The following is a 53,516-nucleotide window of genomic DNA, read 5'->3' on the forward strand; positions in this document are numbered from 1 at the left end:
TCCAACGGGGCGAGTGGTGAGATCAGCGGCAATGAAATGGTGCAGGGCCGGGACAAGGATAATTACAGCGCCTTCATCACCGTCGCTCCGGAAGGGCGCGAACATGACAGCGGCGGCCTGTCGATCGCTGGCAACAGCGCGTCTTTCGTGCCCGGCCTGCAACGCAGCAGCAGCTTCGTCGCCAACTTCACAAGCGACGCGGTGAAGATCGGCGCGAATCGTCTGGGCGCCGGCATCAAGGTCACCGATCGCCGTTGAAGGCCCGGCTTGCGCCCTCGGTTGCGCCGCCCGATAATGGCGTCATGCGCAGCACCTATGATTCCGCCACCGTCCGCCTTTATCATCTGAGCGACAGCGAAGAAGGCGGCGCTGCGACCACCCTCTTTTACGGCCCGTTAAGCGAAGCCGTGCATATAGCGCAGCAACAGCCTCAGGAAATCCAGGACGGGCTGTTCATCGCGACCGACAATGATGTGGTTGCCTGGCTGGATTTGCAGGAGGACTGAACGCAGTCCTTCTGGATTAGGAGGGCTTGTGCAGAAGTTGGAAGGCTTTTTCGAGGGCGATTATGACCGCGATCGCAAGCTGCTACATATCACCACTTACGGCTTCTGGAATCTGGATGCGGTCGATCAGTTCGGCCGCGCGCTCGAGGAAGAAGTCCGCGCGGCGGATCCGTCGTGCGACGTTCTGGTCAATACCTGCCGCACGGAAATCCATACCCCCGAAGTCAGCGAAGCGCTCGGTCGCCTCTCCTACACGCACAAGGATTCGGATACCGGCCGCATCGCCGTAGTCTCGCCTTCGGTGCTCCTGCGGATGCAGACGAGACGGCTGCAAAATATGAACACAACCTACGGCTATTTCGAAACCGAGCAGGAGGCTCTCGACTGGCTCGCGACTCCTGCTGATTCGTCGGCGCCGCAGACGCGCGCCGCTGGCTGAAGCGACCGGGATCGCTCGTGCGGCGGTTGCGGCGCTGCTCAACCGTCGGCAAAGCCGAAAGGCGCGTAGCCCCGGCGATAGTCCTCCGGCAGCATTTCACGCCCGATGGGCGGCGCGGATCGCGCCATGCACTGGCTCCGGTGGCACAGGCGGCATGTCAGTCCGATCGGCGTCGGCTCGGACGCCCCAAGTCCCTGCGTATAGATCAGCCGATGGGCATGTTCGGCCGCGCAGGCGAGCGCGATCGCCCGCTCCACACGCGGCGCGCCCCAGCCGCCGCCGCCCGCCGTCACCCTCCGCGCGATCGAGAAAAACCGTTGTCCGTCGGGCAGTTCCAGCCATTGCGTCACCACGTCGCCGGGCCGCTCGAACACATGATGGATCGACCAGAGCGGGCATGATCCGCCATGCCGCGCAAAGGGAAAGCCTGCGCCGTCCAGCCGCTTGCTGACATTGCCCGCCCTATCGACGCGCAGGAAGAAGAAAGGCACGCGTTCGTGCCCCGGCTTTTGCAGCGTGGTCAGTCGGTGCGCCGTCTGTTCAAAGCTCGTCCCGAATTGCCGGGCCAGTGCCTCGACATCGTAGCGCCGCGCCTCCACCGCCTTGGCAAAGGCCGCATAGGGCATCAATATGGCGGCGGCGCCATAATTGGCGAGGCCCTGGCGGGCCAGCTGCCGTCCACCTGCGCTGGAAAACTGCCCGTCCTTCAGCAGGGACTCCATGTCCGCGCGCATCTCCAGATAGGCGATCTGTATCGCCAGCTGAAAGGCGGTGCTCGCGCCGTCCAGCGCATCGTCGATCAGCACCGCGTCGCGATGCCGGTCCAGCCGCCGCATCGACCCCGCCATGACATCGGGCGGCAGGCGCCGGACGCGCAGGCCATGCTTGCTTTTCAGCCATGCTGCCGTGCCGCCTGCTTGTTCGATCTGCGCGGCGATCCTTTCCCCCGCATCGTCCAGCGGCGGAAAACTGTTGCGCCGCGCGCCCAGGAATCGGCGCGCCTCGGCCGCCGGGTCGGGCGCTTCATCGGGTGCGTCGGCGCGATCGCCGCTCCGGTCGGCCAGCGCCATCTGCTCCTCGCGATAGGCGGTGTGCAGCCGCAGCAGCGCTTCGCTGAACCCCGGATAGTTGATCGCGACATCCTGCATGGCCAGCGCGGGCAGGTCGATGTCGGCAAACATCGGGTCCTTCAACGCTGCCTGCAACCGCGCCGTCTGCTCCGCGCCGCCGTCGCCCGCCAGCTCGCTCATGTCCATCCGGTATGTGCGCGCCAGCCGCAGCAGCATGTCCGCCGTCAACGGCCGCTGGTTCCGCTCCAGCAGCGCAACATAGGAGGCGGAGATTTCAAGGTCCGCCGCCATATCGGACTGGGTCAGCCCCAACTCCCGCCGCAACCGCCGCAAGCGCGGCCCCATATAGACGGGACGATCCTTGGCCATGTTCGATTGCGCTCCTGTGCAGACATTACAACTCTACAAGGAAAGTTTGTAAAGATCGACAACTGAACCTCACACCCCCTCCCGCCCCAGGTCATCCTCCCCCAGAACGATTTTAATTCGCCAATTCATTCAGGGGATTCCCATGACCTACGCCCAACAAATCACCCGCGCCTCCTCCCTGCTGGGCGAAGAGTCCAACTGGAATGGCATCGCCGCCGATTCGGTCGCCAGAATGCGTCTCCAGAATCGCTTCCCCACCGGCCTCGACATCGCCCGCTACACCGCCGCGATCATGCGCCGCGACATGGCCGCTTATGATGCCGACCCGGCGAACTACACCCAGTCGCTGGGTTGCTGGCACGGCTTCATCGGCCAGCAGAAGATGATCAGCATCAAGAAGCATTTCGGCACGACCAAGGGCAAATATCTCTACCTCTCCGGCTGGATGATCGCGGCGCTGCGTTCCGAATTCGGCCCGCTCCCGGATCAGTCGATGCATGAAAAGACCAGCGTCCCCGCGCTGATCGAGGAACTCTACACCTTCCTGCGCCAGGCGGATGCCCGCGAACTCGGCATGCTGTTCCGCGACCTCGACAAGGCCCGCGAGACGGGCAATGAAGTTGAGGTCCATCGCCTCACCAACGCGATCGACAATCACGAAACCCACATCGTCCCGATCATCGCCGACATCGACGCAGGTTTCGGCAACGCCGAAGCGACCTATCTGCTCGCCAAGAAGATGATCGAGGCGGGCGCCTGCGCGCTCCAGATCGAGAATCAGGTCTCGGACGAAAAGCAGTGCGGCCATCAGGACGGCAAGGTCACCGTTCCGCACGAGGACTTCCTCGCGAAGATCCGCGCCTGCCGTTATGCCTTCCTCGAACTCGGCATCGATGACGGCATTATCGTCGCCCGCACCGATTCGCTCGGCGCCGGTCTCACCAAGCAGATCGCCTTCAGCCGCGAGCCGGGCGACCTTGGCGACCAGTATAACAGCTTCCTCGATGTCGAAGAGGTCGCCGATCCATCGACCCTGCGCGGCGATGTCGTCATCGCCCGCGACGGCAAGCTGCTGCGGCCCAAGCGTCTGGCATCAAACCTTTTCCAGTTCCGCTCCGGAACCGGCGAGGACCGGGTCGTCCTGGATTGCATCACCTCGCTTCAGAACGGCGCAGACCTGCTGTGGATCGAAACCGAAAAGCCCCATGTCGAACAGATTGCGGGCATGGTGGACCGCGTCCGCGAGGTCATCCCGAACGCCAAGCTGGTTTACAATAACTCGCCGAGCTTCAACTGGACGCTGAACTTCCGCCAACAGGTGTTCGACAGCTGGCAGGCACAGGGCAGGGACGTTTCCGCCTATGACCGCGCCCGCCTGATGAGCGCAGACTATGATGCCACCGACCTTGGCCGTGAGGCTGATGAAAAGATCCGCACCTTCCAGAAGGACGCCGCAGCGCGGGCGGGCATCTTCCATCATCTCATCACGCTGCCGACCTATCACACGGCTGCGCTGTCGACCGACAATCTGGCGCGGGAATATTTCGGCGACGCCGGGATGCTCGGCTATGTTGAGGGCGTCCAGCGCCGCGAAATCCGCGAGGGCATCGCCTGCGTGAAGCACCAGAATATGGCGGGCAGCGACATCGGTGATGATCACAAGGAATATTTCGCCGGTGAGGCAGCACTGAAGGCTGGCGGCAGCCACAATACGATGAACCAGTTCGCAGCTTGAAGAACCAAGGAAAGGAGGACGAAATGACTGAACCCACGAGGTCCCGCGCGGTTTTCTCGACCGAGGATTTTTCGCTGCTCAGGACGGCGGTGGCCGATTATCTGCAGAAGGTGAAAGACACGCCGGAGTCGGTGAAGTTCGCCAACCTGTATCACCGGCTCGGTCGCCTGCGCTAATCGCCCGCTGTCGATGAGAGAAAGCCTGCCTCCGGTGATCCCGGCGGCAGGCTTTTCTAATCACCGTCAAGCCCGCTTTGTGCTTTCGCCCGAACGGCTGGACGCTTACCCTGAAGGTGTCAGACCCGACGGGAGAGCCCCCATGCCCTACACGCTCATTACCGCGAACCGGAATTATTCCAGCTGGTCACTGCGTCCCTGGGTGCTGATGAAGGCGCTCGGCATTCCCTTCGCGGATCGGCTTGAGCCCTTTGTGCAGAGCATAAATTACTCTGCCTTCCGCAACTTTTCACCAACCGGCCAGGTGCCGGCCTTGATCGATGGCGATCGGACGGTGTGGGATTCCCTCGGCATCACCCTCTATCTTGCCGATCGCCACCCTGCCGTATGGCCACAGGAGGAATCCGCCCGCGCCTTCGCCCAAAGCGCCGTTGCGGAAATGCACAGCGGTTTTGCGACCCTGCGCAACGAATGCCCCATGAATGTCGGCGTGCGAGTCGAACGCGACCTGCCCTCGCCACAGCTGAACCGCGACATAGCGCGGCTTTCGGAATTGTGGGGGGAGGGGCTGAAGCGCTTTGGCGGCCCCTTCCTCGCCGGGCCAGCCTTCACCGCGATCGACGCCTTCTACGCGCCCGTCGCATTCCGGGTACGGACCTATGACCTGAACGTCGGGCCAGTGGCGCACGGATGGGTCGATCACATGCTGGCCCACCCCGCAATGCGGGAATGGGAGGCCGCTGCTCTCGCCGAAACCTGGCGGGAGGAAAGCCATGAGGCGGATGTCGGTGCCGCTGGCCGCATCATGCAGGATTACCGCGCGTCCTGACTCGCCCCTTGCAAGCCTGCTATCCCCGGGAACAGCAAATATTGGTCCCATGCCCCCTTTCGCTGCGCCCCCTCTGGGTCTAGGGGGAAAGGGTTATGGTCAAGCCCCGCACGCTGTACGAGAAGATTTGGGACGCGCATGTCGTTGAACGCCGTCCCGATGGAACCTGCCTCATCTATATCGACCGCCACCTCGTACATGAGGTGACGAGTCCCCAGGCCTTCGAGGGTCTAAGGATAGCGGGCCGCCTGGTGCGCCGCCCCGATCTGACGCTCGCTGTTCCGGATCACAATCTGCCCACGACGCCCCGCCGCGATGCGCAGGGCAACCGCATCCCCATCGCCGATCCAGAAAGCGCGCAGCAGCTTGCCGCGCTGGAAAGAAATGCGCCGGAGTTCGGCGTTCGCCTGATCGGCGATGCGGATCTTGAACAGGGGATTGTTCACGTAGTGGGGCCGGAGCAGGGCTTCACCCTGCCGGGCACGACGCTGGTCTGTGGCGACAGCCACACCAGCTCGCACGGGGCGCTAGGCGCGCTGGCCTTCGGCATCGGCACCTCCGAGGTTGAGCATGTGCTCGCCACGCAGACCCTGCTGCTCAAGCAATCGAAGACCATGGAAGTCGTCGTCGAAGGCGAACTGGGCTTCGGCGTTACGCCCAAGGATGTGGCGCTGGCCATCTGCGGCCGTATCGGCACGGCGGGCGGCACCGGCTACGTCATGGAATATCGCGGCTCTGTCTTCCGCGACATGTCGATCGAAGGCCGCCTGACCGTCGCCAACATGTCGATCGAGGCAGGCGCGCGTTCGGGCCTGTTCGCCCCGGATGAGAAGACCGTTGCCTATCTGAAGGGCCGTCCCATGGCGCCCAAGGGCGCCGATTGGGATGCCGCCGTCGCCTATTGGAAGACGCTGGCGACCGATGAAGGCGCGCAGTTCGACAAAACGATCGTCATCGATGCCGCCGACATCGTGCCCAACGTGACCTGGGGCACCAGCCCCGAGGACGTCGTGCCGGTGACTGGCGTCGTTCCCGATCCGGAAAGCTTCGCCGACGCGTCCAAGCGCGCCGCCGCGCAGAAGTCCCTCGACTATATGGGCCTCACCGCCGGACAGCGGATGGAGGACGTGACGGTCGAACATATCTTCATCGGCAGCTGCACCAACAGCCGCATAGAAGATTTGCGCGCCGCCGCCGCCCTGCTGAAGGACAAGCATATCGCCAGCGGCATCAAGCAGGCGCTGGTCGTTCCCGGATCGGGTCTGGTGAAGCAGCAGGCCGAAGCCGAAGGGCTCGACCGCATATTCACCGATGCCGGGTTCGAATGGCGCGAACCGGGCTGCTCAGCGTGCCTGGGCATGAATCCCGACAAGGTGCCTGCCGGCGAGCGCTGTGCTTCCACCAGCAACCGCAACTTCATGGGCCGCCAAGGCCCCGGTTCGCGCACTCATCTCGTATCCCCCGCCATGGCAGCCGCTGCCGCCATCACCGGACATCTGACCGACGTGCGAGAATTGCTGAACGAAAAACAGGGAGAGGTGGTCGCATGAAGAAGGTATTCTGGGTGCTGGCGCTCGGCGCGCTGGCCAGTGCCGCCATGGCGGCGACCCTCGGGCGTGCGGAAGACAGCCGCCGCCTGGAGACCAAGCGGGCGCATTGATGGACAAGCTGAATATCGTTGAGGGCAAGGCCTATCCGTTCGGGATGAAGAATGTCGATACCGACATCGTCATTCCGGCGCATTGGTTGAAGACCATTTCGCGCTCGGGCCTTGGCAAGGGCGCGTTCGAAGTGCTGCGCAAGGAACCGGGCAACGTCTTTGACGATCCGGAATATGCTGGCAGCCCCATACTTATCGCGGGCGACAATTTCGGCTGCGGGTCCAGCCGCGAACATGCCGCCTGGGCGCTAGCCGACCTTGGCATCAAGGTGGTGATTGCGCCTAGCTTCTCCGACATTTTCTCGGGCAACGCGTTTAAGAACGGCATCCTTACCGTGGTTCTGCCGCAGGAAGCGATCGACCGGCTGATGGAGGTCGCGAAGAGTGATCCGATCCATGTCGATCTGGAACATCAGACCGTCACGACGCAGTTTCAGGACCGGTTCCAGTTCGAAATCGACCCGTTCCGCAAGCACTGCCTGCTGGGCGGGCTGGACGAGATCGGGCTGACTTTGGGGCAGGCCGATACGATCAGCCAGTTCGAGGCGAAGGACGCCGGGCTGCGGCCCTGGCTTGTTCCTGCCGTTGCGTAACCGTCTCGATCTTCCTATCTCATCCCAGACTTCAGCTTCTTTTTGACAAGGCACAGGCATGACGACTTTCGACGACCGCGAAAAGGCCTTTGAAAATATGTTCGCCCATGACCAGGAGATGCAGTTCCGCATCCAGGCGCGGCGGAACCGGCTGCTCGGCGAATGGGCCGCAGTGCGTATGGGCCTGACGCCGGAAGAGACCGACGCCTATGCCAAATCCGTAGTGCAGGCCGATTTCGAAGAAGCGGGCGATGAAGATGTCATCCGCAAGCTCGTGGGTGATATGACCCAAGCTGGCGTAGACATTGACGAGCCGGGCGTGCGAGCGGCTCTGGAAGAGCAGCAGGTGATCGCGCGCCGCCAGTTCATCGAAGCCCAGTAAGCAGGACGGACGCCCCCCATGCCGATGGCTGCGCAAGACATTGCCGATATGATCCGGGCGGCTATTCCGGACGCGGAGGTCGAAATTACCGATCTCGCCGGTGATGGCGATCATTATGCGGCGCGCGTCGTGGCGGAAAGCTTCCGGGGCATGAGCCGGGTCGCGCAACAGCGCGCCGTCTATGCTGCGCTTGGCGGTCGCATGGGCGGCGTGCTCCATGCCTTGCAACTGACCACTGCCGTTCCCAACTAACCGCTATCATTTTTCATGCGCGCTGCCTGCAATTTTTCAGCGCCCGACAGGACTGGACCGACCATGACCGACGCCGTGCATCAACGGATCGCCGATATTGTGAATAGCAATGACGTCGTGCTCTTCATGAAGGGCACCCCTCTGTTCCCGCAATGTGGTTTTTCCAGTCGTGCAATTGCCATCCTCGATCATCTGGGCGTCGCCTATGAATCCGTAGATGTGCTGCAGGACCAGCTGGTTCGGCAGGGCATTAAGGCTTTTTCGGATTGGCCGACCATCCCCCAGCTCTATGTGAAGGGCGAATTTGTCGGCGGCAGCGACATCATGATGGAAATGTATGAAGCTGGTGAGCTTCAGCAGCTGATGACCGACGAAGGCGTCGCAGCGGCTAACTGAATCGCAGCAGTCAGACCTTAACGATCTCTGGAAGGATAGCGTCCAGTAGCAGCATGGCTGCTGGCGTAATCTTCAGATGCGGCCCTTTGCGCTCGATCAGGTCCAGTTGGGCGAGCCGCGCAATGGCAGCTTCATCAATCAACTGCTCGACGGGGATACCGGATAGCGCCGAGATGCGATCAAGATCGACGCCCTCCGCAAGCCGCAATCCCATCAGCAGCGCTTCACGCCCGCGATCTTCTGGCGTCAGCACTTCCTCGCTTTGCAGCCCGTGGCCATTCCGGCCCACCGCGCCCATCCAGTTTTCCGGCTTCTTGTGGCGAAGCGTCGCCATCCCCTCGCGCCGTCCATGCGCGCCGGGACCGATCCCGGCATAGGTGCCATAGCGCCAATAGGTAAGGTTGTGGCGGCTCTCCTGACCGGGCTTCGCATGATTGCTGATTTCATAGGCGGGCAGTCCGGCCGCCTCGGTCATGGCCTGCGTCTGCTCATAGAGGGTCGCCGCATGGTCCGGGTCAGCAGGCGTCAGTTTCCCCTGAGCAACGAGCGTGGCAAACCGCGTGCCCGGCTCGATCGTCAGTTGATAAAGCGACAGGTGATCGGTGCCAAAAGACAGGCCGCGCGCCAGCTCCGCCTCCCAGTCCGCCTCGCTCTGGTCGGGCCGCGCATAGATCAGGTCCATGTTCACCCGGTCGAATTCGGACTGCGCGACATCCAGCGCAGCCAGCGCCTCGTCCACATCATGCGCCCGGCCGAGAAAATGCAGCGCCTGATTATTCAGCGCCTGCACCCCCAGTGACACGCGGTTCACCCCCGCACGCGCCAGATCGGCGAAGCGCGCTGCTTCCACCGAACTTGGATTAGCCTCCAGCGTGATTTCCATGTCCGCCGTGGGCCGCCAGTAGCTGGCGGCAGCGTCGATGATGTTCGAGACGATTTCCGGCGGCATCAGTGACGGCGTTCCGCCGCCGAAAAAGATGGATGAGAGCGGCCGCCCGCCAGTCAGCCCCGCTTCATGAGCCAGATCCTCCAACAGCGCGGTGCGCCAGGCATCGGTATCGATGTCCGCACGGACATGGCTGTTAAAATCACAATAAGGACATTTGGAAACGCAAAATGGCCAATGCACATATAGGGCCATAGGTTCAGGCGCGGAGGCCGGGGAATCGATCGGGGGCAGGGGCATGAGTGGGGGCGTCCTTAGACGGCTTTGGGCCGCACGGCTAGCAATGGCAGCGCTTGCGATGACAGGGATCATTGCTGATCAGCCCACGAAAGCCTCCCCGTTGGGCCGGGCGGCGCCGACCCAGACGGTCATGCCCGCCGCCTATTACGGTATGGAAGAGGCGGAACGCGGCAACCTATTGCTGCGCGACGTCGTACTGGGCATGCACAATGACGAGCGCCAATCTCTGGGCCTCACGCCGTTGGCATGGGATAGCGCCCTCGCTCAGGATGCTGCCCAATATGCCCGGCAGATGGCCGTGACCAACCGCTTCCAACATTCCCCGCGCGCATCCCGCGCCGTTCCCAGCGGTGAAAATCTTTGGATGGGTCCGCGGCGTCTCTACGGATATGAGACGATGATCGGTGCTTTCCTCAATGAAAAGCGCCTGTTCCGGCGTGGAGGAAAATTGCCGGACATCAGCATGTCTGGCCGCTGGGAAGATGTCGGCCATTATACGCAGATGATCTGGCGCGGCACGCAAAAGGTCGGCTGCGCCCTCGCCGAAGGGCAGAATTACGATTATCTCGTCTGCCGCTATTTCCCAGCGGGCAACGCATTTGGCAAAGGCCCGCTGGACGCAGACGACAGCCCTTTCGGCTCCCGTCTGGCCAGCATGGGCGAATAAGCCCGCCTCGCTTCTTTAGAAGACAGCCGCGACCAGCTGCGCGAAGGCATCCGAACGATGGCTCATTGCATGTTTCTTTTCCGGCTCCATCTCGCCAAAGCTGATCGTGTGGCCCAGCGGCTGGAACATCGGGTCATAGCCAAAGCCCTTTTCCCCGCGCGGCGGCCAGATGAGGATGCCGTCAACCCGACCCTCAAACACCTCGACATGACCATCGGGCCAAGCCACCGCCAACGCGCAAATGAAATGCGCGCCATGCCCGGCATCAGGCCCCTTGGCTTCGATCGCATCCCATACGCGCTGCATCGCGATGCTGAAATCCTTGGTTTCACCCGCCCAACGAGCGGAGAAGATGCCCGGATCACCATTCAGTGCCTCAACGCACAGCCCGCTATCATCCGCCAGCGCGGGAAGCCCCGACAGATCGGCCGCCTGCATCGCCTTCAGCTCTGCATTGGCGATGAAGGTCGTGCCGGTTTCTTCCGGTTCGGGCAGATCCAGCGCCGCCGCAGACACGGTCTCGATCCCGAAGGGCGCTAGCAGTTCGCCAATCTCCCGCACCTTGCCGGGATTATGGCTGGCGATCACCAGCTTGCCGGGACCCAGCTTGCGGATCGCCTGTTCCTGTCCGAAATCGTCGCTCATGATTATGTCATTCTCCCCGTTCGCTTCGAGCATAGTCGAGAAGCGCGTAGTGCATAGATAGCATTTCTCGAAACGCTCGAAACGAACGGACGAATGCGCTTAGCGGCCCGTCGCCTTGTCCTGCGCAGCAAAGATCTGCGAGCAACCGATGCGCGCCAGCCGCAGCAGGCGGAGCAGCTCCTCCTCGTCATAGGCGGCGCCTTCGGCGGTCGCCTGCACTTCGGCAAACTTGCCGTCGCCGGTCAGGATCAGGTTGGCGTCAGTTTCGGCATTGCTGTCCTCGGCATAGTCGAGGTCCAGCACGGGCGTGCCATTATAGATGCCGCAGCTGATCGCCGCGACCTTCTGGATGATCGGATCTTCGGTCAGCGCACCCGAAGCGATCAGCTTGTCGATGGCGATGCGCAAAGCCACCCAGCTGCCGGAAATGGCCGCCGTCCGAGTGCCGCCATCGGCCTGGATCACGTCGCAATCGATAACAATCTGCCGCTCGCCCAGCTTTTTCATATCAACGACGGTGCGCAGCGACCGGCCGATCAAACGCTGGATTTCCTGCGTGCGGCCCGACTGCTTGCCCTTGGCTGCCTCACGGCTGCCGCGCGTATGGGTGGCGCGGGGCAGCATGCCATATTCCGCCGTCACCCAGCCTGAACCCTTGCCACGCAGGAAGGGCGGCACCTTCTCCTCCACCGAAGCGGTGCACAGCACCCGCGTATCGCCGAAGCTGACCAGGCAGCTGCCCTCGGCATGGATGGTGAAGCCGGGCTCCATGGTGATGTCGCGCATCTGGTCGGGCGCGCGGCCGGAAGGACGCATAAAATTTTCTCCGAAGGGTTCAGTCGGTGCGGCTTAGCGCTGGGAGCGTCGTCTTGCCAGTGGCGATACGTGCGAAAGATGGTAGGAAGCGCCCATGCAGTTGCGTCGGATGATGATTTTCGCGGTCGCCGCCCTGACAGCCGGTTGTGCGGCAGAGCGGGTTGAACTTGAAAAGCCCGCTGCCCGCGGTGACACGATCCGTTTTTCGGCTGGGCCCTGTTTCGGCGTCTGCCCCAGTTACAGCCTGCAGGTGACGCCTGATGGCTCAGGCTTGCTGGAGCCTGAGCGGTTCACGGCCGTTCCGGGTGCGACGCGCTTCACCGTCACGCCAGCGCAATATCGCCGTTTCCGCGCCGCGCTGGCGCAATTCCGGCCTCCTGCAGGAACAGTTCGGCGCATCACCCACGGGGAGAATTGCACCCGCTTCGCGACCGACATGCCCGGCTACACCATCGAATGGACCAGGGATCAGCAGCCGACCACCCGGCTGGAGTTCCAGTCGGGATGCATGGACGCCAGCTATGGCAAGTTGCGTGCCACCATCGCGGCCGTTCCCCGGATGCTGGACATCGACGCGATGGTGAAGCCGTCCGCCGTCAGATAGCCCCGGCTTGAGTACGGCCCTTCGCTCGCCTAGATAGGGGCGCATGGCGGTCACACCAGTTACCGAACTCAATGAGCGGGCGCGCGACGTTTTCCGGGTGGTGGTCGAAAGCTATCTCGGCACCGGCCTGCCCGTGGGCTCGCGCACCATCAGCAAAATCGCCTCGCTCAGCCTGTCGCCTGCATCGATCCGCAACGTCATGCAGGATCTGGAGGAGCTGGGACTGCTGGCCGCCCCGCACACTTCGGCAGGGCGCATGCCGACCGAAACCGGATTGCGCCTTTTTGTCGATGGCATGATGCAGGCGGCCGAGCCTTCGGTCGAGGAACGCCGCGCGATCGAGGCAGGCATTGCCGAGGGTGGCCCGATCGAGGAAGCATTGTCCGCAGCGACTGCCGCGCTATCGGGCCTCTCTGCCTGCGCGGGAATCGTCATGGTGCCCAAGCGCGAGCCGGTGATGCGCCAGTTCGGCTTTGTGCCGCTCAACGGCCGTCAGGCGCTGGCCGTGTTGGTGGGACAGGACGGCTCGGTAGAAAACCGCGTGCTCGACATGCCCGCAGGCGTGACGCCCAGCATGCTGAACGAAGCGGCGAACTTCATGTCCGCGCGCTTTGCCGGAATGACGCTCAGGGAGGCGGGCGAAGCCCTGCGTCGCGAGATGGAGGGCGAGAGGACCGCGCTTCAGGGCGCGGCGCGAGAACTGGTGGCGCGTGGTATCGCTGTCTGGTCGCAGGATGCGGATGACCGTCCCGTCCTGATCGTGCGTGGTCAGGCGCATCTGCTGGATGACGGCACTGCCGCCGACCTGGAACGGGTGCGCCAGTTGCTCGAACAACTGGAAGGCAAGCAGGAGATTTCGCGCCTGCTGGAAGGCGCGCTGGCGGGCAGCGCGACGAAAATCTTCATCGGGTCGGAAAACAAGCTCTTTTCCCTTTCCGGTTCTTCGGTCATAGCCGCGCCTTACCGTGGCGGCGATGGCCGTGTTGTCGGCGTTGTCGGCGTCATTGGCCCAACGCGCTTGAACTACGCGCGGGTGATCCCCATGGTGGATTTCACTGCGCAGACGTTATCGAGATTGATGAGATGAGCGAAGACAAGCTGAATATCGAAAATACTGAAGTCGTTGACGAACTGCCCGAGGACGCAGCGCCTGTGGGCGATGCGGCTGCTGAACGCCTTGCAGCGCTGGAGGGTGAGCTGGCGGCGGCGAAGCAGGACGCGCTCTACGCCCATGCCGAAACGCAGAATGTCCGTCGGCGGCTTGAAAAGGAACTGGCCGACACGCGCGCCTATGCGACGACGTCGTTCGCGCGGGACATGCTCTCGGTGGCGGACAATCTGGGGCGCGCGCTGCAAACCATCCCGGCGGAACTGCGCGAGGATGAAAAGTTCAAGGGGCTGGTCGCTGGCCTCGAAGCGACGGGCCGGGAACTGGAAGGCGTCTTTGGCCGCAATGGCATCGAAAAGCTGGTGTCGGTTGGACAGCCGCTTGATCCCAACAAGCATCAGGCGATGATGGAAGTGCCGTCGGATGATGTTGAGCCGGGGACAGTGCTGGTGGAAATGCAGGCGGGATACACGATCCGCGATCGCCTGCTGCGCCCGGCCTTGGTGAGTGTTGCCAAGAAGCCCGACTGACGACCATTCGCTAGCCAATCCAAAAACCCGCCGGGCTTGATCCGGCGGGTTTTTTCATATGCGGGAGGGCAGAAGGCTCCGCTGCGGACGATGCACAATTTTTCCGTGGCCGCGCGTGGGCGGCTTGAAAGGGAAGGCGCCGATTCCCAAACCACGGTCGATGTCGTCGCTCGGATCGACGAAGCGGCCAGCCAGATCGAAAGGCTCGACCCATGATCCTGACCGCCAATGTGCCGACCAAAAACGGCAGCCGCTATCTCCTGCAGCTGTGCAAGCATTGGAGCCACAAGTTTGAAACCGACTTCGATGCGCAGGGCGTGATCGCCTTTCCTATGGGGCCGATCCGCATGGCTGCCGACGAAGACACGCTGACGGTGGCTATCGACCCGGTGGAGGGTGCTGACGTGGAACGTTTCAAGCAAGTCGTGGCCGACCATCTCGACCGCTTTGCCTTTCGGGAAGCCCCGCTAAGCTTCGATTGGCAGTGACCGCCTTAGAACACATCCGTCATCCCGGACTTGATCCGGGATCCCGCTTCCAGGCTTATCTGCTCACTCAGCGGCGCGGAATGCGGCGAGCGCTGGCAAGGTGATGGGCATGTGTTATCGCCACGGCGAGCGCATCGGACGCATCCGGCCCCGCCACCTTGGCTCCCGGCAACAGCCGCGAAACCATGGCATGGACCTGATCCTTCGACGCGTTGCCAACGCCGACGACGGATTTTTTGACAAGCCGCGCCGCATATTCGCCAACCTCCATCCCCGACCGGGATGCCGCAAGCAGCACGACGCCGCGTGCCTGCCCCAGCTTCAGCGTTGATTGCGGGTTCACATTGACGAACACTTCCTCGACCGCCGCGCCATTGGGCTGATGTTCAAGGATGAGGTCGGTGAGTGCCAGGTCGAGTACGAGCAGGCGGCTGGCAAGCGCCATTTCGGCGTCGGTCTTGATCTGCCCGTTGGCGATGTGCGTGAGGCGATTGCCGTCAGCCGCGATCAAGCCCCAGCCAGTGGTGCCAAGCCCGGGGTCGAGTCCAAGGATGATCATGGATTTTTCCTCGCCCCTTCAGGGGAGAGGATTGGGAGGCTTATCGGCTTGCCGGTTAGCCGCACTCGGAGAGGGGAAGGTAGCAGCCGGATTCTCGACGCCGGGCAACCCTCTCCCCGCCGGGGAGAGGGGAGGGTGTTTATCAACCCAGCTTCTCCATGACCTCGTCGGACACTTCATAATTGCCCCACACGGTCTGGACGTCGTCATCGTCTTCCAGCGTGTCGACCAGCTTCATCAGGGTCGCGGCGCTGCCTTCATCGACTTCGACGGTCGTCTGTGGCTTCCAGGCGAGCTTCGCGCCTTCGGCCGGGCCGAGCTTGCCTTCCAGCGCCTTGGCGACTTCGTGCAGCGCGTCCATGGCGGTCCAGATTTCATGTTCGTCTTCGTTCGACGACACATCGTCCGCGCCCGCTTCCAGAGCAGCCTCGAAGATCGCATCGGCATCGCCAGCGCTCGCCGGATACGTGATCAGGCCCATGCGGTCGAAGCCATGGCTGACCGCGCCAGACGCGCCCAGATTGCCGCCATTCTTGGAAAAGGCGGTGCGGACGTTGGTCGCGGTGCGGTTGCGATTGTCGGTCAGCGCTTCGACGATAATCGCCACCCCGCCGGGGCCGTAGCCCTCGTAGCGGATTTCCTCGTAATTCTCCGTGTCGCCGCCGATCGCCTTGTCGATGGCGCGCTGGATATTGTCCTTGGGCATGGACTGCGCCTTGGCCGCGTTGATGGCGAGGCGGAGGCGGGGGTTCATGTCCGGGTCGGGCATGCCCATCTTCGCCGCCACGGTGATTTCGCGGCTGAGCTTGGAGAACATCGAGGAACGCTTTTTGTCCTGCGCGCCCTTGCGATGCATGATGTTCTTGAATTTGCTATGGCCGGCCACGGCCTGCTCCTAATCTTGTCTGATCCGAAGCGCGCTCTCTAGCGGGCGTCCTGCCCAAGCGCAACTAGACGAGGATCGCGGTGCCGGATGCCGACACCATCAGCATCGACCCGTTCGAACCCAGCACTTCATAATCGAGGTCGACCCCGACCACGGCATTGGCGCCCAGCGTCGCCGCGCGCATCCTCATCTCGCCAATGGCCTGTTCGCGGGCGCGCTGGAGGACATCCTCATAAGCGCCCGAACGGCCCCCGACGATGTCCCGCACACTAGCGAACAGGTCACGGAAGAGGTTGGCGCCCACGATCACCTCGCCGGTGACGATGCCGAGATATTCCTTTGCCGGACGCCCTTCGAGGCGGCTGGTGGTGCTGACGATTATCTCGGACATGACGTGTCTCCCTGCGTCTTGATGCGTTCGAGGGGCCTGTCTTGTAGGAAGAAAGGCCCTTCGACAAGCTCAGGGCGAACGGGGAGGGATGGATTATTCCATCCCGAGCGCGGACAGATAGGTTTGGAGAATAGCTTCCATTTCCTGCCGGTCATGCTGCGGCATTTTGCGCAGGCGGACGATCTGGCGCATGATCTTCGGATCATAGCCGGTCGCCTTGGCCTCCAGATACACATCCTTGATATCGTCGCCGATGCCCTTCTTTTCTTCCTCGAGCCGCTCGATGCGTTCGATAAGAAGGCGTAGCTGATCGGCGGCGACGTTGCCCTCGCTCATATAATGTATCTCCGGATAGAATGTGAATCGGGTTGGCGCACGCTCCTAATGATTGTCAGCGTTCTTCGCCACACTCTCCTGCATCTTTGCGACCTGTTCCGGCGTCGCCTCGCTCTGATGGCGCTGTTTCCACTCCGAAAAGGGCATGCCGTGGATGATTTCGCGCGCTTCGTCCTTGCTCAAATTGCCGTCGGCTTCCGCGATCCAATCGGCGAGGCAATTGCGGCAGAAGCCCGCCGTTCCCATCAGATCGATGTTCTGGACGTCGGTCCTGTGCTGCAAATGCGCAATCAGGCGGCGGAAGGCGGTTGCGGCAACCGCATCGTTGAGCATATTGTCGGCCAAGGCGATCCTCTCGCTGATCTACATCATCCTGTCGTGCAGTAGGGATAATCGAAAACGGCGCTCTGGCAAGCCAGGGCGCGACCATGACGGCCAGGAGCTTTTTGAGAATGACGAAACTGCCGCCCCGTTCGCGCAAGGTCCGGATTTTGGCGACCCTTGGCCCCGCGAGCGACACGCCGGAAGTGATCCGCGCGCTGTTCATCGCCGGGGCAGACGCTTTCCGCATCAACATGAGCCATGGAGCGCATGAGGATCATGCGTCGCGTATCGCGTCCATCCGGGCGCTGGAAAAGGAATTCGGGCGGCCGACGACCATATTGGGCGACTTGCAAGGGCCCAAGCTGCGCGTCGGTACGTTCAAGAGCGGCCTTGCCGTTCTGGAGGTGGGTGCATCCTTCATACTCGACCGCGACGAAACGCCGGGCGACGCACGGCGCGTGAACCTGCCACACCCGGAAATCTACGCGGCGCTGGTCCCTGAAACCCGGCTGCTACTGGACGACGGCAAGCTGGTGCTGCGGGTGAAGAATGTGTCCGATGACCGGATCGAAACGGTGGTCGAGGTCGGTGGCACCCTGTCGAACCGCAAGGGCGTTAACGTACCCGATGTGGTCGTTCCCGTACCCGCCTTGACGGAAAAGGACCGGCGCGACCTGAGCTTTGCGGTCGAACAGGGCTGCGATTGGATTGCCTTGAGTTTCGTGCAGCGCCCCGAGGATCTCGCTGAAGCGCGCAAGCTGATGGGCGGCCATGGCGCGCTGATGGCGAAGATCGAGAAGCCCGCCGCGGTCCAGCGGCTGGAGGAGATATTGGAGCTGGCCGACGGCGTGATGGTCGCGCGCGGCGACCTGGGCGTCGAACTGCCGCCCCAGGCCGTGCCGCCGCTTCAGAAGCAGATTGTCGCGACGGCCCGGCGCATGGGGCGGCCGGTGGTGGTCGCCACGCAGATGCTCGAATCGATGATCAAGGCGCCGACGCCCACCCGCGCCGAAGTGTCGGACGTCGCCACCGCCGTCTATGATGGCGCCGACGCGATCATGTTGTCGGCGGAAACAGCGGCGGGCGATTGGCCCGAAGAGGCGGTCGCGATGATGGATAGCATCGCCCACAGCGTAGAGCGTGACCCCGGCTATTTCGCCCGGCTGCATTTCACCGAAACCAAGCCGGACGCGACTACCGCCGACGCGCTGGCGGAAGGGGCGGCGGGCATCGTCTCTGTCGTTGGGGCCAGCGCGATTACCTGCTTCACTTCATCAGGCAGCACGGTTCGCCGTGTGGCGCGCGAGCGGCCGCTGACGCCGATCCTGGCGCTCACCCCCCGGCTCGACACTGCCCGAAAGCTGGGTCTGACCTGGGGCGTGCATGCGGTGCGCACCAAGGATATCGATACGTTCGAGGAAATGGTCGGCAAGGCCCGGCGCATGGCGCTGCGGCATAATATGACGCAGAAGGGCAGCAAGATCGTGGTGCTGGCAGGCGTCCCCTTCGGCACTCCGGGGTCGACCAACGTGCTGCATGTCACCGCCATTCGCGGTGATGAGCTTACAGGGCGGGATTAAGCTGTAGCAGGCCTTGCGCTGCAAGATCGCGGCGCAAGGTCTCTGCGTCCCGGAAGAGGTGGCTGCGAATGCCTAGCGCTTCCGCCGCCGCGACATTTTCTACCCGATCATCGATGAAGAAAGCCTCCTCGGTGCGCAGGCCAAAGCGACTGAGCGCTAAGCGGTAGATGGCAGGGTCGGGCTTCACCAACCCTTCAGCGCCAGACACCAGAATGTCGCGAAAGTTAGCGAAGAAATCCGCCTCCCGCGCGTGAAAGGAATCCCAGAATTCCGCGCTGAAATTGGTGAGGCCGTAGAGCGCTACGCCCCGCCCCCGTAATTCGCCGACCAATTGCGCCATGCCTGCAACGGCAGGCTGGACGCTGTCGATGAAACGCTCGCCCCATATCCGAATCAGCGCTTCATGTTCCGGATGGCGATCGATCAGTTCGGCGCTGGTTTCCGAGAACGGACGGCCCATGTCATGCTGGCAATGCCAATCCATCGACACGACATCGCGCAGAAACGCGTCGAGCGCCCGATCATCATCGATCAGGCGCTCGTAGAGGAGCCGAGGCTCCCAATGGTACAGAACCTGTCCGACGTCGAATATGACGGCGGAGATCGGCTCGCTCAATTAGCCCTGGCGGGCCTTGAAGCGGCGATTGGTCTTGTTGATAACATAGGTGCGGCCGCGACGGCGGATCACGCGGTTGTCCCGGTGACGGCCCTTGAGCGACTTGAGCGAGTTGCGGATCTTCATGGAAGTCAGCCTTCTAAGAATCTTGCGTGATCGGAAAATCGAAGCGCAGCCCCTATGGGTGGGGCGGCTGAAAGTCAAGGGCGGCTGGCCGCACTTTTGCCCCGTTCATGCCATATGCAGCAAAGACATGGCTTCAACTGTTGAAGGGATATCCGGTTCGGCATCGTCTATGGACTGCCGCATCTTTGTCGGAGATTAGCATGATCAAGCAGATACTCCTTCCCTCATTCCTTGCCCTGTCACTCGCCGGATGTGCCACGGCGGTGCCGCCCGTCGAGGTAACCCGCTTTCATGTCGGAAATCCGGCGCAGAGCGGAACGTTGGCGGTGGAAGAAATGGCTGCCAATCCCGATGCAGGGCTGGAGTTCCGGACCTATGCCGCTGCCGTTGAACAGGAGTTGCAGCGTGTGGGTTTCATCGCTGCACCTGCCAGAGCGCGCAGCGACTATGTCGCATCAGTCGGCTTCCGCCGATCTTTCCGTCCAACCGGCTACGGCAATGATGGCAGGCCCGTGAGTGTGGGTGTTGGCGGAGCAGTCGGCAGCGGCGGCTATTCAGGGCTGGGCTTGGGTATCGGCATTAACCTCTCGGGGCGGCCGAAGGATATGGTGACGACGGAGTTGCAGGTGCAGATCCGCAGGCGATCCGATTCGACGACGATCTGGGAAGGCCGGGCATTGACCCAGGCGCGCGAGGGTACGCCCGCCGCTCAGCCCGGTATCGCCGCGCAAAAGCTCGCCAGTGCGTTGATCGGGGGCTATCCGGGGGAATCGGGGCGCACTATAACCGTGAAATGACCATCTCGATCAGCAATGCCTTCGACAGCGGCAATATTCGCGTTCTTTCCATTATCGATACTGGCGACAGGGTCCGGGCCGAGCTGGAGATCGTCAAGGACAGGCAAAGCGACTTCTACCAATGGTTCCACTTCCGCATCGCGGGCGTTGCCGGGCGGGAAGTGGAATTGGCTATCGTCAATGGCGGGACCTCCGCCTATCCGGATGGCTGGCCGGGCTATAAGGCGCGCATCAGCGAGGATCGGGAAGTCTGGACCCAGGCGGATACCAGCTATGCCGATGGCGTCCTCACCATCAGCCTCTCGCCGGATCGCAACGCGCTGTGGGTTGCCTATTTTGCGCCTTATTCGATGGAGCGGCACCACGACCTGATTGCCTGGGCTGGTTGCCAACCGGGGGTCGAGCATCGGGAATTGGGCCTGACGCTCGACAAGCAGCCCCTCGACCTTCTGACGCTGGGCGACGGGCCTAAGCAGGTCTGGCTCTACGCCCGCCAGCATCCCGGCGAGACGATGGCGCAGTGGTGGATGGAAGGCGCGCTGGAACGGCTCTGCGACGAGGAGGATGCCGTCGCCCGGCTGCTCCGCACCAAGGCGACATTCCATATCGCGCCGAACATGAACCCTGATGGCAGCCGCCGGGGACATCTGCGGACTAACGCGGCGGGCGTGAACCTCAACCGTGAATGGCACGAGCCATCGATGGACCGCAGCCCGGAAGTCTTCCTTGTCCGGCAGGAGATGGACCGGACGGGGGTCGATTTCGCCATGGACGTGCATGGCGACGAAGCTATCGCCGCAGTGTTCCTGGCGGGATTTGAAGGCATCCCTTCGCTCGGCGACCGGCAACTCGCCCTCTATAATCGCTTTCGGGATACGCTGGCGGCCCGGACGCCTGATTTTCAGACGGTGCGCGGCTATCCTTCATCGGCGCCGGGCAAGGGCAACCTGACCATGTCCACCAATCAGGTCGCCGAACGTTTCGGCGCGGTCGCGATGACGCTGGAAATGCCCTTCAAGGACAATGATGATTTGCCCGATCCGGAATTTGGCTGGTCCCCGGCACGGTCGAAGCAGCTTGCCAAGGACTGCCTTGCAGTGCTGGCGGAGATGATCGGGGGGCTTTGAGCTGGATGATCCGCCATGACGGCAGCCCGCCTAGCTAAACAGGTCGGCGAGAAAGTCTCTCATCGACCGGAAGCTGCGGTGGTCCGCGTCGGGGCTGTAGGCGAGGCCCTTTTCCGGCATGTTCACCGCCTTATCGGTGAATGCGTGTCCGGTGTTCCCATAGGCATGGATTTGCCAATCGCATCCCGCCTTCGTCAGTTCGTCGGCCAATGCCACCGTAGCCGCTGGGGGAGCCAAGGGATCGTCCCAACCGTGGCACACCAACAGCTTCGCGCTGATGGCGGCGTTGGGAAAAGCTGGCGCGTCATAAATCCCATGGAAGCTGACGCCGCCCGCGATGTCGGCCCCGCTGCGCGCCAGATCGAGCACGCATTTGCCGCCGAAGCAGAAGCCGATCGCGGCCGTCCGGCTCGCGTCCGCTTCGGGAAGTGATTTGAGGACGGAATGAGCCGTGTTGAGCCGGTCACGCAGCAGGGCGCGGTCGGCATTAACCTCGTTCATGTAGCGCGCCATGTCGGGGTCATTCCGGCTGGCTCGCTTGCCCTGACCATAGATATCCGCGACCAATAGCGTGTATCCCAGTTCCACGACCTTTTCGGCGTAGGCGAAGTCCGCTTCCTTGGTGCCCAGCGCATTAGGGAAAAGCAGGATGCCGGGCCGGGGTGCGCCTGCGTCTTCGTCGAAGACGGCCATGCTCTCGAAGGTTCCACCGGGGCCTTCATGAACCGTAACGCGGCGAGAGATAGTCATGGCAAGCCTCGCTGATGAGAATGGCAAGGCGACATTAGGCCGCTGGTAGTGCGTGGCAAGCGTCGCGGTGCCGGTCACTTTCGAGCGTATAAGAAAAGGGCGCCCTCATGAGAGGGACGCCCTTCTTTTTCTGCTATAGCCGTGTCTTAGAAACGGTAGCCGAGGATCAGCGCGCCCTGGTGACGCTCGGGGTTCACGCCACCGATCTGCTCGTAACGCGAATAGCGATATTCAGCGCGAACGATGAAGCCCTGAACCGTCGTTTCCAGACCGGCGCCCAGACGGTAGCCGTCCAGCTTGACGTTGTTGTTCAGCGCGTCTTCCAGGCGGGCATTGGTGTAGCCGCCCTTGGCATAGGCGAGGACGTTCGGCACCACTTCGCCGCCGATGCGGACGCCTGCATAGAGGTCGCGATCGGTGCGAACGCCGAACTTCTTAACGTCGGAATCGGCATATTCGCCTTCGATGCCGAACACGGCGCCGTTGACGTTGACGTCATAGCCGATCACGCCGCCATACAGCAGGCCGCTGTCATGGTCGACCGAGTTGAAATCGACATGGTCCACACCGACGACTGCGCCGACATAGGGACCGGAAAAGGGCACGGCGTCCTGAGCGAAGGCCGGTGCGGAAACGCTGGCAAGCAGCAACGCCGAAGCGATCAGTTTTTTCATGGGGGGCTCCTTTTCTGGGTAACCGGATGTTGTCTGAGCGCGCTTTAGGGAGCCTAAGCGGGAAGAGTAAAGCATCACAAACAACGACATACCGCATTGCACAACGAACTGTGGCAATGTTGCATCACGTCTTGAAATGGGTTCGCGGCGCCCTAGTCAGCCGGATGAGTGAGCAAGGGCCATCCATTGCTCGTGCGGCTTTAGAGGCTGCCGAACCCCGGCGCCTCACCGCGCGCCTGCCTGTCCAGCCGGGTTGGGCGTTTCCAGCCGATACGGGGACGCTTGCGCAGCCGCAAGGTGGGCCAGTCCCCATTGTCCACACGCTCGGCAAGGCGCATGCCCTGAGTCCGATAGGCTGACAGAACGGCCTCCGCCTGTTCCTTCAGCAATCCGGCGAGCAGGATCGTGCCCCCTTCTTCCACGAGCGCGCAAAGCGAGGGGGCGAGTTCGATCAACGGGCCAGCGAGTATGTTCGCGATCAGCAGATCATAGGGCGCGCGCGTCGCGATTGCAGGGTGATCAACGCCCGCCGCGACATACAGCGCCAGTTGGCCTTGACCCTTGCCGACCGCGATATCGTTGGCTGCGGCATTTTCCGCGCTGATGTCGACGGCGATCGGGTCGATGTCGGAAGCGGTGGCATAGGCATGGGGCCACAAATGGAGCGCTGCGAAGGCGAGCAATCCGGTGCCCGTGCCAATGTCCGCCACATTGCCAAAGCGCATGCCAACCTGCCGCATGCGGTCCAGCATCAAAAGGCAGCCTGCGGTGGTTTCATGCTGCCCGGTGCCAAAGGCGCGGCTCGCTTCGATCAGGAAATTGACGTGGCCCGGCTGCTCCGCATCGCTGGCCAAATTGCGGATGTGGAAGCGTCCGGCCGTGACTGGCTCTAGTCCTTGCTGGCTCAGGGTTACCCAATCCTCATCAGGCAATTGTTCGATCAGGGGCTTGGTGCCGCCCGCGCTGGGGATCAGGGTACGGAGCAGTTTGATCGCGGCGGGGCTGGGCTTGCCTTCGAAATAGGCATCAAGCTGCCACGCATTTTCATCATCCGGCGCCGCTTCGCTGGTCATCAGCACCGGCGGCTTGTCCATGAGCGCGAAGCCCGCGATGTCACCGTCCAACGCCTCCGCCTCGGCACGGGTGCAGGGCAGGGTGACTTTCCAGCTTTGGACGGAAGAGGGCGCGGCATCAGTCATGCCGCGCCCTTTAGAAGCTTCAAGCGGGAAGGGGAAGTCGATAGGGCTTCAGTCGCTCTCCGGCTGTCTTTTCCCTGAAACTCAGGCCACCTGCCGTCCAAAATCGGAGGATGCGGCACGCAGGCTGGCAAGCTTGCCTTCGACGCTCATGAAGCCGCGTTCCAGCTGGTCGATTTCGGAAGCAACGACTTCCGTATCCTGACGGATGGCGGAAATGGTGCTCGACATGGAGTCGGCCGCCAGCGCTGTCTCATCGACAGCGGCGGTGATCATGGTAACCGTCTGGGCTTGAGCGTCCATGGCATGACGGATGCGATCGGCGCTCGACTGCACTTCCCCGACCGTATCGCGGATTCGTTCATTGGTTTCGACCGACTGCCGCGTCGAAGCCTGAATGTCCGCGATCTTGCCCGCGATTTCATCGGTCGCCCGAGCGGTCTGGTTCGCAAGGCTCTTCACTTCCTGCGCCACCACAGCAAAGCCGCGTCCCGCGTCGCCCGCGCGCGCCGCTTCGATGGTGGCGTTGAGGGCGAGCAGGTTCGTCTGGCCCGCAATGTCGCGGATCAGGCCCAGGATCGACTCGATCGATTTCGCATGCTCAGTCAGAGTTGCCGACATCGTCACCGCATCGCCCGACTGCCGCGCGGCACGCTGCGCAACGTCTGCGGCGCTTTCGACTTCCGTGCGGGCATCCTCGATGGCCCGGATCAGCCCCGCAGAGGTGCGGGCTGCTTCGCGCATCGCGATTGCCGATTGTTCAGCGGCAGCGGCGACTTCCGAAGCCTTGCCCAACATGCCGCGTGTGGCGGCAGAGGCATCCTTCGCCTGTTCACGCAGCGATTCGCCGAGCTGGGAAGCGCCGTCGATCTCACCCATGATCCGCTGCTCGAACAGGGTGCCGATGCGTTGCCGTTCGTTGCGCTGCGCTTCTGCCTCGTCGCCCGCGAAGGCGTTGGTCATCATGCTGGCATCGACCATGCTGACCATGGTGATGATGTTTACAAGGCGCTGGCGGGTGGCATCATCCGCCGCCTTTTGCCAGACGAGGTTGGTCAACTGCTTGTTGGCTTCCGATACCGCCGTCAGGACGAGACCCAGGGGCAAGCCGCGTTTGCGGGCCAATCGGACACAGGCGATGGAGCTGCCCGCCCAACTGCCTGCCTCATAGAAGCTGAGCTTCTGCCGCACATATTCATGTGCTTCGGTTTCGATCTTGGCGATCGTGGAGGCGGCCAGGACGCTGCGCAGATGAGATTGATCCATGTAGCTGTCGAAGAAGGTACGGGCCGCGATCGACGCGCCGTCGCCTATCATGTCCCGAATCTCGCGAAGCCCCGCCGCCAATTCGCCGGTGGGATCTATTTCCGCCATGCTGGCGATCATTGCGCTCTTCGCTGGTGCGACGGACGTCATATGCGGCAAACCTCAATTCTCTTGTTTGTCCGTCGGGTCATAGCGCGATCTGGTTAATCAGTTCTTAGCCGTGATCGCCCGGTCCCTCTGCCAGCGCGGCTTGCCCTCTTGACCGTTCGCTCTTAAGGGGACGGGAATCAGGGACAAGCATCAGGGACGTAGGTAGATATGGCGCGAACCACGAGCCGGCCGCTCTCGCCGCATTTGACGATCTGGAAATGGGGGCCTGCTATGGCCATCTCCATCCTGCACCGCGTGACCGGCAACGGTCTGGCCACGGTCGGGATTCTGGGCGTGGTTTGGTGGTTGATGGCCGCTGCGATCGGTCCCGAAGCCTATGCCACCTTCATCAAATGCGCCACTTCGCCGCTTGGTTATCTGGTGATGATCGGCATCAGCTGGTTCTTCTTCCAGCATCTGATGTCGGGCCTGCGCCACTTCGTACTGGATATGGGTGCGGGCTATGAGCTCAACACCAACAAGACCTGGTCGCTGGTGATCCCGGTGCTGTCTACGCTGGCCACCGTTGCGTTGTGGGCCACTATCTTTTCGGGGAAAATCTGATGGGTACGGGAACCGGAATCGGCCGCGTTCGTGGCCTTGGTTCGGCCAGGCATGGCGCGCACCACTGGCTGGCGCAGCGTTACACGGCTGTCGGCAACCTGCTGCTCGTTCTGTGGCTGATCTTCAGCCTCGTGAGCCTGCCGGGGCTGGATTATGAGAGCGTCCGCAACTGGATCGCCAATCCGCTGGTAGCAGTGCCGCTGGTGCTGATGCTGGTCAGCATCTTCTATCACCTGCGCCTGGGCATGCAGGTGATGCTGGAGGATTATGTTCACGACAAGGGGCTGAACTTCTTCTGCATCCTGCTGCTGAATTTCTACACCATCGCTGGCGCCGCCGCTGGCATCTTCGCGATCGCCAAGATCGCCTTCACGGGGATTGTCAAGTAATGAGCGAAGCCTACAAGATCATCGATCACACCTACGACACGGTCGTGGTGGGCGCTGGCGGTTCGGGCCTTCGCGCGACCATGGGCAGCGCCGAAGCGGGCCTGAAGACCGCCTGCATCACCAAGCTGTTCCCGACTCGCTCGCATACCGTCGCGGCGCAGGGTGGAATCGCCGCTTCGCTCGGCAACAACTCGCCCGACCACTGGACCTGGCACATGTACGACACCGTCAAGGGGTCGGACTGGCTGGGCGACCAGGACGCGATCGAATATATGGTGCGCGAAGCGCCTGCGGCCGTGATCGAGCTGGAACATGCCGGCGTGCCGTTCAGCCGCAACGAGAATGGCACGATCTATCAGCGTCCCTTCGGCGGTCACATGCAGAATATGGGCGCCGGCCCGCCGGTGCAGCGCACCTGCGCCGCCGCGGACCGTACCGGCCATGCCATGCTTCATGCGCTCTATCAGCAGAGCCTGAAGTATGACGCGGACTTCTACATCGAATATTTCGCTATTGACCTGATCATGGAAGACGGCCCGAACGGCAAGGAATGCCGTGGCGTGATCGCCATCTGCATGGAGGATGGATCGATCCATCGCTTCCGCAGCAAGGCGGTGGTGCTGGCGACCGGCGGTTATGGCCGTGCTTACTTCTCCGCCACCTCGGCGCATAGCTGCACCGGCGACGGCGGCGGCATGGTGCTGCGCGCTGGTCTGCCTTTGCAAGACCTGGAATTCGTGCAGTTCCACCCGACCGGCATCTATGGCGCGGGCGTGCTGATCACCGAGGGTGCACGCGGCGAGGGTGGGTATCTCACCAACTCCGAGGGCGAGCGCTTCATGGAGCGTTATGCACCGTCGGCGAAGGATCTGGCGTCGCGTGACGTCGTGTCGCGCTCTATGGCGATGGAAATGCGCGAAGGGCGTGGCGTGGGTCCGAACAAGGACCACATCTTCCTGCACCTCGACCATATCGATCCCAAGGTGCTGGCGGAGCGTCTGCCGGGCATCACCGAGAGCGGCAAGATCTTCGCGGGCGTGGATCTGACCCGCCAGCCGCTGCCGGTGACGCCGACTGTCCACTATAATATGGGCGGTATCCCCTGTAACTATCATGGTCAGGTGGTGACGAAGGTCGGCGACGATCCGGAAGTCGTTGTGCCGGGCCTCTACGCGGTCGGCGAAGCAGCCTGCGTGTCGGTCCATGGCGCGAACCGTCTGGGCTCCAACTCGTTGATCGACCTTGTCGTGTTCGGCCGCGCTACCGGCCTGCACCTCAAGGAAACGATCAAGCCCAATGGCTCGCATCGTCCGCTTCCCACCGATGCGGCCGATCTGGCGCTGTCGCGTCTGGATCACTACCGCAACGCCAAGGGTGGTTCGCCGACGGCGAAGATTCGCCTCGAAATGCAGCACACCATGCAGAAGCATGCCGCCGTGTTCCGCGACAGCGCGCTGCTGTCCGAAGGCGTCACCAAGATGGCGCAGGTCAATGCGAGCATGCAAGACGTTGGCGTTTCCGACCGTTCGCTGATCTGGAACACCGACCTCATCGAGACGCTGGAACTGGACAATTTGATGTCCCAGGCGGTCTGCACCATGGTCAGCGCGGAAAACCGCAAGGAAAGCCGTGGCGCGCATGCGCATGAGGATTTCCCTAATCGCGATGACGAGACGTGGATGAAGCACACCGTCAGCTGGTTCGACGGTTGGGGCGGCAAGGGCGGCAAGGTGTCGCTCGATTACCGTCCCGTGCACGACTACACGCTCACCGACGAGGCCGAATATATCAAGCCCAAGGCGCGCGTTTACTAAGGCGCTTCGTCAGATGAGATAGGTAAGAGGGCGGGCTGCAAGGCTCGCCCTTTTTGTTTATGGTTAAGTTCAAGTCGAGGGAGGTCGGGCGATGGCGGATGCAAGCAGACATGGCGGCCAGTGTCATTGCGGCGCCGTCCGGTTCGAGGTTGAGCTGAGCAATGGCCTCGACAGCGCCCGCCGATGCACCTGCTCATTTTGCCGGATGCGGGGCGCCGTAGCTGTTACGGCGAAGTTGGACGGGCTTCATGTCGTTCGGGGCGCCGATATGCTGACGAGCTATCGCTTCAATACGGGAGCGGCGGAGCATTTCTTCTGCTCGCGGTGCGGCATCTACACGCACCACCAGCGCCGCTCCAATGCAAACGAATATGGGGTGAATGTGGCATGCCTTGAGGGAATGAGCCCCTTTGATTTCGATGAGGTGCCCGTGCTGGATGGCAAGAACCATCCGAGTGACAATGGCGGGCTTGCGCGGATGGCAGGAGTGCTGCGGTTTATTCGCGCTGAAAGTGAGGGGTGAGAGGTAGGTCGCCGAACGGGTTGGGACAGGCCGACTTGTCGGCTGACGACCAAAATCCGACTCTTTTTATCTCCCCTCCCTTTCAAGGGAGGGGCTATGACTGCAATCCACCCCTCGATGTCATTGCGGAGCTACGTTTTAGAATTGCGGCAAAGCCCCTCTGGCGCCCGTGCCATCGTCTCGCTAAGCCTTCATCCAATGACGATAGATCCTCTGGTCCTGCTGCAGGCCTATTCCATCGGCGTGTTTCCCATGTCGGATGACCGGGATGCGGAGGAGGTTTATTGGATTGAGCCCAAGCGGCGAGCGATCATGCCGCTCCATGGCTTTCGCATGTCCCATTCGCTGGCCAAGACGATCCGGCAGGAGCGTTTCCGCGTGACTGCCAACCGCGATTTTGGCGCTATTGTCTCGCTATGCGCGCAGGCGGCGGAGGATCGGCCGTCGACCTGGATCAACAAGGAGATCGAGCAGACATACCGGCATCTGCACGAGATCGGCTTTGCGCATTCGATCGAGGTTTGGGATGGCGAGGAGCTGGCGGGGGGCCTCTATGGCGTCGCTTTGGGCCAAGCCTTTTTTGGCGAAAGCATGGTGTCTCGAAAAACCGATGCTTCAAAGGTCGCTCTGGCTTGGCTCACCGCCCGCATGCTCTTTTCAGGCTTCACCTTGCTCGACTGCCAATTCATGACCGACCATCTTCGGTCATTGGGCGCGATAGAAATCAGCCAGAAGGATTATCTGGGGTTGTTGGCAGGTGCGCTGGGCGATGTGCCGCTAGGCGCGGGCCGTTCTTCGGCATTGGCCGGGGGTTCGGGGGGCTGGGCCGAACTGGCATTTGCGCCGCTCGGCGGAGACGCGTCCGATGGGGGTTCGCCTTTGCCGCCAAGCTTGACCGTGTCGGGGCCGCTTTCCGGCCAGGACATCGTGCAGCTTCTTACCCATACATCGTAGATAGGATGCTGCACCACGTTGCGGTCGGGCCGTTCCTTGAACAGCCAGCCCGAAAAGTTGCGGCGCCACTTATTGTCGGCGGTGCTGCGCACATCGAGTTGAACGAAAGCCCCGGTTTCGTGAACATTTTCCCAGGGGGCGGTCGTCTCACACGCCTGCAGGCGGACGATTGCGTCGCCTACGCGTAAGGCGTCGCCGGGCTTCATCGTGAGGTCGGTGGTGATGCCGTTGCGCTTGTTGAGCAGGCCGATCACCGCGACGCGATCCGCCATGGGCGTGCCAGGCAGGGCAGAAGAATCGCCATTGCGAATCTTCTGCCCCTCGATCTTCACGGGGCCGGTCTGGTTCGCAGTGGGGAGTTCATCGCCGCCGCAGGCCGCAAGCGACAACAGCAGGGCGAGGGGCAGGATCGGCAGGACCGTCCCCGCCGGGCGCAGGGTCATGATGCGTCGGGGCTCCACGCTTCATAATCGCCGGTCGCGCGCTGGCGCTGCGCACCTTTTTCCAGCGCACCCGTGGGCCGGTAAGCATTGGGAGTGCCAGTCGCGTTGGGCGTGAAATCCCGTTCCCAGATACGGGGCGGGGGGAGGAAGCTTTCCGGCGTTCCTTCGATCGTGTGATGCAGCCACCCATGCCATTCCGCAGGCACGCGGCTAGCGTCGTTATTGCCGTTGTAGATTACCCAGCGGCGGGTGTGGCCGTGCACGTCCGTGCCGCCTTCATAATAGACATTGCCCTGATGGTCCTCGCCCACTTTCTTGCCCTTGCGGGAGGTATAAAGTGCGGTGCCGATGGTCGCGCCATTCCACCAGGTGAAGATCTTGGCCAGGATTCCCATGGGGCAAGCGCTTAGCGCCTGCCGTGGGGGATTGGCAAGGCGGATATGGCGTCAGCGGGTGCGCGGTGGGCAGAAATCGAGGTTGGCGGGGCTTTTGACCGCGGGATCGACGCAGCTGCCCCAAGATACACTGTCGCCCTCGGCGATGCCGAGTTCAGCCGCCCGCCCGCCTCGCAGTTCAAGGACGGCCGCCACAGGAACGCCTGCAGAAACCGGCACGCGTGAATAGGGTGCGGCATTGGCGGCGATGAAGGCGATCACCCCGTCGGTGCGGATGAAGAGCATGTCGAGCGGGATCAGCGTGTCCTTCATCCAGAAGCTGGCGGTGCGGGGCGGCGACATGGGAAAGAGCATGCCGCTATTTGCATCCAGGGACTTGCGGAACATCAGGCCCTTTTCCTGCTCCTTTTCGGTGATGGCGGTTTCCACCGCAAAACGGTGCTTGCCCGAGTCCGTACGGATTTCAAGGGGGAGCAGATTGGTCTGCTGGTTTGTAGGGCTGGCGGTCTTTTCCGCCTTGGGCTGAGTGGGAGAACAGGCGGCTAAAACCGCGACCAGGAAGGGAAAGGCGATCCGCATCCTGCTGTGCTAGCCTATCCGGGAGTAGTGGCGCCACAGATTTTGCGAAGCCCCATGGCGCGCCGTCACTGGTCGGGGTCTGGCGGTTCGCCTGGAGCAGCGTTCGTCCAGCGACGGGCGGTGTCGAAACTGTGGCCTGCGCGCAGGAAAGCGGCGATGGCCTTTTCACGCTGCTTAGGATCGGTTGCTGCCGTGGCATAGGGGCCGAGGCGTTTGCGGCGGGCGAAACGATCGGCCGCAGCCCAACTATCGTTATCGACCTGAGCGTCTGCTTCCGCGCGATCAGTGTCCGCTATGCCATCGGCGCGCAGGGTCTGTGCAACGCGGCGTGCGCCATAGCCGCGACGGGTAAGCGCCGCGCTTTTCATGACGGCAAAGCTGCGATCATCGACATAGCGCAGTTCGGCCAGCCGCTCGACAAGCCGTTCCGGCGTGGGCGGACCTTCGCCAGCCCATCCGCGTTCCTGCAACTTGCGGTTGAGATAAGCGAGCAGCTTCGCCCGGCTCGTCGCGAAACGGCCGACATAGCGCAGGGCCAGATCGCGCAGGCTATCGCCATCCAGCGGCGGTCGGGGGCGTTTGCCGGTCATATGAGCGCCTTCATGGCAATGGTTTATGCGACGGGCGCCTTGATTATGCCACAGTGGGGCCGGAATTTTACCGCGCCTCATGCTGTAGAAGGCCAAGCTGGAATGCAACTATCCGGTGCATTGCCGCGTCAAAGATGATAGCGGCGCGCCCGGATGACAAGATTGAAATTGGGTGAAACCAATATGACGGGTTCGCAAAGCATGATGGCACCGACGCCGACCAATGACGCCCTTCCCCGGCGCTTCTCGGATTTCGAGACGCTGGGCGAGGCGCTCGACTATGCGGCGCAGGGTCAGCGCGGGCTGAATTTTCATGATGCGCGGGGCAATCTGGCGCGACCCTATCCCTTTGCCGAACTGCGCGCCGATGCCATCGCATGCGCCCACCGCCTGATCGCCCATGGTGTGAAGCCGGAGCATCGCGTGGCTCTGGTGGCCGAAACGGGTACGGACTTTGCGCAACTTTTCTTCGGCATTATCTATGCCGGTGCGTGGCCGGTGCCGCTGCCGCTGCCCACCAGCTTTGGCGGCAAGGAAAGCTATATCGACCAGCTGAATGTCCAATTGGATAGCTGTGATCCGATGCTGTTCCTCTTCCCCAAGGAGCTGGAAGAGATGGCGGGTGAGTCAGGCCGTCAGAAGGATGTCGAGAGCATCGCTTTCGAGGACTTCATCGCGCGGGAGGCCGTGGCCTGCGATCTGCCGCAGGCGAAGGGCGAGGAAATCGCCTATCTGCAATATTCGAGCGGTTCGACCCGCTTCCCCCATGGCGTCGCCGTGACGCACCATGCGCTGCTCAGCAACCTCGCCGCGCACAGCCATGGCATGCAGGTGCAGGATAGCGATCGCTGCATCAGCTGGCTGCCTTGGTATCATGACATGGGTCTAGTCGGCTGCTTCCTGTCCGTCGTCGCTAACCAGGTGTCGACCGATTATATGAAGACCGAGGATTTTGCCCGTCGTCCGCTCGCGTGGCTGGACCTCATCAGCCGCAATGAAGGCACCTCGATCAGCTATTCGCCGACATTCGGCTACGACATTTGCGCACGGCGCATGTCGAGCCAGACGAAGGCTCAGGATCGGTTCGACCTGTCGCGCTGGCGGCTCGCGGGCAATGGCGCGGACATGATCCGGCCCGACGTGATGCAGAGCTTCGTCGACGCCTTCGCTGATGCGGGTTTCTCGCCCAAGGCTTTCCTGCCGAGCTATGGTCTGGCCGAAGCCACGTTGGCGGTCACCATCATGCCGCCCGGTGAGGGTATCATCGTCGAGCTGGTCGAGGAAACCGACCTGTCGGGCGGCGACGCGACCGAGGGACGCCCGCAACGCTTTCGTTCGATCGTCAATTGCGGCAGGCCCGCGCGCGACATGATTGTGGAAATCCGTGACGAGGACGGCGGGCTGCTGAATGAGCGGCAGATCGGCAAGGTCTGGACTACCGGCCCATCGCTGATGGTGGGCTATTTCCGCGATCAGGAGGCTACCGACGCCTGCATGGCGGATGGTTGGCTCGACACCGGCGACATGGGCTATCTGAGCGACGGCTATCTCTACATTGTCGGCCGCGCCAAGGACATGATCATCATCAACGGCAAGAATCACTGGCCGCAGGATATTGAGTGGGCCGTTGAGCAGTTGCCTGGTTTCAAGCAGGGCGACATCGCGGCCTTCGCGATCACCACGCCGGGTGGCGAGGAAGCGCCTGCGGTGCTCGTGCATTGCCGCACGTCAGACAATGACGAGCGTACGCGGCTTCGTGACCAGATCCGCGAGCGGGTGCGGGCGATCACCGGTATGAACTGTGTCGTGGAGCTGGTGCCGCCGCGTACCTTGCCGAGGACAAGCTCGGGCAAATTGAGCCGGTCGAAGGCGCGGAACCTGTATCTGACGGGTGAGATCAGGCCTTATGACATTGCTGCTTGATTGGTGCGTCCGCTCCGGAACGCACTGAGGCATAATAGGATAACTAACCTCTGTTCGGGCTGAGCTTGTCGAAGCCCTTCACTTCTCTTCAGAGAAGTAGAGCCCTTCGACAAGCTCAGGGCGAACGGCGGTTCAGTAGCCTTCTCAGTTCGTTTTCAACACCTGCCGCTCGATCGTCGTCCACAGGCCTGCGAAAGCCTGCGCCGGGGGTGAAGACGCCGCGAAGGCACCCAGCGGCTTCCTCTTCACCGTCATCTGCTCGACCATGCTGGCCATCGGGACAGCGGGCCAGCCGGGCTGTTCCTCCAGCGCCTTGCGGTGAAGTGCGCGGCGGCGGTCGACCATGGAATAGACGGGCAGGATCGGTGGATGCGATCCGCCGCGCTGGACGAGGTAGCGCGCTACTTCGCCCATTGCACGTTGCGACAGGGGCGAGGGGATGACCGGAATCACGATCATGTCGGCGGCACGCAGTACCTGTTCGCTGGTTTCAGTGAGGCCGGGCGGGCAATCCAGGATGATGCGGTCATAATCCTTGCCCAGATTTTCAATCAGCTTTGCGAGCCGTTTCTTCTTGTCCATCTCGCGAAAGAGGTGGTCGAGGCTGCGCAGAGAGGTGTCGGCGGCGATCAGGTCGAGGCCGGGCACGGTCGAAGGCTGGATGAGCTTGCGCACCTCCACATCCTTGCTGAAGATCGCTTGCGCCGCGTCGCGGCTCTGCCTGTCCGTGGAGATAAGCCAGCTGGCCGCAGCTTGCGGATCAAGATCCCACAGCAAAGTCCGTCGCCGCGAGATGGATGCAGATGCCCAAGCCAGATTGATCGCGAAGGTGGTTTTGCCAACGCCACCTTTAAGGCTGTAGACGGCGATGGTCGCCAATGCCGGTTCCTTTGCCATGGGGTGAAAGCTACGGCTTTGACCCGCCAAAGCAAGCGGACAATCATAAGTTAATGACGCTGTCGTGACAGGATTGGTTTTCCCGTGTCCTCGGCGGGGAAGGCCCATGAAAAATCCCGCCGGAAATATCCGGCGGGATTCTCTTCGATCGTTCTGAAGGATCAAGCCGCCGCGCGGCGTTCCTTCAGTTCCTCGTTCAGCATCTCCGCGAGCAGGAAGGCTAGTTCCAGGCTCTGTGCTGCGTTGAGGCGCGGGTCGCAATGGGTGTGGTAGCGATCGGCAAGGCCCTCGTCCGTGATGGCGATGGCGCCGCCAGTGCACTCCGTCACATTCTGCCCGGTCATTTCGGCATGGATGCCGCCGCCGAAGCTGCCCTCGGCCCGGTGCACGGCGAAGAAGCCGCGCACCTCGGCCAGGATGCGGTCGAAGGGCCGCGTCTTGTATCCATTGGCCGCCTTGATGACGTTGCCGTGCATCGGGTCGCAGGACCAGACGACCGGATGGCCTTCGCGCATCACCGCGCGGACCAGCTTGGGCAGGCCCGCCTCGATCTTGTCATGACCATAGCGCGTGATGAGCGTGATGCGGCCCGCCTCGCGCGAGGGATTCAGGATGTCGAGCAGGCGAATAAGCGCGTCGGGCTCAAGGCTCGGGCCGCACTTCATGCCGATCGGATTGCCGATGCCGCGCAGATATTCGACATGCGCCGACCCTTCGAACCGCGTGCGATCGCCGATCCAGAGCATGTGCGCGGACGTGTCGTACCAGTCGCCGGTCAGCGAATCCTGACGGGTCAGCGCCTCCTCATAGGGAAGGAGCAGCGCCTCATGGCTGGTGTAGAAGCTGGTTCCGCCAAGCTGCGGCACAGTCTCCGGCGACAGGCCGCAGGCGCGCATGAAGTCGAGCGCCGCGCCGATCTGGTCGGCCACAGCGTCGAACTTCGCCGCGAGCGGGCTGCGGCCCATGAAATCCAGCATCCAGCCATGCACGCGATCCAGGCTGGCATAACCGCCGGTCGAGAAGGCGCGCAGCAGGTTCAACGTCGCCGCCGACTGGTTGTAGGCGCGGATCATGCGCTGGGCATCGGGCTCGCGCGATTCCGGCGTGAACGCGATGTCGTTGACATTGTCGCCGCGATAGCTGGGCAATTCCACGCCACCGATCGTTTCCGTGTCGGCCGAGCGCGGCTTGGCGAACTGGCCCGCCATGCGGCCGACCTTCACGATCGGCAGCTTGGACGCGAAGGTCAGCACTACCGCCATCTGCAACAGCACGCGGAACGTGTCGCGGATGTTGTTCGGGTGGAACTCCGCGAAGCTTTCGGCGCAGTCGCCGCCTTGCAGCAGGAATGCCTCGCCGGTCGTGACCTTGGCGAGTTCAGCCTTTAGGTTTCGCGCTTCGCCGGCAAAGACGAGCGGGGGAAATTGGCTGAGCTGACCTTCCACGGCGGCCAGCGCCTGTGCGTCACGATAGAAGGGCATCTGAATGCCCTTATGCTCCCGCCAGCTTTCCGGCGTCCACTTCGCCGTCACGTCATGTCTCCTCATGCTAAAAATAGTGGCCGCCCCTACGCCCATGTGGGAATCAAAGCAAGTTTATACCATCCCCATCCAGGATGCGGCGCGGAGAAGGCGGGTTTCAGGTGCAGCGGATTGTCCACGTGCTGCGCGAACCAAGTTCCGCCGCTTCATTTCTTGCAAGGATAATGCTCGTTCAGCGCGATACTGACGATGACCGAGGCAGGGGCGTTGCGCTGGTCGGGATAGCGTTCAAGATAGGCGACGACGATGCGTCGCACTTCTTCCGCCAGCATCCGGTCAGGCCAGCAATTAGGCTGGGCGCGACCAATGAACACGTCCTTCTTGATGCCGTCCACCGCGCCGACGATGTACGCGGTGCAGGCCAGCGCATATTCCGGCGCCTTGTTGCGGCACTTTGCGCGCAGCGTGGTGCCGGTTTCGAACATGAAATGCTGGGCGACGGCAGGCGGAGTGGCCACCGGGCTCCCGAACAGGAGCAGAGCTGTCAGAATGTGCCATTTCATGAGCGGATGGTGCGCTTCCTGCACTGGTCTGTCCAGCCGGGCAGGCGCGCGCGCGACACGGACTGGCGCATTATTACGAAACCGTAACATATGGTAAATAAAGGATTTACCCTAGCCTTGGCCGCCATTCCCAGCGCTGCGGGTCACCGTCCATGACGTCGATGCCACGTTCGATGAGAGCATCCCTGATTTGGTCCGACAGGGCGAAATCCTTTTCCGCACGAGCATTCTGGCGACGGTCGAGTTCCGCCTCCACCTCGGTGGGCGTCGTTTCCGCGTCTTTGGGCATGATCCGAAGGTCCGCGCGGCTCAGTTGAAGGAGGTTGAGCCCCAACGCCTGATCGAACGCGGCGATCAGGCACAGCTTCTCATCGACCGGCACCTTCTTGATGGCAATCGCCTCTTCCAGCAGTGGTAGAGCGCGCGGGGTCATCAGATCGTCGCTGATCGCGGCGTCGAACTGTTCGAGCAGCGGCGCGAGCTTGGGGTGAAGGTTGGCGCGAAGGTAATCGAGGCGGGGCGACTGCCAGGTTACGCCTTCGGCGCGGCTTTTCAGCCCCTCTACGCCCATGATCAGACGTTTGAGCCGGGTCAGCGCCGCGCCGACGCTTTCGGCGCTGAACTCCAGCTCGCTGCGATAATGGGCGCCCAGGCACAGCAGGCGGTAGGCGAGCGGATGCACGCCCGCGTCGATCAGCGAGAAGAGGGTGGTGAAGCCGCCCTTCGACTTGCTCATCTTGCCTTGGCGATCGACGAGAAAATTGTTGTGCATCCACCAGCGCGCACCGGTGAAGCCGGGTTGCGCATCGCTGCAGCCGCAATAAGCCTGATTCTGCGCGATCTCGTTGGGATGGTGAATTTCCCGATGGTCAATGCCGCCGGTGTGAATGTCGAACGGATGACCAAGGCGCGCCTCGCTCATGACCGAGCATTCGAGATGCCATCCTGGCGCTCCCTTCCCCCAGGGTGAATCCCATTCCATCTGGCGCTGCTCGCCCGGCGGTGACTTTCGCCAGATGGCGAAGTCCGACGGGTTGCGTTTGCCCGCTACCGGATCGATGCGAGCGTGGGCAGCATCGTCCCGCCCACCCGCCAGTGCGCCATAGTCGGGAACGGTGCTGCTGTCGAAATAGAGGCCGCCTTCCAACTCATAGCAGTGGGCAGGCGCGATCTTCCTGGCGAACTCGATCATCTGCGGGACATAGTCGGTCGCGATGGTCCATTCGCTGGGGGCCATGATGTTGAGGTCGGCGATGTTACGCTTGAAGGCGTCGGTATAGTGGGCCGCTATGTCCCAGATGCTCTTCGCCTGGGCACGGGCGGCAGCCTCCATCTTGTCATCGCCCGCGTCGGCGTCGCTGGTGAGATGGCCGACGTCGGTGATGTTGATGATGTGAGTGACGTCCAGGCCCTTCCACAGCAGCGTGCGGCGCAGCGTGTCCGTGAAGACATAGGCGCGCAGATTGCCGAGATGGGCATAGTTATAGACGGTAGGGCCGCAGCTGTAGACGCGCGCGTGGTTCGCGTCGATCGGAGCGAAAGGTTCGACCATACGGGTCAGGCTGTTGAAGAGGCGCAAGGGCGCGTCGGCATGCTGCTCGGCAGGGGTGAACTGGTCGCTCATGGAGCGAAGCCATGCGGCGGTTCAACTGACCCGTCAACTCTCGCGTGGACTTGTAACAAATTGTTGCTGGCGGGCTGATGGGTTGCGTTCCTGCGTTCTACTTCCAATATTGCTTGTGCGGGCCGGGCCCCTCTGGCGGCTGGAGTTGATCCAGCTGTGATGTCGGACCGCATCGAGTGCGCTCGGTGCAGGTTCGTGGGGCTGTCCCCCCTTCTAGCCTCGCGAAGACCGCGCCGGGCCACTCGATCCACATGATGTTTGTTGTTGAAGGATGGAGTTTTTAACGCCGTGAACAATCCCGTTCGTACACCCAATTATGGGACGACACAGGCGGCGCAACATGACGCCGGGCTGCGTAGTCACATGCTGGGCGTTTTCCGTAACATGGGGATCGGCTTGGTCATCACTGGCCTGGTCGCTGCCTTCATCGGCAATACGCCCGCGCTGGCCGCCGCGATTTTCAACACGCCGCTCAAATGGGTGGCGATCTTCGCGCCGCTGGCGTTCGTGTTCTTCTTCAGCTTCCGCATCGAAAAGATGACGACTGCGGGCGCGCGGATGGCCTTCTGGGCCTTTTCCGCCGTCATGGGCGTGTCGCTGGCCAGCATCTTCCTGGTCTTCACTGGGGCGAGCATCGCACAAGCCTTCTTCTCGGCGGCGGTGATGTTCCTTGCCATGGCGTTGTGGGGTTATACCACCGGGCGTGACTTGTCGAAAATGGGCTCATTCCTGATCATGGGCCTGATCGGCATATTGGTCGCGAGCCTCATCAACATCTTCATTGGCTCATCGGCCATGCAGATGGTGATCTCGATCATCGGCGTAGTTGTCTTCACCGGTCTGACGGCGTGGGACGTGCAGCGGATCAAGTCCGAATATTTCGCCTATGCTGGCCATGAAGTGGCGCAGAAGATGCAGGTCATGGGTGCGCTGTCGCTGTACCTGAACTTCGTGAACCTGTTCCAGATGCTGCTCAGCCTGACCGGCGAACGGGAATAATGATGCGCACTCCCGAAGCCGTGTCGGCCATGCTCTGCCCGGTCTGTCATGTCGGACTTTCGATGACGGATCGGCAGGGGGTAGAGATTGATTATTGCCCACAATGCCGCGGCGTGTGGCTGGACCGGGGCGAACTCGACAAGATCATCGAGCGGTCAGGCTCTGCCGCAACTCCGGCGCCGCAGCAGGTTCCCTATCGGCCGGATCGCGAATATCGCGACGATGGCCGATATTATCAGAAGAAGCGCAAGAAGAGCTTCCTGGAAGAATTGTTTGATTAGGACGGCCATCGTGCCGTCCTTTTTTGAAGCGCTTGCCTCTGGCCGCTGATCCTTTAGAGCTTTCCCTCAGTTCCACTTCGCGGCCAGGATTTCATGTCGACAAGCAATGCACCTCATGAGGTCACGCCCGTCATTCTTGCGGGAGGGTCGGGTACTCGGCTCTGGCCGCTGTCGCGCAAATCCTATCCCAAGCAATTCGTGCCGCTGCTGGGCGAGACGACATTGTTCCAGTCGGTCGCGCGGCGTCTTTCTGGCAAGGCCGAGCGATTTTCCTTTGACCGGCCGCTGGTCCTTACCAACTCACTCTTCCGCTTCATCATCGCCGAGCAACTGGCGAAGGAAAATATTGACCCGCAGGCTATCCTGATCGAGCCGGAAGGTCGCAATACCGCGCCCGCCATATTGGCCGCTGCGCTGTATCTGGTGGCGCGCAAGCCCGACGCGATCATGCTTGTCGCGCCTTCCGACCATGTCGTGCCCGATGTTGAGGCGTTTCATGCAGCCGTGGGCAAGGGGCTGGGCGCAGCGCAGGGTGGCGACCTTGTCACCTTCGGGATCAGCCCGACGCGGCCCGAGACGGGCTATGGCTATCTTCAGGCACAGAACAAGCCGGATGGTTCGGGTGCGCCGATCAAGCTCGCCAGTTTCGTCGAAAAGCCCAATGCGGCGCGGGCGGAGGAGATGCTGGCGACGGGCGATTATCTGTGGAATGCGGGCATCTTCCTCTTTGCCGCAAAGGACCTGATCGCCGCTTTCGAGCAACATGCGCCTGCGATCCTGTCGGCTGTGCGAGCTGCCGTTGAGCAGGCGGAGAGCGATCTCGGCTTCCTTCGATTGGCGGCGGAGCCTTGGGGGCAGGCGGAAAGCGTCGCCATCGACTATGCGATCATGGAGCGGGCCGACAATCTCTCGGTCGTGCCGTTCGATGCGGAATGGTCCGACCTTGGCGGCTGGGATGCGGTGTGGAGCCATTCGCAGCCGGATGAGAATGGCGTGGCGCTATCGGGTGCTGCGACAGCGTTGGATTGCCGCGACACATTGCTGCGGTCGGAGAGCGAGGGGTTGGAACTGGTCGGGCTCGGTCTCAACAATATCGTGGCGGTGGCGATGAATGATGCGGTGCTGATCGCCGACAAATCGCGCACGCAAGATGTGAAGCTGGTGGTCGAAGCGTTGCAGCGCAAGGGCGCGCCGCAGGCGGAGGCTTTTCCGAAGGATCATAGGCCGTGGGGCTGGTATGAGAGCCTGGTCGTCGGCTCGCGCTTCCAAGTGAAGCGCATCACAGTTCTGCCTGGCGCCTCGCTCAGCCTGCAAAGCCATTTCCATCGATCGGAACATTGGATCGTCGTCGAGGGGACGGCCAAGGTGACGGTGGGCGAAGACGTTCAGCTGCTGTCGGAGAACCAGTCCGTATATGTGCCGGTAGGCGCAGTTCACCGGATCGAAAATCCGGGCCGCATCCCGATGGTGTTTATCGAGGTGCAGACCGGGTCCTATGTGGGCGAAGATGACATCGTGCGGTATGAGGACCGATACGCGCGGAATTGATGGCTTTTGGATTCGCGCAGAGGCGCAGAGGGCGCAAAGACGATTTAGTTCACGCGGAGGCGCGGAGGCGCGGAGAAAAAGGCGGCGCAGCCTCTGTCTTATCAATGTCCAGCTAGGTGGGACTGCCGATTTGGCGATATGGCTTCGCCTCTCAGCGCGACACCTCCGCGTCTCGGCGTCTCCGCGTGAACCAGAAAACTCGCGCCTTAGCCAGCTTCTGCGCCCTCTGCGCGAAATATCAGTGGGCCGCTCCCCAGCTTGGGCCGTGACCGATTTCCACGCCTAGCGGCACGCTGAGCTTCACGATCGGTTCGGCGGCAGTTTCCATGACTTGGCGGATGACGGTGCTTGCCTGTTCCACGTCCGCTTCGGGCAGTTCAAAGACCAGTTCGTCATGGACCTGGAGCAGCATCTTCACATTGTGCAGCCCTTGCGCCGCCAGCGCTGGTCCCATGCGGGCCATGGCACGTTTGATGATGTCGGCGCTGGTGCCCTGAATGGGGGCGTTGATGGCGGCGCGTTCGGCGCCCTGGCGTTCGTGCTGGATCGGTGCCTTGATGCGCGGGAACCAGGTTTTGCGGCCAAAGAGCGTCTCGGTATAGCCGCGCGCGCGCGCCTTTTCGAGCGTTTCGGTGATGTAGAGGCTGATCCCGGGGAAGCGCTCATAATAGCGGCTGATCATGTCCTGCGCTTCGTCGGCGCTGATCTCCAGCCGTCCGGCGAGGCCCCAGCGGGAAATGCCGTAGAGGATGGCGAAGTTGATCGTCTTGGCTCGACCGCGCGTGTCGCGGTTCACTTCACCGAACAGCTGCTGGGCCGTGGCGGCGTGAATGTCTTCGCCTGCAAGGAAGGCTTCTCGGAGCGCCGGGACGTCGGCGATATGAGCGGCGAGGCGCAGCTCGATCTGGCTATAGTCCGCCGCGAGGATGACGTTGCCCGGTTCGGCGACGAAAGCGTGGCGGATTTGGCGGCCGACTTCGGTGCGGATCGGGATGTTTTGGAGGTTGGGGTCGGTCGAGGACAGGCGGCCGGTTTGCGCGCCGGACAGAGAATAGCTGGTGTGGACGCGGGCGCTGTCCCTGTTGATCTGGGCCTGGAGCGCGTCGGTGTAGGTCGATTTGAGCTTGGACAGTTGGCGCCATTCCAAAATCTTTCCGGCGATTTCCGCGCCTTGGGCCTTCAATTGCTCAAGGATGGTGACGTCGGTGGAATAGGCCCCGGACTTGCCCTTCTTGCCGCCCTTGTATCCCATCTTGTCGAACAGGATCGCGCCCAGCTGCTGGGTCGATCCGATGGCGAAAGGCTGGCCCGCAATGGCGTGGATTTCGCCTTCCAGCTTGGCGATTTCGGCGGTGAATTCGGCGGAGAGGCGGGAGAGGGCTTCGCGATCGACCTTGATGCCTTCATGCTCCATCTTCGCGATGACGGAGACAAGCGGGCGGTCCACCAGTTCATAGACGCGGGTCGCGCCTTCATTGGCGATGCGGTTCTTGTAGATTTTCCACAGGCGCAGCGTGACGTCGGCGTCCTCGGCGGCATATTCGGTCGCCTTGTCGAGCGGGACTTCGGCGAAGCTGATCTGGCTCTTGCCGGTGCCGCACACGTCCTTGAAGCTGATGCATGTGTGATTGAGGTGGACCTTGGCCGCCTCGTCCATGCCGTGGCCTGCGAGACTTTGTCCGGCGTCGAGGTCGAAGCTCATGACGATGGTGTCGTCATAGGGCGCGATTTCGATGCCGTGGCGGCGCATGACGGTCAGGTCATATTTGAGGTTCTGACCGATCTTGAGGACGCTGTCGTCTTCGAGCAGCGGCTTGAGCTTCGCAAGGACGAGGGCGAGGGGAAGCTGATCTGGCTTCTCCGCGAACATGTCCTTCCCGCCATGACCCACCGGAATGTAGCAGGCCGCGTTTGGCCCCACGGCCAGGCTCACGCCGACGAGCGCGCAGGATACGCAGTCGAGCATGTCCGTTTCGGTATCGACGGCGACGAAACCCTCGGCATGGGCGGCGGCGATCCAGCGATCGAGCGCGTCTTCCGTCACCACCGTTTCATAGAGGCTGCGGTCGATCGGCGGCTCTTCTTCGAGGACCGCGGCGGACGGGGGCGTGCTTTCCGTAACGGCGAGCGCGGCGGTCGCGACCGCGACGGCGGCGGCGGGCGCGCCGAGGCGGGTCAGGAGCGACTTGAAGCCGTGATGTTCCAGGAAGGTCTGGAGCGGTTCAGGCGGAATGCCCTTTAACGTCAGGTCCTCCAGCGGTTCGGGCAGGTCCATGCCGTCGTGCAGCGCCACCAGCCTGCGCGAGAGGCGCGCCATGTCGGCATGGGCGATGAGGTTTTCCTGCATCTTCGACTTCTTCATCGAAGGCGCGGCCTCAAGCGCGGCTTCCAACCCGCCATATTCGCTGATCAGCTTGGCGGCGGTCTTGGGGCCGATGCCGGGGATGCCGGGGACATTGTCGACGCTATCGCCCATCAGCGCGAGAACATCGCCCAGTTGCTCCGGCTGGACGCCGAACTTCGTCATCACATAGTCGGCGCCGCGCCGCTCATTCTTCATCGTGTCGTACATGTCGACGCCGGGCTGAATGAGCTGCATCAGGTCCTTGTCGGAACTGACGATGGTGACGTGCCAGCCAGCCGCGACGGCGGCCTTGGTATAGCTGGCGATGATGTCGTCAGCTTCGAACCCGGCTTCCTCGATGCAGGGGAGGGAGAAGGCGCGGGTGGCGTCGCGGATCATCGGGAATTGCGGGACCAGATCCTCCGGCGCGGGCGGGCGGTTCGCCTTATACTGGTCGTACATGTCGTTGCGGAAGGTGTGGCTGCCCTTGTCCAGCACCACCGCGAGATGGGTGGGGCCTTCTGCCTTGCCCAGTTCCTCGGCCAGCTTCCAGAGCATCGTGGTGTAGCCATAGACCGCGCCGACAGGCTGACCATGCTTGTTGGTGAGCGGCGGAAGCTGGTGATAGGCGCGGAAGATGTAGCCGCTGCCGTCGACGAGGTAGAGATGATTCTGGGCCATGGGCGCAGGGGATAGCGGGTAATGCTGGGTGGCTCCAGTGGGGTTGGTTGAGATGGCTGTCCCCATGATTGAGCACGCTGTCCCGAGGGGCAGATGAAAATAGGAGCTGCTTTTGCGGACTGGCGAACGGAGCGACGAAAAATGGCGGTTTTCCGCCGAAGTTCACACCATATGCGCGCGCGAGCCTGAGCGCGCGTGTGCGCATGTGCCGGACGTTTCAAAGAGGGATCGAGGATAAGCGAGCCGATGCGGAATAGGACAGGGTGAAATCGCGCGGTGTTGGAGAAATAGGATGGTTTTTGGAGATGGTGTGGCAATCGGGGCACGCGTGAAACTGAGGCGGAGGAGGGGGCTGTCTGCTAACGATCAAGTCCAGCCTTCAATCACCCCTCCCTTTCAAGGGAGGGGACGGGGGTGGGTCGCCGCGCAAGCGGCGTTCTTCCATGGCCGATATGACAGAGCTCGCTGCGCTCGCACCCACCCCAACCCCTCCCTTGAAAGGGAGGGGCTATGACCGGCAGCGACCAAAGCCGGTCATTAACGAAACCAAAGGCTTCTGCGGTTAGCGGACTTGATGTTTAATGCGGGAGCGCAAGATGACCAAGCAGCCGAAATTAACAGCTTTGTGCTTCCTCATTCCATTTCTACTTCTCCCGAATTATTCATTTGCATGCAGCGTTCCTCAGCCAGCATCGGAAGTCGTGTTCTACGATCTACCCAAGGGCTTGCCCAAAGACGCTTCGATCATGCTGGTCTACTTCCCGCGTGCAGGAAATGTCCGGCCTGGCATCGCTCCCCGCCGGGCCAAAATACTGAAGGTAGTCAGAGGCTCATCCAAGGCCTCTTGGATCAACGTTCTTGTCGATGGCGCTCAAAGCGGCGGGTGCCGCTGGGCCACAACAAACGGGAAAACCGGCTATGTTGTTGGTCGTTTTCGTAAGGGAGAGGCGAACCGTGTTGTCTTTGATCCGGTATACGAAACCATCGAGGAGCGCCGCCGGAGAGGGGGAATAATCAAGGCAGACCTACCTTCCGGTCCGCCCGAGATAAAGCCATTCTACATTGGCACACCAGACTGGCTCAAGCGCCCTTCGGAAGATCAGTTGAGAAGATACCTTCCGAAAATTTCTGGCTATGATTACCGATACTCGGTTTTTGATTGTGATGTTGACCGCCGAGGTGAACTAAAGCGCTGTGAAATCATCGCCCGTTCCCCATTTAAGGACGAGAAAGATTTTAAGGCTTGGAACGATGCCGTTCAGAAAGTCCTTCCACTCTACCGACTGAAGGTCAAAACATGGCAAGGGTGGAGTGTTGAAGGTGGCCAAGTACAAGTTAGGGTTCGGCGTGAAAGACAGAAATGGGAGCGTTCATAAGGTAAGCCAGCGCGCTTGAAGGTTTGAATTGTCCTGAAGCAGTAAAGATGCTGCGTAATCTACCTGCTATCTCTTCATCTCGAGCCAAAACCTGCCAGTCCGCAAACCACCCATCCAAGCCGTTCGTCATAAGGAACGACAGGCGTGGAAGTTTGCGCGAGTTCTAAGATTTCACAGGCGTTGCGCAGGCCCACCCCCGGCCCCTCCCGCTTGCGGGAGGGGAGGAGGAGGCTGTTTAGAGGACTTCGCTTGCCCGTTCGGGTGGGCGGGCGATTACTGCGCCCTTATCCGTGATGATGATGGCACGTTCGATCAGGATCGGATGCTTGGCCATCGCGTTTAGAACCGCCTTGTCATCCGTCACGTCGAGGCCGATTTCCTTCACCACGGCTTCGCCCTTGCGGAGCGCCTCGGAAGGACGGACGCCCGCCTTTGTCAGCACCGTTTCGATTTCGGCGCGGCTGGGCGGGGTTTTTAGATATTCCACTATCTCGACCTCAACGCCCGGCGTACCCTCCAGGATCGCGAGCGCGGCGCGCGATTTGGAGCAGCGGGGGTTGTGCCAGATGGTGGCCCTCATACCACGATGACCTTCACGCCTGTTCGTCCTTTGCCAACCACTCTTCAAGCCACTTGATGGTGTAATCGCCGTTCAGGAATTCGGGGTCCTTGAGCAGCTTCTGGTGGAGCGGGATCGTGGTCTTCATGCCCTCGATCACATATTCCTCCAGCGCGCGCTTCAACCGCATGATGCAGCCTTCGCGGGTGCGGCCATAGACGATCAGCTTGCCGATCATGCTGTCGTAGTAAGGCGGCACGCGGTAGCCCTGATAGAGGCCGCTATCGACGCGGACGTGCATGCCGCCCGGAACATGATAGCTGGTGACGGTGCCGGGCGATGGCGCGAAGGTCTTGGGGTCCTCCGCATTGATGCGGCATTCGATGGCGTGGCCTTTGAACTCGATATCCGCCTGCTCGACCGAAAGCGGCTTGCCTTCGGCGACGCGGATCTGTTCGCGGACAAGGTCGATGCCGGTGATCATCTCAGTCACCGGATGTTCCACCTGAAGGCGGGTGTTCATTTCGATGAAATAGAATTCGCCGTCTTCCCACAGGAATTCGATCGTGCCAGCGCCGCGATAGCCCATGTCGGCCATTGCCTTGCGCACGACTTCGCCCATCCGGTCGCGCTCTGCGGCGGAAAGGACAGGGGAGGGGGCTTCCTCCAGCACCTTCTGGTGGCGGCGCTGGAGCGAGCAGTCGCGCTCGCCAAGGTGGATGGCGTTGCCGTTGCCGTCGCCGAACACCTGAAATTCGATATGCCGGGGGTTACCCAGATATTTTTCCATATAGACGGTGTCGTCGCCGAACGCCGCCTTGGCTTCGCTGCCCGCCTGCTTCATCGAGGTTTCGAGCAGGTCTTCGGACGGCACGACCTTCATGCCGCGTCCGCCGCCGCCTGATGCTGCCTTGATGAGGACCGGATAACCGATCTTCGCGGCCACTTCCTTTGCTTCCTCGACGCTGGAGAGCGCGCCGTCGGAGCCGGGGACCAGCGGCAGGCCGAGCGCGCCAGCGGTGCGCTTCGCTTCGACCTTGTCGCCCATGATGCGGATATGTTCGGGCTTGGGGCCGACGAAGGCCAATCCATGCGCTTCCACGATTTCCGCGAACTGGGCGTTTTCCGATAGGAAGCCATAGCCCGGATGGATGGCGTCCGCGCCGGAGATTTCAGCGGCGGAGATGATCGCCGCGACGTTCAGATAGCTGTCCTTGGCGGCGGGCGGCCCAATGCAGATCGCTTCGTCGGCAAGGCGCACATGCATGGCGTCGGCGTCAGCGGTGGAGTGGACCGCCACCGTCTTGATGCCCATTTCATGACAGGCGCGGTGGATGCGGAGCGCGATTTCGCCCCGGTTCGCGATCAGCAGCTTTTCGATGGCCATGTGTCGCGCGGCCTTATTCGATGACGATCAGCGGCTGGTCATATTCGACCGGCTGGCCGTTATCGACCAGCACCGCCTTGACCGTGCCAGCGCTGGGCGCGGTGATGGCGTTCATGACTTTCATCGCCTCGACGATCAGCACGGTGTCGCCCGCTTTCACGGTCGAACCGACGGCGGCGAAGGGCGCTGCGCCCGGCTCTGCCGACAGATAGGCGGTGCCCACGATCGGCGAGCGAACGGCGTTGGCGGCAACAGCAGTTGCGGCTTCGGCAGGGGCTGCTGCGGGCGCGGCCACCGGCGCGGCAGCGGCCGGGGCTGCCACAGGAGCGGGCGCATAGGCGACGGCGGCGGCGTTGGCGGCCTTGCGCGCGACGCGGATCTTGCGATCGCCGTCCTCCACCTCGATTTCCGTCAGGTTGGTGTCGTCGAGCAGGGCGGCGAGATCCCGCACCAGCTGCACGTCGACCTGCATTGCGCCCTTTTCAGCCTTATCGTTCATTTGAAGTCCCTGGACCGTAAAATGTCTTATGCGATGCCCGCGCCTATGCGCATTTGGGGCAAAGCGCAACTTTTGAGCGACGAGTTACAGCTCGAGCGCGGCTTCCAGTGCGAGCATGTAGGAGAGCGGGCCGAAACCGGCGATCGTTCCCTTTGCCGCCATGCCGACATAGCTTTTGTGGCGGAATGGCTCGCGCTTGTGCGGGTTGGACAGGTGTACCTCTATGACGGGCACGCTGATGCCCTTGATCGCGTCGTGGAGCGCGATGGAGGTGTGGGTGAGGCCGCCGGGATTGAGGATGACGGCATGCGCGCCTTCCTCATGCGCTTCCTGAAGCCAGTCGATCAGGTGGCCTTCATGATTGGACTGGCGGAAATCGATTTCGACATGGGCGCGGGTGGCGGCATCCTCCATCCGCTCGGCAATGTCGTCCAGCGTGTCATAGCCGTAGATTTCCGGTTCCCGCGTGCCCAGCATGTTGAGGTTCGGGCCGTTCAACACAAAGATTTTCCGCGCGTCGGCCATGGCAATCCCCCTTAGCATGTTGCGGCAGGGGCGTCGTGGCCCCTATATGCGCCGTAATCCTTAGCCTTTCGTGTCCCGCCAAGTCGAGACACCTTCTTTCGTAAGAGACAGGACAGAGCATTGCACGTTGACGGAACAGTATCGATCTCCATCAATGGCGAGCATCGCCGCGTGCGCGCGGGCATGACGCTGGCGGAACTGGCGAGCGAACTCGGCTTCGTGCCGGAAAAGGTCGCGGTGGAGCGCAACCTGGAGGTCGTGCCGCGCTCGACGCTGGCGCAGGTGTGCGTCGAGGATGGCGACGATCTGGAGATTGTGCACTTTGTGGGCGGTGGGGATGTGTCGGCGGTGGATGACGACAGCTGGACGGTCGCGGGCAAGACTTTCCGGTCGCGGTTGATCGTGGGCACGGGCAAGTACAAGAATTTCGAGCAGAATGCGGCGGCGGTTGCGGCTTCGGGGGCGGAGATCGTCACCGTGGCGGTGCGGCGCGTCAATGTGTCGGACCCCAAGGCGCCGATGCTGACCGACTTCATCGATCCTAAGAAGATTACGTATCTGCCCAATACGGCAGGCTGCTTCACTGGCGAGGAGGCAATTCGCACGCTGCGGCTGGCGCGGGAAGCGGGCGGCTGGGACCTCGTCAAGCTGGAGGTGCTGGGCGAGGCGCGGACGCTTTACCCCGACATGGTGGAGACTTTGCGCGCAACCGAGGTTCTGGCCAAGGAAGGCTTCAAGCCGATGGTCTATTGCGTTGACGATCCGATCGCGGCCAAGCGGCTGGAGGATGCGGGCGCGGTGGCGATCATGCCGCTGGGCGCGCCGATCGGGTCTGGGCTGGGTATTCAGAACCGGGTGACGATCCGTCTGATCGTCGAGGGCACGAAGCTGCCGGTGCTGGTGGATGCAGGTGTGGGTACGGCGTCGGAAGCGGCAGAGGCGATGGAGTTGGGCTGCACCGGCGTTCTGATGAACACGGCGATTGCGGAGGCGAAGGACCCGGTGCTGATGGCGGCGGCTATGAAGGCTGGCGTCGAAGCCGGGCGCATGGCCTATCGCGCCGGGCGGATGGGGAAGCGTATGTATGCTGACCCGTCCAGCCCGTTGGCCGGGTTGATTTAAGCGCTTTGTGCTCCTGCGCGGGCAGGAGTGACCAGGTTAGGGCGGGACTGGGTTCCTGCGTTCGCAGGAACACGGGAGCGCTACTTTCGCCATTGCAGCAAATTGACCGGCTGCCCGCTTCCTCCTATGGGCGAAACGCATTCAGGAGGAGGAAAAGCGATGGTCAAGAAGCTATACCCCGATGCTGCGTCTGCGTTGGAGGGCCTTCTCTTCGATGGCATGCACCTTTGTGCAGGCGGCTTTGGACTTTGCGGAATTCCCGAGCGTCTGATCGACGCGATCCGTGATTCGGGGGTCAAGGACCTTACTATCGCATCGAACAATGCCGGGATCGACGGCGAGGGGCTGGGCAAGCTGCTGCGGACCCGGCAGGTCAAGAAGATGATCTCCTCCTATGTCGGCGAGAACAAGGAATTCGAGCGGCAATATCTGGCCGGTGAGTTGGAGGTGGAGTTTTGTCCGCAAGGGACGCTGGCTGAGCGCTGCCGCGCGGGCGGCGCGGGCATTCCGGGCTTCTACACCAAGACGGGCGTCGGCACGGCGGTTGCCGAGGGTAAGGAAGTGAAGAGCTTCGACGGGCAGGACTATATCCTGGAACGTGGCATCTTCGCTGACGTGGCGATCATCAAGGGATGGAAGGCTGACGAAAGCGGCAACCTGATCTTCCGCAAGACTGCGCGCAACTTCAACCAGCCGATGGCGACCGCCGCCAAGATATGTGTCGCCGAAGTCGAGGAAGTGGTGCCGATCGGCAGCCTCGATCCTGACGCGATCCATCTGCCCGGCATCTATGTGAAGCGCATGATCGTCGGCGCGCCTTACGAGAAGAAGATCGAATTCCGCACCGTTCGCCAGAGGGAGACCGCATAATGGCCTGGAGCCGTGACGAGATGGCCGCGCGGGCGGCGAAGGAGCTGAAGGACGGTTTCTATGTGAATCTGGGCATCGGTATCCCGACGCTGGTGGCGAATCATATTCCCGCTGGCGTGGAAGTGACGCTCCAGTCGGAAAATGGCATGCTGGGTATCGGTCCCTTTCCCTATGAGGGTGACGAAGACGCCGACCTCATCAATGCGGGCAAGCAGACGATCAGCGAATTGCCGAACAGCGCCTATTTCTCCAGCGCCGATAGCTTCGCCATGATCCGGGGCGGGCATATCGACCTGACCGTGCTGGGCGCGATGGAAGTCGCGGAAAATGGCGATATCGCGAACTGGATGATCCCCGGCAAGATGATCAAGGGCATGGGCGGCGCGATGGATTTGGTCGCGGGCGTCAAGAAGATCATTGTCGTCATGGAACATACGTCCAAGGACGGCACGCCCAAGTTCATCCCGGCCTGCACCCTGCCGCTGACCGGCAAGAATGTGGTCGACATGATCGTCACCGACCTGTGCGTGTTCATGCGCGCCGACCATGACAGCCCGTTCAAGCTCGTTGAACTCGCGCCGGGCGTGACGGCGGAGGAAGTCGCCGCTAAGACCACGGCTCATTATCTGAGCTGAGGAACGCGGCATGAGCCTTGAGGGCACCTATGACGAAGGCAATGTCTTTGCATTGATCCTTCAGGGCAAGATCCCGTCGACCAAGCTGTATGAGGATGCGTATACATATGCCTTCCTCGACATCCAGCCGCAGTCGAAGGGACACAGCCTGGTCATTTCCAAATGGTCGAAGGCGCGCAACATCCTTGAGATCGAGGAGGATGCGCTGGCGCAGGTGATGGCCACGGTGAGGAAAGTCGCCAAGGCGACGGCCAAGGCGCTCGATCCCGACGGCATCCATGTCGCCCAGTTCAACGGCGCGCCTGCCGGGCAGACCGTGTTTCACCTGCATTTTCATATCGTGCCGCGCTGGCAGGGTGGGCCGATGGGCTTTTCCGCCCATGCCCAAGGCAATTTCGCTGATCCCGCTGCCCTCGAAGCGCTGGCGGAAGAGATACGTGCCCAGTTCTGAGCCGCGCGAATTTCATGACAAAGCCGATGGAGAAGCGCTGACATGGCGCTGAAACCGTTCAAGGCGCCCGGCGCCCGGCTGGCGTTGCGATCGAAACCAGCAAGAAGCTATGTCGCGGCTGCGGATGGCAAGGCGGAGATCATCCTCGACATTTCGCGCCTATTGTCGCGCAGCTTCCATGCGGCGCCGACCGGCATCGACCGGGTCGAATATGTCTATGCGCGCGAGTTGCTGGAGCGGATACCGGAGCGGCTGGCCTTTGCCGCCGTGCATCCGGCGGGCGGCTATTATGGGCGGCTGAACAGTGCGGCGGTGCGGCAGTTTCTGGCCTTCACGGCGGCGCGTTGGCGCAACAGCAGCGCCAAGGATGAGGCGGCGAGCCGGGCCGCGGTGATCCGTCACCTGATCGCGCTGCGTCCCCGCCCGGTTCCCCGTGCCCGCAGCCCGCGCGTCTATCTGCAAGTGTCGCCCCATCATCTGGACGACCCGGCTCAGGTGGGCGCGATCCTGCGGGCGGAAGGCGCGCGTTTCGTGACGCTGGTGCATGATGTCATCCCGCTCACCCATCCGGAGTTCGCGCGGCCGCAGGGGGCGGAGGAACATCGGCGGCGGATTCGCACGATCGACCGCTATGCCGATGGCATCATCGGCAACAGCCAGGCGACGATCGATGCGCTTGGCCCCTTCATGACGCGGAGCATGGAAGGGCGCAGCCTGTGCGTCGCTCATTTCGGCTCTGACCCGCCCGATATTTTTGGGGGCGATAGGCATGAGGTGCCGTCGCGGCCTTATTTCGTTTACATCTCCACGATCGAGCCGCGAAAGAACCACCTGCTGCTGCTCAATCTGTGGCGGCGTCTGGTGGAGCGGTTGGGCGATCGGGCTCCAGTGCTGGTGCTGATCGGCCGTCGTGGCTGGGAAAATGAGAATGTCGTCGACATGCTGGAGCGGGCGGAAATCCTGCGCGGCCATGTCATCGAAGCGGGCAGCGTGCCGGACACGGAAATGCACGCGCTGGTCGCGGGGGCGCGGGCGATGCTGATGCCTTCGTTTGAGGAGGGGTTCGGCATCCCGGTGATCGAGGCGCTGTCGGTGGGTGTGCCGGTGATTTGCAGCGACATCGTCGCGCATCGGGAAGTTGGGGGAGAGGCCCCGGACTATCTCGACCCGCTGGACGGGCTGGGCTGGATGCGGTTGATCGAAGCCTATGCGCTGCCGGATTCGCCCGAACGCGCGGCGCAGATGGCGCGCATCAACGCCTGGCGCGCCCCACAATGGCGGGACTATTTCGACATCATCATGCAATTGCTGGACGATGTGACGGCTACCGCGCCCGCTTGACGTCCCTGCCGGGGGTGCGCATGAAAGTTTTGTGGACAATTGCTTTTCTGCCGGGTGCGGACGGGATTTGACGAAGTGACGCCGCTGCCCTTCCTGCGATCGCCGCCCTTTCCCGGAATTGCCCCGCGCGTGGCGGCGGTGAGCATCCTGCGCGACAAGCCGGGCGAACCGGACGAGGTTCCGGACAGCGTTATCGACCAGATCGCGGCGGCGCGGGTTGGCGGCGCTTTTTGGGCTCGCCAGCGCGAGGGCGTGAGGCTGGTGGCGCGGGCGGGGTGTCGTTTTCCCCGCGAGGGCTTGAAGCGCGATGAGATCGTCATTCTGCCAGCGCGGCCTTCCGGCAAACAATATGATCCCTGGGCGCTGGTGGCGCAGGCGCGCTCCGTCCACGCGGCCGCCGACGATGAGCTGGCGATCATTGCGGGGATGCTGGGCGTTGCTGTGCATGGACCTGATGGGGAAGTGATCGCGCCTGAACGGCTTCGGCTGGCGGCAAAGCGCGCGGTCGCGGCGGCCAGCTACCGGGATTGTTTCAGCGGCCAGGTGGTGGGCGTCGAGCAAGCCGTCGCGCAACTGGCGGAGTGGGGCCGCCATCTGCAAGGCAACCGGCATATCACCGCCGCCAGCGGCATGGCCTTCTGGAAGCGCGAAGCGATAAGGCGGTTCCTATGGGATGGGGTGCGTTCGCCGCCCTTCCTTTCCCCACGCGCCGGGGTGCGGCGGGCAAGGCGCGAGGGCGGAGCGCTGGCGGTCTGGCCATCGCGGGTGCCATCGTCCTTGCAGGCGGACGCGCCGGACATTGCGGTTGCGCGGGTGGAGGATGGCTTCTTGCGGTCGAAGGGGCTGGGGGCTGCGCTGACGCCGCCGGGGTCGGTCGTCATCGACCGGTCTGGCATTTATTATGATGCGGGCGGGCCCAGCGATCTTGAG

63 protein-coding genes and 1 pseudogene (2 of these 64 cut by a window edge) are annotated in these 53,516 nt (G+C 62.3%); 36 read left to right on the forward strand and 28 right to left on the reverse strand.

From position 1 onward, the window contains the following. The 3 genes in view from ACYU81_RS09645 to ACYU81_RS09655 are tightly spaced (at most 44 nt apart) and all read left to right on the forward strand, a layout consistent with a single transcriptional unit that may run on beyond the window. Positions 1 to 258 carry the end of a right-handed parallel beta-helix repeat-containing protein gene (locus tag ACYU81_RS09645; RefSeq protein WP_460988160.1) on the forward strand. 681 nt of this gene lie to the left of the window's left edge, so 258 of the gene's 939 nt are visible here — the last part of the coding sequence; its start codon lies beyond the left edge, outside the window; the stop codon is at positions 256 to 258. 44 nt (positions 259 to 302) lie between these two features. Further along, positions 303 to 506 carry a hypothetical protein gene (locus ACYU81_RS09650; protein ID WP_196225314.1) on the forward strand — a complete coding sequence of 68 codons (204 nt, stop codon included), beginning with the start codon at positions 303 to 305 and terminating at the stop codon, positions 504 to 506. 28 nt (positions 507 to 534) lie between these two features. Next, entirely contained in the window at positions 535 to 945 is a 411-nt protein-coding gene (locus ACYU81_RS09655; RefSeq protein WP_460987452.1) for an STAS/SEC14 domain-containing protein, read from the forward strand. Between the two features lie 38 nt (positions 946 to 983). Here the strand turns inward: ACYU81_RS09655 and ACYU81_RS09660 are convergent, their stop codons facing one another. Continuing rightward, positions 984 to 2,384: a helix-turn-helix domain-containing protein gene (locus ACYU81_RS09660; protein WP_460987453.1), complete on the reverse strand. Its 1,401-nt coding sequence runs from the start codon at positions 2,382 to 2,384 to the stop codon at positions 984 to 986. Between the two features lie 142 nt (positions 2,385 to 2,526). Here ACYU81_RS09660 and ACYU81_RS09665 point away from each other — a divergent pair, with 142 nt between their 5' ends. The 8 genes from ACYU81_RS09665 (at position 2,527) to grxD (ending at position 8,407) form a co-directional block, all read left to right on the forward strand. Continuing rightward, positions 2,527 to 4,119, forward strand: coding sequence for an isocitrate lyase (locus tag ACYU81_RS09665; protein WP_460987454.1), 1,593 nt, complete (start codon positions 2,527 to 2,529; stop codon positions 4,117 to 4,119). A gap of 23 nt (positions 4,120 to 4,142) precedes the next feature. Continuing rightward, the gene (locus ACYU81_RS09670; RefSeq protein WP_449471143.1) at positions 4,143 to 4,295 is read left to right on the forward strand and encodes a hypothetical protein; all 153 of its coding nucleotides are present in this window, start codon (positions 4,143 to 4,145) and stop codon (positions 4,293 to 4,295) included. Between the two features lie 142 nt (positions 4,296 to 4,437). Continuing rightward, a complete protein-coding gene (locus ACYU81_RS09675) occupies positions 4,438 to 5,124 on the forward strand; it encodes a glutathione S-transferase family protein (protein WP_460987455.1) in 687 nt (228 codons plus the stop codon). 95 nt (positions 5,125 to 5,219) lie between these two features. After that, positions 5,220 to 6,674 (forward strand): 3-isopropylmalate dehydratase large subunit, encoded by a 1,455-nt coding sequence (leuC, locus tag ACYU81_RS09680; RefSeq protein WP_460987456.1) that lies wholly within the window; start codon positions 5,220 to 5,222, stop codon positions 6,672 to 6,674. 109 nt (positions 6,675 to 6,783) lie between these two features. Beyond that, positions 6,784 to 7,377, forward strand: a complete 594-nt coding sequence (leuD, locus tag ACYU81_RS09685; protein WP_460987457.1) for a 3-isopropylmalate dehydratase small subunit — start codon at positions 6,784 to 6,786, stop codon at positions 7,375 to 7,377. 58 nt (positions 7,378 to 7,435) lie between these two features. Next, positions 7,436 to 7,759 (forward strand): DUF1476 domain-containing protein, encoded by a 324-nt coding sequence (locus ACYU81_RS09690; RefSeq protein ID WP_460987458.1) that lies wholly within the window; start codon positions 7,436 to 7,438, stop codon positions 7,757 to 7,759. Between the two features lie 18 nt (positions 7,760 to 7,777). After that, positions 7,778 to 8,011 carry a BolA/IbaG family iron-sulfur metabolism protein gene (locus tag ACYU81_RS09695; RefSeq protein ID WP_460987459.1) on the forward strand — a complete coding sequence of 78 codons (234 nt, stop codon included), beginning with the start codon at positions 7,778 to 7,780 and terminating at the stop codon, positions 8,009 to 8,011. Between the two features lie 63 nt (positions 8,012 to 8,074). Then, positions 8,075 to 8,407, forward strand: coding sequence for a Grx4 family monothiol glutaredoxin (gene grxD, locus ACYU81_RS09700; protein WP_449471149.1), 333 nt, complete (start codon positions 8,075 to 8,077; stop codon positions 8,405 to 8,407). Between the two features lie 10 nt (positions 8,408 to 8,417). Here grxD and hemW read toward each other — a convergent pair whose 3' ends face one another. After that, positions 8,418 to 9,593 carry a radical SAM family heme chaperone HemW gene (hemW, locus tag ACYU81_RS09705; RefSeq protein WP_460987460.1) on the reverse strand — a complete coding sequence of 392 codons (1,176 nt, stop codon included), beginning with the start codon at positions 9,591 to 9,593 and terminating at the stop codon, positions 8,418 to 8,420. A gap of 58 nt (positions 9,594 to 9,651) precedes the next feature. Between hemW and ACYU81_RS09710 the strand changes: the two genes are divergently transcribed. Further along, positions 9,652 to 10,260 (forward strand): CAP domain-containing protein, encoded by a 609-nt coding sequence (locus ACYU81_RS09710; protein ID WP_460987461.1) that lies wholly within the window; start codon positions 9,652 to 9,654, stop codon positions 10,258 to 10,260. Positions 10,261 to 10,275: 15 nt separating this feature from the next. Here the strand turns inward: ACYU81_RS09710 and rdgB are convergent, their stop codons facing one another. Continuing rightward, on the reverse strand, positions 10,276 to 10,905 hold the full coding sequence (gene rdgB / locus ACYU81_RS09715; RefSeq protein WP_460987462.1) for an RdgB/HAM1 family non-canonical purine NTP pyrophosphatase: 630 nt from the start codon (positions 10,903 to 10,905) through the stop codon (positions 10,276 to 10,278). A gap of 99 nt (positions 10,906 to 11,004) precedes the next feature. After that, positions 11,005 to 11,721, reverse strand: a complete 717-nt coding sequence (gene rph, locus ACYU81_RS09720; RefSeq protein ID WP_460987463.1) for a ribonuclease PH — start codon at positions 11,719 to 11,721, stop codon at positions 11,005 to 11,007. Between the two features lie 94 nt (positions 11,722 to 11,815). Here rph and ACYU81_RS09725 point away from each other — a divergent pair, with 94 nt between their 5' ends. The 5 genes from ACYU81_RS09725 (at position 11,816) to ACYU81_RS09745 (ending at position 14,451) form a co-directional block, all read left to right on the forward strand. Beyond that, positions 11,816 to 12,325 (forward strand): DUF6438 domain-containing protein, encoded by a 510-nt coding sequence (locus ACYU81_RS09725; protein WP_460987464.1) that lies wholly within the window; start codon positions 11,816 to 11,818, stop codon positions 12,323 to 12,325. A gap of 43 nt (positions 12,326 to 12,368) precedes the next feature. Beyond that, complete coding sequence (gene hrcA, locus ACYU81_RS09730; protein ID WP_460987465.1) at positions 12,369 to 13,412, forward strand: heat-inducible transcriptional repressor HrcA; 1,044 nt, start codon at positions 12,369 to 12,371, stop codon at positions 13,410 to 13,412. Next, positions 13,409 to 13,963: a nucleotide exchange factor GrpE gene (locus ACYU81_RS09735; RefSeq protein WP_449471158.1), complete on the forward strand. Its 555-nt coding sequence runs from the start codon at positions 13,409 to 13,411 to the stop codon at positions 13,961 to 13,963. Before hrcA ends, ACYU81_RS09735 begins: the two co-directional genes overlap by 4 nt. A 90-nt stretch (positions 13,964 to 14,053) precedes the next feature. Beyond that, entirely contained in the window at positions 14,054 to 14,179 is a 126-nt protein-coding gene (locus tag ACYU81_RS09740) for a hypothetical protein (protein ID WP_460987466.1), read from the forward strand. After that, a complete protein-coding gene (locus tag ACYU81_RS09745) occupies positions 14,176 to 14,451 on the forward strand; it encodes a DUF2218 domain-containing protein (protein WP_460987467.1) in 276 nt (91 codons plus the stop codon). Before ACYU81_RS09740 ends, ACYU81_RS09745 begins: the two co-directional genes overlap by 4 nt. A gap of 67 nt (positions 14,452 to 14,518) precedes the next feature. Here ACYU81_RS09745 and ruvC read toward each other — a convergent pair whose 3' ends face one another. From ruvC to ACYU81_RS09770, 5 genes are all read right to left on the reverse strand, one after another. Further along, entirely contained in the window at positions 14,519 to 15,010 is a 492-nt protein-coding gene (gene ruvC / locus ACYU81_RS09750; protein WP_460987468.1) for a crossover junction endodeoxyribonuclease RuvC, read from the reverse strand. A gap of 142 nt (positions 15,011 to 15,152) precedes the next feature. After that, entirely contained in the window at positions 15,153 to 15,896 is a 744-nt protein-coding gene (locus ACYU81_RS09755) for a YebC/PmpR family DNA-binding transcriptional regulator (protein ID WP_449471164.1), read from the reverse strand. 64 nt (positions 15,897 to 15,960) lie between these two features. Then, positions 15,961 to 16,287, reverse strand: a complete 327-nt coding sequence (locus ACYU81_RS09760; protein ID WP_174525906.1) for a heavy metal-binding domain-containing protein — start codon at positions 16,285 to 16,287, stop codon at positions 15,961 to 15,963. A 93-nt stretch (positions 16,288 to 16,380) separates the two neighbouring features. Next, on the reverse strand, positions 16,381 to 16,623 hold the full coding sequence (locus ACYU81_RS09765; RefSeq protein ID WP_449471166.1) for a DUF2312 domain-containing protein: 243 nt from the start codon (positions 16,621 to 16,623) through the stop codon (positions 16,381 to 16,383). A 45-nt stretch (positions 16,624 to 16,668) separates the two neighbouring features. Next, on the reverse strand, positions 16,669 to 16,956 hold the full coding sequence (locus ACYU81_RS09770) for a DUF1244 domain-containing protein (RefSeq protein WP_460988161.1): 288 nt from the start codon (positions 16,954 to 16,956) through the stop codon (positions 16,669 to 16,671). 119 nt (positions 16,957 to 17,075) lie between these two features. On the opposite strand from ACYU81_RS09770, the gene pyk reads away from it, so the two are divergent. Next, entirely contained in the window at positions 17,076 to 18,527 is a 1,452-nt protein-coding gene (gene pyk / locus ACYU81_RS09775) for a pyruvate kinase (RefSeq protein ID WP_449471167.1), read from the forward strand. Here the strand turns inward: pyk and ACYU81_RS09780 are convergent. Continuing rightward, entirely contained in the window at positions 18,511 to 19,143 is a 633-nt protein-coding gene (locus ACYU81_RS09780; RefSeq protein WP_460987469.1) for an HAD family hydrolase, read from the reverse strand. The two genes, pyk and ACYU81_RS09780, sit on opposite strands and share 17 nt — an antisense overlap. Next, positions 19,144 to 19,269 (reverse strand): type B 50S ribosomal protein L36, encoded by a 126-nt coding sequence (gene ykgO, locus ACYU81_RS09785; protein ID WP_004210176.1) that lies wholly within the window; start codon positions 19,267 to 19,269, stop codon positions 19,144 to 19,146. Between the two features lie 200 nt (positions 19,270 to 19,469). Here ykgO and ACYU81_RS09790 point away from each other — a divergent pair, with 200 nt between their 5' ends. Both ACYU81_RS09790 and ACYU81_RS09795 read left to right on the forward strand, forming a co-directional pair. Beyond that, positions 19,470 to 20,066 carry a hypothetical protein gene (locus ACYU81_RS09790; protein ID WP_460987470.1) on the forward strand — a complete coding sequence of 199 codons (597 nt, stop codon included), beginning with the start codon at positions 19,470 to 19,472 and terminating at the stop codon, positions 20,064 to 20,066. After that, complete coding sequence (locus tag ACYU81_RS09795) at positions 20,063 to 21,193, forward strand: M14 family metallopeptidase (RefSeq protein ID WP_460987471.1); 1,131 nt, start codon at positions 20,063 to 20,065, stop codon at positions 21,191 to 21,193. The genes ACYU81_RS09790 and ACYU81_RS09795 overlap by 4 nt, the downstream gene beginning before the upstream one ends. Before the next feature lie 30 nt (positions 21,194 to 21,223). On the opposite strand, the gene ACYU81_RS09800 is transcribed toward ACYU81_RS09795, so the two are convergent. The 4 genes from ACYU81_RS09800 to ACYU81_RS09815 form a co-directional block, all read right to left on the reverse strand. After that, on the reverse strand, positions 21,224 to 21,943 hold the full coding sequence (locus ACYU81_RS09800; RefSeq protein ID WP_460987472.1) for a dienelactone hydrolase family protein: 720 nt from the start codon (positions 21,941 to 21,943) through the stop codon (positions 21,224 to 21,226). Between the two features lie 146 nt (positions 21,944 to 22,089). Beyond that, positions 22,090 to 22,617: a porin family protein gene (locus ACYU81_RS09805; protein WP_460987473.1), complete on the reverse strand. Its 528-nt coding sequence runs from the start codon at positions 22,615 to 22,617 to the stop codon at positions 22,090 to 22,092. A 200-nt stretch (positions 22,618 to 22,817) separates the two neighbouring features. Further along, on the reverse strand, positions 22,818 to 23,816 hold the full coding sequence (locus ACYU81_RS09810; RefSeq protein ID WP_460987474.1) for a 50S ribosomal protein L11 methyltransferase: 999 nt from the start codon (positions 23,814 to 23,816) through the stop codon (positions 22,818 to 22,820). Between the two features lie 81 nt (positions 23,817 to 23,897). Further along, positions 23,898 to 25,229 carry a methyl-accepting chemotaxis protein gene (locus ACYU81_RS09815; RefSeq protein ID WP_196225339.1) on the reverse strand — a complete coding sequence of 444 codons (1,332 nt, stop codon included), beginning with the start codon at positions 25,227 to 25,229 and terminating at the stop codon, positions 23,898 to 23,900. A gap of 168 nt (positions 25,230 to 25,397) precedes the next feature. On the opposite strand from ACYU81_RS09815, the gene sdhC reads away from it, so the two are divergent. The 5 genes from sdhC to aat all read left to right on the forward strand — a co-directional run bounded on the left by sdhC (position 25,398) and on the right by aat (position 29,473). Continuing rightward, complete coding sequence (sdhC, locus tag ACYU81_RS09820) at positions 25,398 to 25,793, forward strand: succinate dehydrogenase, cytochrome b556 subunit (protein WP_460987475.1); 396 nt, start codon at positions 25,398 to 25,400, stop codon at positions 25,791 to 25,793. Next, a complete protein-coding gene (gene sdhD, locus ACYU81_RS09825) occupies positions 25,793 to 26,182 on the forward strand; it encodes a succinate dehydrogenase, hydrophobic membrane anchor protein (RefSeq protein ID WP_460987476.1) in 390 nt (129 codons plus the stop codon). The genes sdhC and sdhD overlap by 1 nt, the downstream gene beginning before the upstream one ends. Next, complete coding sequence (gene sdhA, locus ACYU81_RS09830; RefSeq protein ID WP_460987477.1) at positions 26,182 to 27,996, forward strand: succinate dehydrogenase flavoprotein subunit; 1,815 nt, start codon at positions 26,182 to 26,184, stop codon at positions 27,994 to 27,996. The genes sdhD and sdhA overlap by 1 nt, the downstream gene beginning before the upstream one ends. Positions 27,997 to 28,087: 91 nt before the next feature. Beyond that, the gene (locus ACYU81_RS09835; RefSeq protein ID WP_460987478.1) at positions 28,088 to 28,519 is read left to right on the forward strand and encodes a GFA family protein; all 432 of its coding nucleotides are present in this window, start codon (positions 28,088 to 28,090) and stop codon (positions 28,517 to 28,519) included. Positions 28,520 to 28,717: 198 nt separating this feature from the next. Then, the gene (gene aat / locus ACYU81_RS09840; RefSeq protein ID WP_460987479.1) at positions 28,718 to 29,473 is read left to right on the forward strand and encodes a leucyl/phenylalanyl-tRNA--protein transferase; all 756 of its coding nucleotides are present in this window, start codon (positions 28,718 to 28,720) and stop codon (positions 29,471 to 29,473) included. A gap of 35 nt (positions 29,474 to 29,508) precedes the next feature. Here the strand turns inward: aat and ACYU81_RS09845 are convergent. From ACYU81_RS09845 to ACYU81_RS09860, 4 genes and pseudogenes are all read right to left on the reverse strand, one after another. Then, positions 29,509 to 29,916: pseudogene (locus ACYU81_RS09845) on the reverse strand (DUF2155 domain-containing protein); the annotation flags it as partial. Further along, positions 29,913 to 30,311, reverse strand: coding sequence for an NADH:ubiquinone oxidoreductase subunit NDUFA12 (locus ACYU81_RS09850; RefSeq protein WP_460987480.1), 399 nt, complete (start codon positions 30,309 to 30,311; stop codon positions 29,913 to 29,915). The gene ACYU81_RS09850 and the pseudogene ACYU81_RS09845, both read right to left, overlap by 4 nt. A 51-nt stretch (positions 30,312 to 30,362) precedes the next feature. Further along, positions 30,363 to 30,890, reverse strand: a complete 528-nt coding sequence (locus ACYU81_RS09855) for a DUF192 domain-containing protein (RefSeq protein WP_460987481.1) — start codon at positions 30,888 to 30,890, stop codon at positions 30,363 to 30,365. A 65-nt stretch (positions 30,891 to 30,955) separates the two neighbouring features. Continuing rightward, positions 30,956 to 31,480, reverse strand: a complete 525-nt coding sequence (locus ACYU81_RS09860; RefSeq protein WP_460987482.1) for a regulatory protein RecX — start codon at positions 31,478 to 31,480, stop codon at positions 30,956 to 30,958. A 201-nt stretch (positions 31,481 to 31,681) separates the two neighbouring features. Here ACYU81_RS09860 and ACYU81_RS09865 point away from each other — a divergent pair, with 201 nt between their 5' ends. Beyond that, the gene (locus ACYU81_RS09865) at positions 31,682 to 33,403 is read left to right on the forward strand and encodes a fatty acyl-AMP ligase (protein WP_449474588.1); all 1,722 of its coding nucleotides are present in this window, start codon (positions 31,682 to 31,684) and stop codon (positions 33,401 to 33,403) included. A 144-nt stretch (positions 33,404 to 33,547) separates the two neighbouring features. Here the strand turns inward: ACYU81_RS09865 and ACYU81_RS09870 are convergent, their stop codons facing one another. The 4 genes from ACYU81_RS09870 to cysS form a co-directional block, all read right to left on the reverse strand. Beyond that, complete coding sequence (locus ACYU81_RS09870; RefSeq protein ID WP_460987483.1) at positions 33,548 to 34,300, reverse strand: ParA family protein; 753 nt, start codon at positions 34,298 to 34,300, stop codon at positions 33,548 to 33,550. Positions 34,301 to 34,461: 161 nt separating this feature from the next. Continuing rightward, positions 34,462 to 35,832, reverse strand: coding sequence for a class II 3-deoxy-7-phosphoheptulonate synthase (locus tag ACYU81_RS09875; RefSeq protein WP_460987484.1), 1,371 nt, complete (start codon positions 35,830 to 35,832; stop codon positions 34,462 to 34,464). A gap of 155 nt (positions 35,833 to 35,987) precedes the next feature. After that, positions 35,988 to 36,266, reverse strand: coding sequence for a Rap1a/Tai family immunity protein (locus ACYU81_RS09880; protein WP_460988162.1), 279 nt, complete (start codon positions 36,264 to 36,266; stop codon positions 35,988 to 35,990). A gap of 184 nt (positions 36,267 to 36,450) precedes the next feature. Further along, a complete protein-coding gene (cysS, locus tag ACYU81_RS09885; protein ID WP_460987485.1) occupies positions 36,451 to 37,968 on the reverse strand; it encodes a cysteine--tRNA ligase in 1,518 nt (505 codons plus the stop codon). Positions 37,969 to 38,256: 288 nt separating this feature from the next. Between cysS and ACYU81_RS09890 the strand changes: the two genes are divergently transcribed. The 3 genes from ACYU81_RS09890 (at position 38,257) to ACYU81_RS09900 (ending at position 40,796) form a co-directional block, all read left to right on the forward strand. After that, positions 38,257 to 38,967, forward strand: a complete 711-nt coding sequence (locus ACYU81_RS09890) for a Bax inhibitor-1/YccA family protein (protein ID WP_196225352.1) — start codon at positions 38,257 to 38,259, stop codon at positions 38,965 to 38,967. Positions 38,968 to 38,969: 2 nt separating this feature from the next. Then, complete coding sequence (locus ACYU81_RS09895; RefSeq protein ID WP_460987486.1) at positions 38,970 to 39,248, forward strand: TFIIB-type zinc ribbon-containing protein; 279 nt, start codon at positions 38,970 to 38,972, stop codon at positions 39,246 to 39,248. A 93-nt stretch (positions 39,249 to 39,341) separates the two neighbouring features. After that, entirely contained in the window at positions 39,342 to 40,796 is a 1,455-nt protein-coding gene (locus tag ACYU81_RS09900; RefSeq protein WP_460987487.1) for a mannose-1-phosphate guanylyltransferase/mannose-6-phosphate isomerase, read from the forward strand. Positions 40,797 to 41,034: 238 nt separating this feature from the next. On the opposite strand, the gene polA is transcribed toward ACYU81_RS09900, so the two are convergent. After that, entirely contained in the window at positions 41,035 to 43,821 is a 2,787-nt protein-coding gene (gene polA, locus ACYU81_RS09905) for a DNA polymerase I (RefSeq protein WP_460987488.1), read from the reverse strand. 596 nt (positions 43,822 to 44,417) lie between these two features. Here polA and ACYU81_RS09910 point away from each other — a divergent pair. Further along, the gene (locus ACYU81_RS09910; protein ID WP_460987489.1) at positions 44,418 to 45,197 is read left to right on the forward strand and encodes a hypothetical protein; all 780 of its coding nucleotides are present in this window, start codon (positions 44,418 to 44,420) and stop codon (positions 45,195 to 45,197) included. A gap of 235 nt (positions 45,198 to 45,432) precedes the next feature. Here ACYU81_RS09910 and arsC read toward each other — a convergent pair whose 3' ends face one another. The 4 genes from arsC to aroQ all read right to left on the reverse strand — a co-directional run bounded on the left by arsC (position 45,433) and on the right by aroQ (position 48,167). Beyond that, complete coding sequence (gene arsC / locus ACYU81_RS09915) at positions 45,433 to 45,777, reverse strand: arsenate reductase (glutaredoxin) (RefSeq protein WP_460987490.1); 345 nt, start codon at positions 45,775 to 45,777, stop codon at positions 45,433 to 45,435. A gap of 13 nt (positions 45,778 to 45,790) precedes the next feature. After that, positions 45,791 to 47,143, reverse strand: a complete 1,353-nt coding sequence (gene accC, locus ACYU81_RS09920; RefSeq protein ID WP_460987491.1) for an acetyl-CoA carboxylase biotin carboxylase subunit — start codon at positions 47,141 to 47,143, stop codon at positions 45,791 to 45,793. Between the two features lie 13 nt (positions 47,144 to 47,156). Next, a complete protein-coding gene (gene accB, locus ACYU81_RS09925; RefSeq protein WP_460987492.1) occupies positions 47,157 to 47,642 on the reverse strand; it encodes an acetyl-CoA carboxylase biotin carboxyl carrier protein in 486 nt (161 codons plus the stop codon). Positions 47,643 to 47,726: 84 nt separating this feature from the next. Next, positions 47,727 to 48,167 (reverse strand): type II 3-dehydroquinate dehydratase, encoded by a 441-nt coding sequence (aroQ, locus tag ACYU81_RS09930; protein WP_460987493.1) that lies wholly within the window; start codon positions 48,165 to 48,167, stop codon positions 47,727 to 47,729. Between the two features lie 120 nt (positions 48,168 to 48,287). Between aroQ and thiS the strand changes: the two genes are divergently transcribed. From thiS to ACYU81_RS09960, 6 genes are all read left to right on the forward strand, one after another. Beyond that, positions 48,288 to 49,289: a sulfur carrier protein ThiS gene (gene thiS / locus ACYU81_RS09935; protein ID WP_460987494.1), complete on the forward strand. Its 1,002-nt coding sequence runs from the start codon at positions 48,288 to 48,290 to the stop codon at positions 49,287 to 49,289. A gap of 159 nt (positions 49,290 to 49,448) precedes the next feature. Continuing rightward, a complete protein-coding gene (locus ACYU81_RS09940) occupies positions 49,449 to 50,159 on the forward strand; it encodes a CoA transferase subunit A (protein WP_460987495.1) in 711 nt (236 codons plus the stop codon). Further along, positions 50,159 to 50,794 carry a CoA transferase subunit B gene (locus ACYU81_RS09945; RefSeq protein WP_460987496.1) on the forward strand — a complete coding sequence of 212 codons (636 nt, stop codon included), beginning with the start codon at positions 50,159 to 50,161 and terminating at the stop codon, positions 50,792 to 50,794. Before ACYU81_RS09940 ends, ACYU81_RS09945 begins: the two co-directional genes overlap by 1 nt. Before the next feature lie 10 nt (positions 50,795 to 50,804). Next, positions 50,805 to 51,245: an HIT family protein gene (locus ACYU81_RS09950; protein WP_460987497.1), complete on the forward strand. Its 441-nt coding sequence runs from the start codon at positions 50,805 to 50,807 to the stop codon at positions 51,243 to 51,245. Positions 51,246 to 51,287: 42 nt separating this feature from the next. Continuing rightward, entirely contained in the window at positions 51,288 to 52,586 is a 1,299-nt protein-coding gene (locus ACYU81_RS09955; protein WP_460987498.1) for a glycosyltransferase family 4 protein, read from the forward strand. A 75-nt stretch (positions 52,587 to 52,661) separates the two neighbouring features. Next, positions 52,662 to 53,516, forward strand: the 5' portion of a protein-coding gene (locus ACYU81_RS09960; RefSeq protein ID WP_460987499.1) for a capsular polysaccharide export protein, LipB/KpsS family. The gene runs 738 nt beyond the window's last position; the window shows 855 of its 1,593 coding nt (coding positions 1-855); it begins with the start codon at positions 52,662 to 52,664; the stop codon falls past the right edge of the window.

This window comes from Sphingobium sp. TomTYG75, assembly GCF_054771635.1.

Bases quoted from the DNA above. Each gene is read 5' to 3' on its own strand.
- sdhD (WP_460987476.1), top strand. From the start codon at position 25,793: ATGGGTACGGGAACCGGAATCGGCCGCGTTCGTGGCCTTGGTTCGGCC.
- ACYU81_RS09665 (WP_460987454.1), top strand. From the start codon at position 2,527: ATGACCTACGCCCAACAAATCACCCGCGCCTCCTCCCTGCTGGGCGAA.
- ACYU81_RS09900 (WP_460987487.1), top strand. From the start codon at position 39,342: ATGTCGACAAGCAATGCACCTCATGAGGTCACGCCCGTCATTCTTGCG.
- ACYU81_RS09710 (WP_460987461.1), top strand. From the start codon at position 9,652: ATGACAGGGATCATTGCTGATCAGCCCACGAAAGCCTCCCCGTTGGGC.
- ACYU81_RS09695 (WP_460987459.1), top strand. From the start codon at position 7,778: ATGCCGATGGCTGCGCAAGACATTGCCGATATGATCCGGGCGGCTATT.
- ACYU81_RS09865 (WP_449474588.1), top strand. From the start codon at position 31,682: ATGATGGCACCGACGCCGACCAATGACGCCCTTCCCCGGCGCTTCTCG.
- leuD (WP_460987457.1), top strand. From the start codon at position 6,784: ATGGACAAGCTGAATATCGTTGAGGGCAAGGCCTATCCGTTCGGGATG.
- hemW (WP_460987460.1), bottom strand. From the start codon at position 9,593: ATGCCCCTGCCCCCGATCGATTCCCCGGCCTCCGCGCCTGAACCTATG.
- rph (WP_460987463.1), bottom strand. From the start codon at position 11,721: ATGCGTCCTTCCGGCCGCGCGCCCGACCAGATGCGCGACATCACCATG.
- ACYU81_RS09800 (WP_460987472.1), bottom strand. From the start codon at position 21,943: ATGACTATCTCTCGCCGCGTTACGGTTCATGAAGGCCCCGGTGGAACC.
- pyk (WP_449471167.1), top strand. From the start codon at position 17,076: ATGACGAAACTGCCGCCCCGTTCGCGCAAGGTCCGGATTTTGGCGACC.
- ACYU81_RS09895 (WP_460987486.1), top strand. From the start codon at position 38,970: ATGCGCACTCCCGAAGCCGTGTCGGCCATGCTCTGCCCGGTCTGTCAT.
- aat (WP_460987479.1), top strand. From the start codon at position 28,718: ATGACGATAGATCCTCTGGTCCTGCTGCAGGCCTATTCCATCGGCGTG.
- ACYU81_RS09950 (WP_460987497.1), top strand. From the start codon at position 50,805: ATGAGCCTTGAGGGCACCTATGACGAAGGCAATGTCTTTGCATTGATC.
- ykgO (WP_004210176.1), bottom strand. From the start codon at position 19,269: ATGAAGATCCGCAACTCGCTCAAGTCGCTCAAGGGCCGTCACCGGGAC.
- ACYU81_RS09790 (WP_460987470.1), top strand. From the start codon at position 19,470: ATGATCAAGCAGATACTCCTTCCCTCATTCCTTGCCCTGTCACTCGCC.
- cysS (WP_460987485.1), bottom strand. From the start codon at position 37,968: ATGAGCGACCAGTTCACCCCTGCCGAGCAGCATGCCGACGCGCCCTTG.
- rdgB (WP_460987462.1), bottom strand. From the start codon at position 10,905: ATGAGCGACGATTTCGGACAGGAACAGGCGATCCGCAAGCTGGGTCCC.
- ACYU81_RS09660 (WP_460987453.1), bottom strand. From the start codon at position 2,384: ATGGCCAAGGATCGTCCCGTCTATATGGGGCCGCGCTTGCGGCGGTTG.
- ACYU81_RS09810 (WP_460987474.1), bottom strand. From the start codon at position 23,816: ATGACTGATGCCGCGCCCTCTTCCGTCCAAAGCTGGAAAGTCACCCTG.
- ACYU81_RS09910 (WP_460987489.1), top strand. From the start codon at position 44,418: ATGACCAAGCAGCCGAAATTAACAGCTTTGTGCTTCCTCATTCCATTT.
- leuC (WP_460987456.1), top strand. From the start codon at position 5,220: ATGGTCAAGCCCCGCACGCTGTACGAGAAGATTTGGGACGCGCATGTC.
- ACYU81_RS09735 (WP_449471158.1), top strand. From the start codon at position 13,409: ATGAGCGAAGACAAGCTGAATATCGAAAATACTGAAGTCGTTGACGAA.
- ruvC (WP_460987468.1), bottom strand. From the start codon at position 15,010: ATGATCATCCTTGGACTCGACCCCGGGCTTGGCACCACTGGCTGGGGC.
- ACYU81_RS09855 (WP_460987481.1), bottom strand. From the start codon at position 30,890: ATGCGGATCGCCTTTCCCTTCCTGGTCGCGGTTTTAGCCGCCTGTTCT.
- ACYU81_RS09955 (WP_460987498.1), top strand. From the start codon at position 51,288: ATGGCGCTGAAACCGTTCAAGGCGCCCGGCGCCCGGCTGGCGTTGCGA.
- sdhA (WP_460987477.1), top strand. From the start codon at position 26,182: ATGAGCGAAGCCTACAAGATCATCGATCACACCTACGACACGGTCGTG.
- ACYU81_RS09945 (WP_460987496.1), top strand. From the start codon at position 50,159: ATGGCCTGGAGCCGTGACGAGATGGCCGCGCGGGCGGCGAAGGAGCTG.
- ACYU81_RS09870 (WP_460987483.1), bottom strand. From the start codon at position 34,300: ATGGCAAAGGAACCGGCATTGGCGACCATCGCCGTCTACAGCCTTAAA.
- ACYU81_RS09795 (WP_460987471.1), top strand. From the start codon at position 20,063: ATGACCATCTCGATCAGCAATGCCTTCGACAGCGGCAATATTCGCGTT.
- ACYU81_RS09745 (WP_460987467.1), top strand. From the start codon at position 14,176: ATGATCCTGACCGCCAATGTGCCGACCAAAAACGGCAGCCGCTATCTC.
- ACYU81_RS09765 (WP_449471166.1), bottom strand. From the start codon at position 16,623: ATGAGCGAGGGCAACGTCGCCGCCGATCAGCTACGCCTTCTTATCGAA.
- ACYU81_RS09850 (WP_460987480.1), bottom strand. From the start codon at position 30,311: ATGGGAATCCTGGCCAAGATCTTCACCTGGTGGAATGGCGCGACCATC.
- ACYU81_RS09835 (WP_460987478.1), top strand. From the start codon at position 28,088: ATGGCGGATGCAAGCAGACATGGCGGCCAGTGTCATTGCGGCGCCGTC.
- hrcA (WP_460987465.1), top strand. From the start codon at position 12,369: ATGGCGGTCACACCAGTTACCGAACTCAATGAGCGGGCGCGCGACGTT.
- ACYU81_RS09670 (WP_449471143.1), top strand. From the start codon at position 4,143: ATGACTGAACCCACGAGGTCCCGCGCGGTTTTCTCGACCGAGGATTTT.
- sdhC (WP_460987475.1), top strand. From the start codon at position 25,398: ATGGCGCGAACCACGAGCCGGCCGCTCTCGCCGCATTTGACGATCTGG.
- ACYU81_RS09650 (WP_196225314.1), top strand. From the start codon at position 303: ATGCGCAGCACCTATGATTCCGCCACCGTCCGCCTTTATCATCTGAGC.
- accB (WP_460987492.1), bottom strand. From the start codon at position 47,642: ATGAACGATAAGGCTGAAAAGGGCGCAATGCAGGTCGACGTGCAGCTG.
- grxD (WP_449471149.1), top strand. From the start codon at position 8,075: ATGACCGACGCCGTGCATCAACGGATCGCCGATATTGTGAATAGCAAT.
- polA (WP_460987488.1), bottom strand. From the start codon at position 43,821: ATGGCCCAGAATCATCTCTACCTCGTCGACGGCAGCGGCTACATCTTC.
- ACYU81_RS09690 (WP_460987458.1), top strand. From the start codon at position 7,436: ATGACGACTTTCGACGACCGCGAAAAGGCCTTTGAAAATATGTTCGCC.
- ACYU81_RS09815 (WP_196225339.1), bottom strand. From the start codon at position 25,229: ATGACGTCCGTCGCACCAGCGAAGAGCGCAATGATCGCCAGCATGGCG.
- ACYU81_RS09770 (WP_460988161.1), bottom strand. From the start codon at position 16,956: ATGCTCAACGATGCGGTTGCCGCAACCGCCTTCCGCCGCCTGATTGCG.
- aroQ (WP_460987493.1), bottom strand. From the start codon at position 48,167: ATGGCCGACGCGCGGAAAATCTTTGTGTTGAACGGCCCGAACCTCAAC.
- ACYU81_RS09880 (WP_460988162.1), bottom strand. From the start codon at position 36,266: ATGTTCGAAACCGGCACCACGCTGCGCGCAAAGTGCCGCAACAAGGCG.
- accC (WP_460987491.1), bottom strand. From the start codon at position 47,143: ATGGCCATCGAAAAGCTGCTGATCGCGAACCGGGGCGAAATCGCGCTC.
- arsC (WP_460987490.1), bottom strand. From the start codon at position 45,777: ATGAGGGCCACCATCTGGCACAACCCCCGCTGCTCCAAATCGCGCGCC.
- ACYU81_RS09740 (WP_460987466.1), top strand. From the start codon at position 14,054: ATGCACAATTTTTCCGTGGCCGCGCGTGGGCGGCTTGAAAGGGAAGGC.
- ACYU81_RS09675 (WP_460987455.1), top strand. From the start codon at position 4,438: ATGCCCTACACGCTCATTACCGCGAACCGGAATTATTCCAGCTGGTCA.
- ACYU81_RS09940 (WP_460987495.1), top strand. From the start codon at position 49,449: ATGGTCAAGAAGCTATACCCCGATGCTGCGTCTGCGTTGGAGGGCCTT.
- ACYU81_RS09805 (WP_460987473.1), bottom strand. From the start codon at position 22,617: ATGAAAAAACTGATCGCTTCGGCGTTGCTGCTTGCCAGCGTTTCCGCA.
- ACYU81_RS09860 (WP_460987482.1), bottom strand. From the start codon at position 31,480: ATGACCGGCAAACGCCCCCGACCGCCGCTGGATGGCGATAGCCTGCGC.
- ACYU81_RS09760 (WP_174525906.1), bottom strand. From the start codon at position 16,287: ATGTCCGAGATAATCGTCAGCACCACCAGCCGCCTCGAAGGGCGTCCG.
- ACYU81_RS09725 (WP_460987464.1), top strand. From the start codon at position 11,816: ATGCAGTTGCGTCGGATGATGATTTTCGCGGTCGCCGCCCTGACAGCC.